The 57,101-nt window shown below is 58.8% G+C and carries 54 protein-coding genes, 1 other RNA gene and 1 pseudogene (2 of these 56 only partly in view); 17 read left to right on the top strand and 39 right to left on the bottom strand.

The window, feature by feature from the left end; genetic code table 11:
* From HQL98_03465 to HQL98_03445, 5 genes and pseudogenes are all read left to right on the top strand, one after another.
* On the top strand, window positions 1-449 hold the 3' portion of the coding sequence (locus HQL98_03465; protein MBF0271124.1) for a glutamate-5-semialdehyde dehydrogenase. 799 nt of this gene lie to the left of the window's left edge; only the last 449 of its 1,248 coding nucleotides appear in the window; the start codon falls outside the window, past its left edge; it ends in the stop codon at window positions 447-449.
* Window positions 446-1,138, top strand: coding sequence for a nicotinate (nicotinamide) nucleotide adenylyltransferase (gene nadD / locus HQL98_03460; protein MBF0271123.1), 693 nt, complete (start codon window positions 446-448; stop codon window positions 1,136-1,138). The genes HQL98_03465 and nadD overlap by 4 nt, the downstream gene beginning before the upstream one ends.
* Window positions 1,139-1,161: 23 nt before the next feature.
* Window positions 1,162-1,464, top strand: a pseudogene (gene rsfS / locus HQL98_03455) (ribosome silencing factor).
* 320 nt (window positions 1,465-1,784) lie between these two features.
* A complete protein-coding gene (rlmH, locus tag HQL98_03450) occupies window positions 1,785-2,255 on the top strand; it encodes a 23S rRNA (pseudouridine(1915)-N(3))-methyltransferase RlmH (GenBank protein MBF0271122.1) in 471 nt (156 codons plus the stop codon).
* A gap of 56 nt (window positions 2,256-2,311) precedes the next feature.
* Complete coding sequence (locus HQL98_03445) at window positions 2,312-3,391, top strand: Rpn family recombination-promoting nuclease/putative transposase (protein MBF0271121.1); 1,080 nt, start codon at window positions 2,312-2,314, stop codon at window positions 3,389-3,391.
* Window positions 3,392-3,502: 111 nt separating this feature from the next.
* On the opposite strand, the gene HQL98_03440 is transcribed toward HQL98_03445, so the two are convergent.
* Window positions 3,503-4,393 carry an adenylate/guanylate cyclase domain-containing protein gene (locus HQL98_03440; protein MBF0271120.1) on the bottom strand — a complete coding sequence of 297 codons (891 nt, stop codon included), beginning with the start codon at window positions 4,391-4,393 and terminating at the stop codon, window positions 3,503-3,505.
* A 43-nt stretch (window positions 4,394-4,436) separates the two neighbouring features.
* The gene (locus HQL98_03435) at window positions 4,437-5,294 is read right to left on the bottom strand and encodes a serine/threonine-protein phosphatase (GenBank protein ID MBF0271119.1); all 858 of its coding nucleotides are present in this window, start codon (window positions 5,292-5,294) and stop codon (window positions 4,437-4,439) included.
* A 159-nt stretch (window positions 5,295-5,453) separates the two neighbouring features.
* Between HQL98_03435 and hemB the strand changes: the two genes are divergently transcribed.
* From hemB to HQL98_03420, 3 genes are read left to right on the top strand one after another with little or no spacing between them, the layout of a single operon-like run.
* Window positions 5,454-6,437, top strand: coding sequence for a porphobilinogen synthase (gene hemB, locus HQL98_03430; GenBank protein ID MBF0271118.1), 984 nt, complete (start codon window positions 5,454-5,456; stop codon window positions 6,435-6,437).
* A 2-nt stretch (window positions 6,438-6,439) separates the two neighbouring features.
* Window positions 6,440-7,504 (top strand): tRNA (5-methylaminomethyl-2-thiouridylate)-methyltransferase, encoded by a 1,065-nt coding sequence (locus tag HQL98_03425; GenBank protein ID MBF0271117.1) that lies wholly within the window; start codon window positions 6,440-6,442, stop codon window positions 7,502-7,504.
* Between the two features lie 29 nt (window positions 7,505-7,533).
* Window positions 7,534-7,764, top strand: a complete 231-nt coding sequence (locus tag HQL98_03420) for a sulfurtransferase TusA family protein (GenBank protein MBF0271116.1) — start codon at window positions 7,534-7,536, stop codon at window positions 7,762-7,764.
* Window positions 7,765-7,804: 40 nt separating this feature from the next.
* On the opposite strand, the gene HQL98_03415 is transcribed toward HQL98_03420, so the two are convergent.
* Window positions 7,805-9,664 carry a diguanylate cyclase gene (locus HQL98_03415; GenBank protein ID MBF0271115.1) on the bottom strand — a complete coding sequence of 620 codons (1,860 nt, stop codon included), beginning with the start codon at window positions 9,662-9,664 and terminating at the stop codon, window positions 7,805-7,807.
* Between the two features lie 80 nt (window positions 9,665-9,744).
* Entirely contained in the window at window positions 9,745-10,629 is an 885-nt protein-coding gene (locus HQL98_03410) for a CoA ester lyase (protein MBF0271114.1), read from the bottom strand.
* Window positions 10,630-10,754: 125 nt separating this feature from the next.
* On the opposite strand from HQL98_03410, the gene rsgA reads away from it, so the two are divergent.
* Window positions 10,755-11,723: a ribosome small subunit-dependent GTPase A gene (gene rsgA / locus HQL98_03405; GenBank protein ID MBF0271113.1), complete on the top strand. Its 969-nt coding sequence runs from the start codon at window positions 10,755-10,757 to the stop codon at window positions 11,721-11,723.
* Between the two features lie 64 nt (window positions 11,724-11,787).
* Here rsgA and HQL98_03400 read toward each other — a convergent pair whose 3' ends face one another.
* Window positions 11,788-13,134, bottom strand: a complete 1,347-nt coding sequence (locus tag HQL98_03400; protein MBF0271112.1) for a hypothetical protein — start codon at window positions 13,132-13,134, stop codon at window positions 11,788-11,790.
* A gap of 171 nt (window positions 13,135-13,305) precedes the next feature.
* On the opposite strand from HQL98_03400, the gene HQL98_03395 reads away from it, so the two are divergent.
* Complete coding sequence (locus tag HQL98_03395) at window positions 13,306-13,977, top strand: hemerythrin domain-containing protein (protein ID MBF0271111.1); 672 nt, start codon at window positions 13,306-13,308, stop codon at window positions 13,975-13,977.
* A gap of 25 nt (window positions 13,978-14,002) precedes the next feature.
* Here the strand turns inward: HQL98_03395 and HQL98_03390 are convergent, their stop codons facing one another.
* The 3 genes from HQL98_03390 to HQL98_03380 all read right to left on the bottom strand — a co-directional run bounded on the left by HQL98_03390 (window position 14,003) and on the right by HQL98_03380 (window position 17,401).
* Complete coding sequence (locus HQL98_03390; protein MBF0271110.1) at window positions 14,003-15,232, bottom strand: response regulator; 1,230 nt, start codon at window positions 15,230-15,232, stop codon at window positions 14,003-14,005.
* A 69-nt stretch (window positions 15,233-15,301) separates the two neighbouring features.
* On the bottom strand, window positions 15,302-15,544 hold the full coding sequence (locus tag HQL98_03385) for a hypothetical protein (protein MBF0271109.1): 243 nt from the start codon (window positions 15,542-15,544) through the stop codon (window positions 15,302-15,304).
* Between the two features lie 102 nt (window positions 15,545-15,646).
* Window positions 15,647-17,401, bottom strand: a complete 1,755-nt coding sequence (locus HQL98_03380; protein ID MBF0271108.1) for a hypothetical protein — start codon at window positions 17,399-17,401, stop codon at window positions 15,647-15,649.
* 176 nt (window positions 17,402-17,577) lie between these two features.
* On the opposite strand from HQL98_03380, the gene HQL98_03375 reads away from it, so the two are divergent.
* Entirely contained in the window at window positions 17,578-17,889 is a 312-nt protein-coding gene (locus HQL98_03375) for a hypothetical protein (protein ID MBF0271107.1), read from the top strand.
* A 71-nt stretch (window positions 17,890-17,960) separates the two neighbouring features.
* On the opposite strand, the gene HQL98_03370 is transcribed toward HQL98_03375, so the two are convergent.
* The 12 genes from HQL98_03370 to HQL98_03315 form a co-directional block, all read right to left on the bottom strand.
* Window positions 17,961-18,596: a 3'-5' exonuclease domain-containing protein 2 gene (locus tag HQL98_03370; protein MBF0271106.1), complete on the bottom strand. Its 636-nt coding sequence runs from the start codon at window positions 18,594-18,596 to the stop codon at window positions 17,961-17,963.
* Window positions 18,593-20,341: an EAL domain-containing protein gene (locus HQL98_03365; protein ID MBF0271105.1), complete on the bottom strand. Its 1,749-nt coding sequence runs from the start codon at window positions 20,339-20,341 to the stop codon at window positions 18,593-18,595. The genes HQL98_03370 and HQL98_03365 overlap by 4 nt, the downstream gene beginning before the upstream one ends.
* Window positions 20,342-20,455: 114 nt before the next feature.
* Window positions 20,456-21,820, bottom strand: coding sequence for a hypothetical protein (locus HQL98_03360; GenBank protein MBF0271104.1), 1,365 nt, complete (start codon window positions 21,818-21,820; stop codon window positions 20,456-20,458).
* A gap of 6 nt (window positions 21,821-21,826) precedes the next feature.
* Entirely contained in the window at window positions 21,827-22,717 is an 891-nt protein-coding gene (locus HQL98_03355; protein MBF0271103.1) for a cyclic nucleotide-binding domain-containing protein, read from the bottom strand.
* 39 nt (window positions 22,718-22,756) lie between these two features.
* Window positions 22,757-23,095 (bottom strand): P-II family nitrogen regulator, encoded by a 339-nt coding sequence (locus HQL98_03350; GenBank protein ID MBF0271102.1) that lies wholly within the window; start codon window positions 23,093-23,095, stop codon window positions 22,757-22,759.
* A gap of 59 nt (window positions 23,096-23,154) precedes the next feature.
* Window positions 23,155-24,750 (bottom strand): citramalate synthase, encoded by a 1,596-nt coding sequence (locus HQL98_03345; GenBank protein ID MBF0271101.1) that lies wholly within the window; start codon window positions 24,748-24,750, stop codon window positions 23,155-23,157.
* Between the two features lie 82 nt (window positions 24,751-24,832).
* Entirely contained in the window at window positions 24,833-26,077 is a 1,245-nt protein-coding gene (locus HQL98_03340; GenBank protein MBF0271100.1) for an aspartate kinase, read from the bottom strand.
* A 28-nt stretch (window positions 26,078-26,105) separates the two neighbouring features.
* Entirely contained in the window at window positions 26,106-26,750 is a 645-nt protein-coding gene (locus tag HQL98_03335) for a protein-L-isoaspartate O-methyltransferase (GenBank protein MBF0271099.1), read from the bottom strand.
* A gap of 36 nt (window positions 26,751-26,786) precedes the next feature.
* The gene (locus tag HQL98_03330; protein MBF0271098.1) at window positions 26,787-27,503 is read right to left on the bottom strand and encodes a nucleotidyltransferase family protein; all 717 of its coding nucleotides are present in this window, start codon (window positions 27,501-27,503) and stop codon (window positions 26,787-26,789) included.
* Window positions 27,504-27,534: 31 nt separating this feature from the next.
* Complete coding sequence (locus tag HQL98_03325; GenBank protein MBF0271097.1) at window positions 27,535-28,551, bottom strand: phosphotransferase; 1,017 nt, start codon at window positions 28,549-28,551, stop codon at window positions 27,535-27,537.
* Complete coding sequence (gene tsaE, locus HQL98_03320; GenBank protein ID MBF0271096.1) at window positions 28,514-28,999, bottom strand: tRNA (adenosine(37)-N6)-threonylcarbamoyltransferase complex ATPase subunit type 1 TsaE; 486 nt, start codon at window positions 28,997-28,999, stop codon at window positions 28,514-28,516. Before tsaE ends, HQL98_03325 begins: the two co-directional genes overlap by 38 nt.
* Window positions 29,000-29,019: 20 nt before the next feature.
* Window positions 29,020-29,457 carry a CBS domain-containing protein gene (locus tag HQL98_03315; protein MBF0271095.1) on the bottom strand — a complete coding sequence of 146 codons (438 nt, stop codon included), beginning with the start codon at window positions 29,455-29,457 and terminating at the stop codon, window positions 29,020-29,022.
* A 142-nt stretch (window positions 29,458-29,599) separates the two neighbouring features.
* Between HQL98_03315 and HQL98_03310 the strand changes: the two genes are divergently transcribed.
* The 3 genes from HQL98_03310 (at window position 29,600) to HQL98_03300 (ending at window position 32,093) form a co-directional block, all read left to right on the top strand.
* Window positions 29,600-29,995, top strand: coding sequence for a hypothetical protein (locus HQL98_03310; GenBank protein ID MBF0271094.1), 396 nt, complete (start codon window positions 29,600-29,602; stop codon window positions 29,993-29,995).
* 630 nt (window positions 29,996-30,625) lie between these two features.
* Window positions 30,626-31,567 (top strand): hypothetical protein, encoded by a 942-nt coding sequence (locus HQL98_03305; GenBank protein ID MBF0271093.1) that lies wholly within the window; start codon window positions 30,626-30,628, stop codon window positions 31,565-31,567.
* A complete protein-coding gene (locus tag HQL98_03300) occupies window positions 31,560-32,093 on the top strand; it encodes a hypothetical protein (protein ID MBF0271092.1) in 534 nt (177 codons plus the stop codon). Before HQL98_03305 ends, HQL98_03300 begins: the two co-directional genes overlap by 8 nt.
* A gap of 182 nt (window positions 32,094-32,275) precedes the next feature.
* Here the strand turns inward: HQL98_03300 and HQL98_03295 are convergent, their stop codons facing one another.
* From HQL98_03295 to gltB, 13 genes are all read right to left on the bottom strand, one after another.
* Window positions 32,276-32,539, bottom strand: a complete 264-nt coding sequence (locus tag HQL98_03295) for a type II toxin-antitoxin system Phd/YefM family antitoxin (GenBank protein MBF0271091.1) — start codon at window positions 32,537-32,539, stop codon at window positions 32,276-32,278.
* A 51-nt stretch (window positions 32,540-32,590) separates the two neighbouring features.
* Window positions 32,591-33,943 carry an MFS transporter gene (locus HQL98_03290; protein ID MBF0271090.1) on the bottom strand — a complete coding sequence of 451 codons (1,353 nt, stop codon included), beginning with the start codon at window positions 33,941-33,943 and terminating at the stop codon, window positions 32,591-32,593.
* Window positions 33,940-35,166 carry an amidohydrolase gene (locus HQL98_03285; protein ID MBF0271089.1) on the bottom strand — a complete coding sequence of 409 codons (1,227 nt, stop codon included), beginning with the start codon at window positions 35,164-35,166 and terminating at the stop codon, window positions 33,940-33,942. The genes HQL98_03290 and HQL98_03285 overlap by 4 nt, the downstream gene beginning before the upstream one ends.
* Window positions 35,163-37,316: a bifunctional acyl-ACP--phospholipid O-acyltransferase/long-chain-fatty-acid--ACP ligase gene (gene aas, locus HQL98_03280; GenBank protein MBF0271088.1), complete on the bottom strand. Its 2,154-nt coding sequence runs from the start codon at window positions 37,314-37,316 to the stop codon at window positions 35,163-35,165. Before aas ends, HQL98_03285 begins: the two co-directional genes overlap by 4 nt.
* Before the next feature lie 85 nt (window positions 37,317-37,401).
* Complete coding sequence (locus HQL98_03275; GenBank protein ID MBF0271087.1) at window positions 37,402-37,713, bottom strand: winged helix-turn-helix transcriptional regulator; 312 nt, start codon at window positions 37,711-37,713, stop codon at window positions 37,402-37,404.
* A gap of 32 nt (window positions 37,714-37,745) precedes the next feature.
* Window positions 37,746-38,915, bottom strand: coding sequence for a glycosyltransferase family 4 protein (locus HQL98_03270; GenBank protein ID MBF0271086.1), 1,170 nt, complete (start codon window positions 38,913-38,915; stop codon window positions 37,746-37,748).
* 220 nt (window positions 38,916-39,135) lie between these two features.
* Window positions 39,136-40,695, bottom strand: coding sequence for a ribonuclease Y (rny, locus tag HQL98_03265; GenBank protein ID MBF0271085.1), 1,560 nt, complete (start codon window positions 40,693-40,695; stop codon window positions 39,136-39,138).
* Between the two features lie 63 nt (window positions 40,696-40,758).
* Entirely contained in the window at window positions 40,759-41,355 is a 597-nt protein-coding gene (locus HQL98_03260) for a 5-formyltetrahydrofolate cyclo-ligase (GenBank protein MBF0271084.1), read from the bottom strand.
* A gap of 32 nt (window positions 41,356-41,387) precedes the next feature.
* Window positions 41,388-41,568: non-coding RNA, 6S RNA (ssrS, locus tag HQL98_03255), on the bottom strand.
* A 14-nt stretch (window positions 41,569-41,582) separates the two neighbouring features.
* Window positions 41,583-41,867 carry a cell division protein ZapA gene (locus HQL98_03250; GenBank protein MBF0271083.1) on the bottom strand — a complete coding sequence of 95 codons (285 nt, stop codon included), beginning with the start codon at window positions 41,865-41,867 and terminating at the stop codon, window positions 41,583-41,585.
* Between the two features lie 36 nt (window positions 41,868-41,903).
* The gene (locus HQL98_03245) at window positions 41,904-42,164 is read right to left on the bottom strand and encodes a hypothetical protein (protein MBF0271082.1); all 261 of its coding nucleotides are present in this window, start codon (window positions 42,162-42,164) and stop codon (window positions 41,904-41,906) included.
* A gap of 119 nt (window positions 42,165-42,283) precedes the next feature.
* A complete protein-coding gene (locus HQL98_03240; protein ID MBF0271081.1) occupies window positions 42,284-43,726 on the bottom strand; it encodes a glutamate synthase subunit beta in 1,443 nt (480 codons plus the stop codon).
* A complete protein-coding gene (gene gltB / locus HQL98_03235; GenBank protein MBF0271080.1) occupies window positions 43,719-48,257 on the bottom strand; it encodes a glutamate synthase large subunit in 4,539 nt (1,512 codons plus the stop codon). The genes HQL98_03240 and gltB overlap by 8 nt, the downstream gene beginning before the upstream one ends.
* Window positions 48,258-48,489: 232 nt before the next feature.
* Here gltB and HQL98_03230 point away from each other — a divergent pair, with 232 nt between their 5' ends.
* Window positions 48,490-48,918, top strand: coding sequence for a DNA-binding protein (locus HQL98_03230; GenBank protein MBF0271079.1), 429 nt, complete (start codon window positions 48,490-48,492; stop codon window positions 48,916-48,918).
* A 158-nt stretch (window positions 48,919-49,076) separates the two neighbouring features.
* On the opposite strand, the gene HQL98_03225 is transcribed toward HQL98_03230, so the two are convergent.
* The 3 genes from HQL98_03225 to amrS all read right to left on the bottom strand — a co-directional run bounded on the left by HQL98_03225 (window position 49,077) and on the right by amrS (window position 51,879).
* The gene (locus HQL98_03225) at window positions 49,077-50,111 is read right to left on the bottom strand and encodes a hypothetical protein (protein ID MBF0271078.1); all 1,035 of its coding nucleotides are present in this window, start codon (window positions 50,109-50,111) and stop codon (window positions 49,077-49,079) included.
* 214 nt (window positions 50,112-50,325) lie between these two features.
* Window positions 50,326-50,745, bottom strand: coding sequence for a YjbQ family protein (locus HQL98_03220; GenBank protein MBF0271077.1), 420 nt, complete (start codon window positions 50,743-50,745; stop codon window positions 50,326-50,328).
* Window positions 50,746-50,811: 66 nt separating this feature from the next.
* Entirely contained in the window at window positions 50,812-51,879 is a 1,068-nt protein-coding gene (amrS, locus tag HQL98_03215; GenBank protein ID MBF0271076.1) for an AmmeMemoRadiSam system radical SAM enzyme, read from the bottom strand.
* Between the two features lie 154 nt (window positions 51,880-52,033).
* Between amrS and HQL98_03210 the strand changes: the two genes are divergently transcribed.
* Window positions 52,034-52,516, top strand: coding sequence for a ferritin family protein (locus HQL98_03210; GenBank protein MBF0271075.1), 483 nt, complete (start codon window positions 52,034-52,036; stop codon window positions 52,514-52,516).
* 84 nt (window positions 52,517-52,600) lie between these two features.
* Here the strand turns inward: HQL98_03210 and HQL98_03205 are convergent, their stop codons facing one another.
* From HQL98_03205 to HQL98_03195, 3 genes are read right to left on the bottom strand one after another with little or no spacing between them, the layout of a single operon-like run.
* Window positions 52,601-54,817, bottom strand: a complete 2,217-nt coding sequence (locus HQL98_03205; protein MBF0271074.1) for a YfhO family protein — start codon at window positions 54,815-54,817, stop codon at window positions 52,601-52,603.
* Window positions 54,817-55,773, bottom strand: coding sequence for a glycosyltransferase family 2 protein (locus HQL98_03200; GenBank protein ID MBF0271073.1), 957 nt, complete (start codon window positions 55,771-55,773; stop codon window positions 54,817-54,819). Before HQL98_03200 ends, HQL98_03205 begins: the two co-directional genes overlap by 1 nt.
* 6 nt (window positions 55,774-55,779) lie before the next feature.
* Window positions 55,780-56,676, bottom strand: coding sequence for a ChbG/HpnK family deacetylase (locus HQL98_03195; GenBank protein ID MBF0271072.1), 897 nt, complete (start codon window positions 56,674-56,676; stop codon window positions 55,780-55,782).
* Between the two features lie 298 nt (window positions 56,677-56,974).
* Between HQL98_03195 and HQL98_03190 the strand changes: the two genes are divergently transcribed.
* Window positions 56,975-57,101, top strand: the start of a protein-coding gene (locus tag HQL98_03190; protein MBF0271071.1) for an HDOD domain-containing protein. It continues 758 nt past the right edge of the window; the window shows 127 of its 885 coding nt (coding positions 1-127); its start codon is at window positions 56,975-56,977; its stop codon lies beyond the right edge, outside the window.

Genomic DNA, 57,101 nt, shown 5'->3' with positions numbered 1-57,101 from the left:
AATTTTTGCCCCGGGTCTGCCGTCTGTTGAGCGAGGCGGGTTGTGAGCTGCGGGGCTGCGATCAGACCCGTGCCCTGGTGGGGACAGCGGCCCCGGTGGTGCCGGTGGGCCCGGAAGATTACGATACCGAATATCTGGACGCGATTTTGTCCATCCGCGTGGTCGCCACCCTGGATGAGGCTCTGACCCACATCGACGCCCACTCTTCCCGCCATACCGAAACCATCGTCACCCGGGATCACCCCCGCGCCATGCGGTTTTTGCGGGAGGTGGACTCCTCGGCGGTCATGGTCAATGCCTCCACCCGTTTCAACGACGGCTTCCAGTTCGGCCTCGGCGCGGAAATGGGCATTTCCACCGACAAGCTGCATGTCCGGGGTCCGGTGGGGCTGGAAGGGTTGACCTGTCTGAAATACATCGTGCTTGGGGACGGTCAATTGCGCCAATGACCCTGAAAACGGGTCTGTTGGGCGGCGCGTTCAATCCGCCCCATTACGGTCATCTGCACCCGGCCCGGGAGGCCATGGAGGCGTTGGGATTGGATCGGGTGGTCCTGATTCCTACCGGGGTTCACCCTTTCAAGGGACCGGAGATCCTGGCCCCGGTGGCTCACCGGTTGGCCATGGTGCGGCTGGCTGTGGCCGATTGGGCGGACTTTGATTTATGGGAGATCGAGGCCGCCTCTCCGCGGGTCTCCTATACGGTGGAAACCCTGGCTGCCTGGCATCGTCATTTCCCGGATGAGGAGCCTGTGTTGTTGATCGGGGCCGATATCTCCCGTGAATTGCATCTGTGGCGGGAGTGGTGGCGTTTGATCGAACTGGCCCATGTCTGTCTCATGACCCGTCCCGGTTTTTCCCTGGTCCCGGATCCGGAGCGTCCGGCTTTGGACTACCTGGAGCGGTTCCGGGTGGCTGCGGCGCCGGATTTGGATCGGCAACGGCTAGGTCGTTATGGATTTTTTTCATTGCCGGTCACCCAGCTCGACATCGCCTCCACGGAGCTGCGGCGGCGACTGCAAACCGGTGAAAACCTGCGTTCCCTGACCCCGGATGCGGTGATCGAACACGCCCGTGCCCATGGTCTTTATGGCTGCGGCGTGGATTCCCCTTCAACCCTTGGAGTGAACCTTAAGTGACGAAAAAACCCGAGATCGCGGCTATGGCTGCCGACCTGGTAAAACGGCTGGATGACAAAAAAGGCCAGGATGTGGTGCTGGTGGACCTGGCGGGACGTTCCGGATTCGCGGATTTTTTCGTGATTGTCACCGGTACCTCCTCCACCCATGTCTCCACTTTGTCCAACGAGGTGCTGCTGTACGCCCATGAGAAAAAAATCCATGTGCGCGGCATCGAGGGATTGACCGAAAGCGCTCCTTGGGTACTGGTGGATCTGGGGGATGTTTTGGTGCATGTCTTCCTTCAGGAGGTGCGGGAATTTTATAACCTGGAGAAACTGTGGAGTCCCCAGGCCCGTCCCGTGCGCGAAGATAAGCCAAAAGAACCGGAAATGGATTCGGATTCGGAAACAGATTGGGAAGCGGATTCGGAAGCGGATTCGGAAACAGATTCGGAAACAGATTGGGAAGCGGATTCGGAAACGGATTCGGAAACAGATTGGGAAGCGGATTCGGAAGCGGATTCGGAAACAGATTGGGAAGAGGATTTGGAAACAGAACCGGAAACGAAACCGGAAAAGCGGAAGGATAAAGGCAAGAACAAAGATAAAATCAAGGACAAAGACAAAGGGAAGGACAGCAAGGATCGTTCCTCTCCGGTCAAGACATGAAAATCACCCTCCTGGCCGTGGGGCGCGTCATGCCGTCCCCGATCCGGGATCTGGTGGAAGAGTATCGGGAGCGGTTGCATCACTTTGTCCCGACGCGGGTCGAATGCGTGGCCGAGGAGAAACGCGACAAGGGGATGACACCCCGTCAGGCCATGGAACGGGAGGGACAACGCCTGTTGGCCCGCATCCCTCCCGGCGCTTTGGTGGTGGCTTTGGACGCTTCGGGTCGGACCCTCTCCTCCCCGGAGTTGTCCCGCCAGATGGATCACTGGTTGCAGGATGCCTGTTCCGAGCTGGTGCTGCTCATCGGCGGGCCGGATGGGCTGGACCCGGCGGTCAAATCCGCCGCCGCGTTCATCCTCTCTTTGGGTCCCATGACCTATCCCCACATGCTGGTCCGGGTGTTGATCCTGGAACAACTGTACCGTGCCATGACCCTTCTGCGGGGGGTGCCGTATCACCGGTAGCCTTTTTTGCCCGGTGCTTGCGGATCATCGATCCGGCAAGGAGATCCGATTGCTTCATGAACGCCCATGATCTGGGTTACACCAAACTGTTTTCCCATCCGCGTATGGTCGAGGATCTCGTCTCCGGCTTTGTCCACGAGGAGTGGGTGACGGGGCTGGATTTTGCCACGCTGGAAAAGGTCAATCCGGTCTATGTAACCGATGACTTCCGCAAGCGGATCGATGATCTGGTCTGGAAAGTTCAATGGCGCGACCACGCCCGTTGGCTTTACCTCTATTTGATCCTGGAGCCCCAATCCACGGTGGATGGCATCATGGCGGTGCGCAATGATTTGTACACCATGCTGTTTTATCAGGACTTGCGTCAGTCTGGCCGGATCGGGGTGGGTCAGAAATTTCCCCCCGTGCTGGTCATTGTGCTGTATAATGGCAAACAACGCTGGACAGCGGCCATGGACGTGGCGGACCTGATCGAAGAGTATCCTCCCGGCATGGAGCGCTATCGTCCCAGCATGCGTTATCTGCTGGTAAACGCGCAGCAGACGCCGGAATCGGCGTTGCAACCTATGGGTAACGTGGTGGCGGCCTTGTTTCGGCTGGAGAAAAGCCGTCATATCGAAGATGTCAAGCAGGTGATTTTGGAACTGGATGCGTGGTTGCGCGCCCCGGAACAAAAGGAGCTGCGCCGCGCCTTCACCTTGTGGTTGAATCGGATCCTGCTGCCGAGAATGGCCAAACAGCATCATGCGGTTGCGGAAGTGATCCCCGAGATGAGCGATTTGATGGAGGTGCATACCATGTTGGCGGAATCCGTGGATGAATGGGTCAGGGAGTGGAAACGGGAAGCGCATCTGGCCGGGTTGATGGAAGGCCGTCAGAAAGGTCTTCAGGAGGGGCTTCAGGAGGGCCGTCAGGAGGGCCGTCAGGAAGGCCGTCAGGAGGGCATTCTGGAAGGATTGCAGGAAGGTCTGCGGGAAGGGGAACGCGCCATTGTGTTGTGCCTGTTGAGCGCCCGTTTTGGTGTGGTGCCGGAGTCGATTCTTTCCCGGGTCAAGGCGGCGGACACGCCCCTGCTGGAACGTTGGACCCCGCGTATCCTGACAGCCCAGTCGATCGAGGAGGTGTTCCTGGACTGAGCCGTCGCAGTCGTCTGGGGTGCGGGGCGGAAGGAAAAGGGGTGGTCAGAGGGGGGGTGCCTGTTTTTGGGGTGATCCCATGACCATCCTGTTTGGCCTTGTGCGGGGTGTCTACTGTTTGTAGTGGACCGCCAAAGGATCGTCCGGGGTGACGATGCGACCCAGGCCGATCACGCCGGAACCTTCGATGGGCAGTTCGTCCCGATGCACGAAGGTCTGTTGACCTTTGGCGTTCATGACATAGGTTCCGTTGGTGCTTTGATCCACGAGGTAGATCTTGCCGCGACGGTATTCGACCCGGGAGTGGACCCGGGAAGACATGTTGTCCGGCACCACGAAGGTGTTGGTGGAGCCGCGACCGAAGCTGACCACGGATTGGGTTTCGCTGAGGATGACTCTTTCGTCGTTGAAGGAGACCACCATGGAAGGGGTGGTTTTGGGAGCGACGATGGCGGGGGAGAGTCCTCCCATGACCGTGAGCTCCTCCTCTTCGCCCCAGGTCAGTTCCACGATCTGGATCGGTTTGGATTTCCCTTTGACCGTGGTGGTGATCAACATTCGGCTGTCCATGCGCAGATGGGGACTCATGACCTCCAGGGTATCGCCGGTGGTGATGATTTGATCCCCTTTGGCCTGGGCGGCCATGCGCGCGGCCAGATTGACCGCGTCGCCGAAGACATCGTTGTTCTCCTTGATGACATCCCCGAAATGGAAGCCAACGCGAATTTTGAGGGCGGTGCCCCAGCGGACCGCCTGAGCGGCCACGTCCTCTTGCATCTGGACCGAGGCTTCGGCGGCGGCGTCGGCGCTGGGGAAGGTACACATGACCTCGTCGCCGATGGTTTTGACCACCCGTCCCCCATGGGATTTCGTGATGCCTCCGAGCAGTTCGATGCAGCGGGAGGTGATTTCGCGGGCTTTGGCGTCGCCGATGGTTTCGTAGAGTTTGGTGCTGCCCGCGATGTCGGCGAACATAATGGCCAACTTGGCGTTTTCTCTCATGAGAGGCCTCTTCGGTTTTTGACGTCTGGTTGTCTGGAATGGATCACGAAAAATAACCCAGAATGACGGTGATGTTATCCTTGCCGCCGGCCCGTTTGGCCAGTTCGATCAGGAGTTGGCACGCGTCATCCAGATTGGTTTCGTTGGTTTCGTTCAAAACGGCGGTGATTTTAGCCGGCGTGATCATGCCGCTCAACCCATCCGAGCACAGCAGGGCGATATCTCCGGGGGCGACATCCTGGAAGGCGACATCCGGGGTCACGAAGTTGGAGGGACCCATGGCCTGAAGCAGGATGTTTTGTGCCGGCGGGTGTCCCCGGGAACCAAAGTTGAGCCACTGCTGATACATGGAGTGGTCCTGGGTCACGAGGTTCAGCGTGCCTTTGCTGAAGAGATAGAGCCGGCTGTCTCCCACATGGAACACCACGGGCCGTTCGCTGTATTCCGGCAACCACAGGCCCACCAGGGTGGATCCCATGCCCATGCCGTCCGGGTAGCCGCGGGAGACGTTGGCCCCGTTGACCGCGGCGTTGGCCCGGTTGATGGCGGATTGCACCACGCTTAGAATCGGGTTGGGGGCGTCATCGACGGTGGGTTCGTCCTGGAACGCGCCAAGTCTGTTGGAGCCCGGAAGGGAAGAGTCCGGGTTGGATGCGCCGGATCTCAGCAGGGGAGCGGTGTGGCCCGGGTCAGAGCGGGGAAAGTGGCTCAAGGTGGTACGAATCGATTCCACCACCAGTTTGCTGGCCACTTCGCCGGCGTCGTGGCCTCCCATGCCATCGGCCACGATGAGCAGACCGATTTGGTCATCGACCAGAAAGGAATCCTCGTTGAGTGTCCGAACGCGCCCGACGTCACTGCGTGCGGCGACCAGCAGTCGATTCCCGATACGTTGCACCATGTCACATTTTTTCCTGTCGCGCGCTGTTTCGGTCCATGCGTCGCGTTTGGTTCTCAAGTGGGCGATTTTTTGGAGACGCCTTGCGGGCGGACGAAAAATCGCTTCATAATTTCGGGATTCTGTTTAATCCATCCTGACCGTTGGAGTGAATCCCCACCCATGCCGACCGCTTCGCTTGTTCATCGTCCCCGGCGACTTCGTCGCACGCCGACCATTCGTCGTCTTGTGCGTGAGACCCGTCTGGCCCCGGAAGATCTGGTATTGCCATTGTTCATCGTTCCCGGCGAGGGGGTACGCAGGCCGGTATCCTCGATGCCCGGAGTGGCGCAACTGTCCATCGACGAGGCTTTGCCCGTGGCACGGGAGGCTTTGGATCTGGGGCTTGGGGGAATTATCCTGTTCGGCATCCCAAAAATCAAGGATTCCATGGGTTCGGATGCCCTGGATTCGCAAGGAATCGTGCAAAGAGCCATTCGCGCCATCAAAGGGGCGCTTCCCGACCTCTGGGTGATCGCCGATACCTGTCTGTGCGAATACACGGATCACGCCCATTGCGGCGTCATGCGCGGCCAGGAAGTGGATAACGACGCCACCCTGGAGCTCCTGGGACGGGCCGCGGTCTCTTATGCCGACGCGGGTGTGGACATGGTGGCCCCTTCCGGCATGATGGACGGCATGGTGGGAGCCATCCGTCACGCGTTGGATGGGGCGGGTCACAGTGGGGTGCCGATTCTCTCCTACGCGGTCAAATACGCCTCGGCTTATTATGGTCCGTTTCGCGACGCCGCCGAAAACACTCCTGCCTTCGGGGACCGGCGCGCCTACCAGATGGATCCGGCCAACCGGCGCGAGGCCCTGCGGGAGGCGACTTACGATGTGGAACAGGGGGCGGACTGGCTCATGGTCAAGCCCGGGTTGGCCTACATGGATATTCTGCGGGAGTTGCGGGATCATTTTCAACTGCCTTTGGCGGTTTACAATGTCAGCGGGGAGTACGCCATGATCAAGGCCGCCGCCGCCAATGGCTGGATCGACGAACCCCGGGTGGTGCTGGAGACCTTGACCGGTTTCAAGCGCGCGGGAGCGGACATGATCCTCACCTACCACGCCCTGGACGCCGCCCGTTGGATGAAACAGCCATGAACATGCCCTCCACAACCGATCGTCCGACTCCGCTACGCGCCCTGGGACTGCTTTCCGGCGGGTTGGACAGCACCCTGGCCGCCCGTCTGCTCATGGATCAGGGGATCGAGGTCGAATGTGTCAATTTTCACACCGGGTTTTGCATCCAGTCCCATACCGGGGCGATGCGCAATCCCAAGCCGGGGGCCCAGCCTCCCAGACATGACGCCCTGCACGCGGCGGGCAATCTGGGCATTCGGCTGCATCTGGTGGACATCGCCGAAGACTATGTGCGCATCGTCACCGATCCCAAGCATGGTTATGGCAAGAATCTCAATCCCTGTCTGGACTGCAAGATCTTCATGGTGCAAAAAGCCTTCGAGATGATGCAGACCATGGGGTTTCATTTTCTGTTCACCGGCGAGGTGTTGGGACAGCGGCCCATGAGCCAGCGCCGGGACACCTTTCCCGTCATCGACCGGGAATCCGGAGCCGGCGGATGGCTGCTCCGACCTCTGACCGCGTTGCGCATGCCTTTGACCGAGCCGGAAAAACGCGGATGGGTGGATCGGGACCGACTGATGGGCTTTTCCGGTCGCAACCGCAAACCGCAAATGGCCCTGGCCGCCCGGATGGGCATTCAGGACTATCCTTCTCCAGCCGGGGGATGTTGTTTTCTCACCGACGAAAATTATGCCCGCAAGTTGCGGGATCTGTGGGAGTACCGGGGCAGCCGCGCCTATGCCATGGAGGATATCCTGCTGCTCAAGGCCGGTCGTCATCTGCGGCCTGCGCCTCATTTCAAGCTGGTGATCGGTCGGGATGAGTCGGAGAACCATTTTCTCTCCGGTTTCGTGGAGGGCAGGGCCTTGGTACGCGCCCGGGATCTGCCGGGTCCGGTCACCTTGGTGGAAGGAACCCCTTCTGCCGATGATCTGGTGATGGCCTGTCGTCTCGCCGCCCGTTTCGGCAAGGGGCGGGAATTGCCCGAGGTGGCCATGGTGGTGGATTCCGGGGGAGGCCGCAAGGAGACCCATCTGGTGGTCCCCATGCCTGCCCATGAGATTCAAGAGGAGTGGTATGTTTGAGCGTCTCTGAGAGCGAATTCGAGCCGCCCATTCCCGCCTGTGTGGTGGATGCCCGTCGTCTGTTGTGTCCCATGCCGATCATCAAGGTGGATGCCGCCATCCGCAACCTGGAACCGGATCAGGTGGTGGAGGTGCGGGCCACGGATCCGGGGCTGGAGCATGACCTGCCCGCATGGTGTCGGGTCAATGGCCACCGGTTTGTGGGGATGCGCCGTGCGGGTCGGGAGGTGGTCGGTTGGGTGGCCAAGGGTGAGGGGTAGGACTCACCCTTGGCTGTTGCAGATTGGGCGGGAGTGGGGATCACTCCTTGTTGGATAGTTTCGGGGTGTAGATCACCACCCGGTTGCGACCGCTGTGTTTGGCGTCGTAGAGGGCCAGATCCGCGAATTTGATCACTTCCCAGATGTCTTCGCCATCCGAGGGGAATCCCGCCACCCCGATGGAGATGGTCTTGCGCATGATGCCGCTGGACACCGGAATCTTCAGGGCCGCCACCGCCAGCCGCAGTTTTTCCGCCATGCGTTCCCCCGAGTACTCTTCCCCTTCCTGAAGGATGACCAGGAACTCCTCGCCGCCGTAGCGGATCACCATGTCCGAGGTGCGCACCTGGGCACCCAGAGCCTTGGCCACCACCCGCAGCACCGTATCCCCCACGTCGTGACCGAACACATCGTTGACTTCCTTGAAGTGGTCGATATCCATGAGCAGTACGGAGAGGCGACTCTTTTTGCGTTTGGTGGTGGCTTCCAGGGTGCCGACGTACTCTTCCAGGAAGCGACGGTTGTGCAGTCCGGTGAGGGCATCCCGCAGGGCCGATTCCCGCAGGGTGTCCAGCAGTCGTTTGGCTTCCACCGTGGGGGCCGATTCCCGCAGATAGGCGGCGATGAAGGGTAACAGGCGTTGGTACATCGGGCCATGGATCCGCTCCACCACGATCTGTACCACATTGCCCACCGTGCCCGAATGGAAGACCGGTATGCAGATGTGACCCAGACCGGGTTGGTCGTGGACATGTCTGAACTGGCTGCAAATCATTTCGGTTTCGATGGAGTCGATCACATGACCGGTGCGGTTGGCGCGGCAGGAGTCGGCCTGGAACAGGATCTCCGCGTTGCACCACTTGCAGGTGGAATCCAGTTCTCCATCCACCACCACCGGTTTCATGTGGTTCATGCCCGGACTGGAGACTTCGTAGAGGGTGCCGGTGCGGATTCCGAACTGTTCCCTCAGCACATGGGCGATGCGGAAGTAGACTTCGGCTTTGGTGCGATCCTCTTCCACGGCCTGTTTGAACTGGGAGATTTCCAGCAGGGTTTCCACCATTTCCGTGGTGGTGGTGATGAGATTGGTATTGCCTTCCGCCTCGTAGCGCAGCAGTTTGGAGACATCGTGGGTGATGGTGCCGAGGCTGTCGTGGAGGTGTTCCATCAATTGGTTCAGATCCCGGGAGATGTCCCCCATTTCGTCATCGCCGGTATACTGGATGCGACCGATGAAGTTGCCATCCTTGGCCTTGGCCACCACGCTTTGCACCTCGATGGCCGTGGCCATCACCGGGGACATCTGGCGGCGGAAGAAGATGGTCAGGAAAATGGCGAACAGCACGATGATCCCGGTCATGATGGCGATGGTGATCAGGGCTTTGGACTGCAACTGGTCCATGGAAATGTGAATGGTGATGGCCCCGAGCACCGCGCCATTGGGGGTGGAGTGGCATTGCAGGCAGTTGGGTTCCCCGGTCTGGTTGGCGATGAAGGGAATGGTGCCGCGGAAGATGGGATTGATTTCATTGGTGACGATGCCGAAGAACGGGACTCCGGTTTCCATGACCCGTTTTTCCACCGCATCCACGGTTTGTTCTCTGTCCAGCCCTTGTCCGAACTGGCGGACCACCTCGGGGGACCGCATGACCCGTGCCACCAGCAATCCTTCCACCTCCGCCAACCGTTTGAGGAAGGTGCCCCGTTTGTCGATCACGCCATTGATCATCGATTCGGTCAGGCTCACCCGCACCACTTCTGCGACGGTTCGTACCTGTTCGCTGGCTGTGGAGAGGGAAAATTGTCGGAACGACACCAGACTGATGGCGATGATCAGAACTGCCAGGGTTCCGAAAAGAAAAATGGCCAAAAGAGAGGTTTTCTGTTGCAGTTTCATCATGCACCCCGATTGTGTGACATGGATCTGTTTTGGCCAAAGATTAAGTCAATTGGAACGTGAACACAAAACATGAATGGTTACTAATGTTTATTTTGTGCCAATTCCCGGAGTGCCAGACATTTGGCCGCCTGATCGGCATGCAGGCGTTCCACCAGACGGCCCTCCACGACACAGATCTCTTCGCCACGGGCGCGGGCTGCGTTCCAGGCGTCGAGGAGCTGTTGGGCCGATTGCGCGGCGGCTTCGGAGGGGAGAAAGATCTGATTGGCCGGTTCGATCTGGCTGGGATGGATCACGGTTTTGCCGTCGAAGCCCAGCATGGTTCCCTCTTGGCATTCGGCGGCAAAACCTTCGGCGTCGCGTATGTTGACGAACACTCCATCCAGGATCGGAACTCCGGCGGCCCGGGCGGCCAGGAGGGTGTGTTGCAGGGCGTGGCGCAGTCCGACGCGTTGGGGGTCGCCGGGAATGCCCAGGGCGCGGGTCAGATCCGAGGTTCCCATCACCAGACAGGTGACCAGGGGATGACGGGCGATGGCCAGGGCGTTGAGCACCCCCAGAGGAGATTCGATCATGGCCCACAGGCCGCAGGGGGATCCATGGGGTGGGGGGTGCTGTTGCAGCAGTCGGGCCGGACCTTCCAGGTCTGCGGGAGATTCGACTTTGGAGAGGGCCACGGCATCGGGACGACCGGGCAGGATGGTGTTCAGGTCGTCGGTCCACAGATCGGTGTGGATGGCGTTGATGCGCACCACCCGCAAGGGGTGGGGATTGGATCCGGTGGCTTGCAGGGTCTCCAGCACGTTGAAACGGGCCTGGATTTTGGCTTCCGGAGCCACGGAGTCTTCCAGGTCGAGGATCAGGCAATCGGCGTTCAGGGTGGGGGCTTTGGCCAGGGTCTTTGTGTTGGAGCCCGGGACATACAGCACGGAGCGCAACAGGACGGATGGAACGCACGGTTTCATTGACGTGGACCAAAGATGGGGGTCATAGTGTTTGAACTCTGTTGAATTGGATATTAACTGAAAATGGTCGGTTCATGCCACGAAAAAGAAGTGATAAACATCTGTCTTTGCGTCAAATGGAACGCATGCGTACCGCCCGTGTCGGTCGCGGGGGTGTGGAGGGGGAGGATCCCCCAGTGGTCGGGGGGGTGGGAGAACCGGGATCCGGGGAGGAGGGGTGGGTGGTGGCCCACTTCGGCTTGAATGTCGAGGTGGAAGACGAGGCGGGAGAACGGTTCCGCTGCGCGGTGCGGGAGGCGTTGCTGGATGAGCCGGTGTGCGGAGACCGGGTTGTCTGGCGACGGGTCGGCGAAAACCAGGGGGTGATCGTGGCGTTGCACGAGCGTCGTTCGGTGTTGCGGCGTCCCGGCCCCTATCAGCGTCTGCTCACTGTGGCGGCCAATGTGGACCGGATCGTGGTGGTGGCGGCGGGTGGCAATCTCAACACCGGTCTGGTGGATCGTTATCTGGCCGCGGCCCGCAAGGCCGAAATCGAGGCCATGCTGGTGATCAACAAGATCGACCGGGTGGAGGATCCGGCTGCCGAGCAGGAGGCCATGGCCCCCTATGGGCGTATGGGATATGCGATTTTTCGGGTTTCGGCGCTGTCGGGTCAGGGGCTTGAACCCCTGGAACAGGCGTTGCGGGGGTTGACTTCGGTCTTCGTGGGAGAGTCCGGGGTGGGCAAGTCCTCCCTGGTCAACTGTTGGATCCAGGATGAGACCATGAGAACCGCCGAGGTCCACGCCATCACCGATCAGGGGCGTCACGCCACCACCACGGCCCGGCTGTATCGTCTGCCCGCCGGGGGATGGCTCATCGACTCTCCGGGGGTGCGGGAGTTCGGTCTGCACGGTGTCACCCGTGAGGAGGTGCCTGGACTCTTCGTGGACATGCTGCCTTATCTGGGGCGCTGTCGTTTCACCGATTGCCGTCATCAACGGGAGCCGGGTTGCGCCCTCCGGGCGGCGGTGGATCGCGGCGCGATCGCGGCGTCCAGACTGGCCAGCATGCTGCGGATCATGGAGTCGGTGGCGCCGAAGAATCCATATTGAAGTTTCTGCCTTGTTTTCCTGATCGGTTTTGTTCTCGGCATTCTTAATGATTTATAGTATTTCATTATTCCTTTTTATTGTTTGGCAACGGGAACGAATCCTTGAAGAAGCTGGCGAAGTCGGGCATCTCCGGGGCCTTTGGGGGGGTGATGCGCAGGGCGAACCACAGGGCGTAGCCCGAGATGGTCCCCACGCCGATCAATCCGACGCCTGCCAGGCGGGCGACGGGCTCCCAGTCGGTGAGCGCGGCCAGGATCAGGCAGACCGCGCTGGCGATCATCAGCCACATCTGCGCCCGGAGCGGTTTTTCCGGGGAGAGGTCATCCATCATCGGGATTTCCACCAGACCGGCCAACGTGCTGAAACGATGGAACCAAACCAGGAAGGGAATGATTTTTTGCAGCATGCCTAAAATCACCGGCCCCACCCAGCCGAACAGATAGAGGATTCCCGCCAGGAAGCGCCACAACTCCGAATCGGTGAAGGGCCACAGGGCCATCAGCAGCAGGGAGGTTGCGCCGCAGGCGAAACCGAACAGCCACAGGCGCAAGGTGGTATCCACCAATTTGCGTTTGCGGTTGTGGAGCATCTGGCGCACCTGATGGCCGTAGAGCATCAAGGCGGCGATGCCGGGGAGGGCGGCGGCCAGAGGCAGCCAGGGATGATCGACCCCTCCGGCCAGCAGGGCCAGGGGTTCCAGCAGCATCGACAGGGCGATTCCGGCCAGGATGCGGTTGGCGGTTTGATTCGGGAAGGCCGGGGTCATATAGAACATGGGGAGCATCTGAAACGACACCCCGACGATCAGCGTGCCCATGGTGCCGATCAGCCCCCAAAACAGATGGATCCCCAGCAGCAGACGGCGTTCCACATCGAGGAATCCATGGGCGTGTTCCCCCAGGAACACAAGGCCCAGCAGCACGGTACCGGTCAGGCAGAGCATGGCCAGTCGCATGCCGTTGACCGTGGGATGTTTGGCCGGAGCCTTGACCAGAGCGATGGCGATGGGTACAAGAAAGCCGCCGATCGCCAAGCCGAGGGCGATTCCGGCCAGGATCAACGGTTCGGGCCGCACCGGATCCGTCGCCAGTCCCGCGAACAGGGAGAGGGTACCCAGGGTCAGCAGGCCATGGACCCAGGGTACCAGTCGGGGCCAGGGGACCGGGATGCCGGCCAGTACCGGAATCATTTGGATCATGGCTCCGCAGATCACCATCAGCAGCCAGCCGAGCACCGTCAGGTGCAAGGTGGCCACCGTGACCGGGAGCAGCGGCGCCAGCAGCAGTTCCTCTCCCCGGAAGAGCAGCATGCCGCCGGTGAGCAGGGTGAACAGGGGCGCGGTTCCAAAAAAACGGAACGGGAGGTGCAAAGGGGGAGCCTGATCGATGCGGAGTCCGGCGGTGGGCAGCATGGCGGGGGGATCTTTCTTCAGGGGTGAACAGGGGATGACACTTTTTTTTTCTCATCCTGAAATCAGGATTGATGGATGTCAAGGCAGCCGGGTGTCAGGAGGATTATCTTTCAAGATGACTCGGGGAGAATGGTCATCGTGACCGTATCGAAAACATCACAAGGACAAGACATGGACAATACAGTTTTGGATCTGTCGGGCTTGAACCCTGAGACGCGATTGGAGCGTTTGACGGCGGCGTTCGAGGGGATGAAGGAGGGAGGCGACCTGGAAGTGGTGTGTGACGCGGAGTTGTCTGCGGCGTTACGCGGGTTGCAGGGGAGTCGTTGGGGGGGCTTCGACTGGCGTCCTGTGGAAAAAGGTCCGGTCCGCTGGCGGGTTCGGTTGCACAGGGGGTACGCCGGGGGGAAGACGCGGGGGATCGGGGCGTTTATGGGGGAGGATCACGAGTGGTGCGATACCCTGTTTGCCGCCATGGAAAATGCCGTCATCGCCGGGGATATGGAAAAGGCCCGTGGGCTTTTCGGGATGTTCGAGGTGGGCATGGCGCACCATTTCGACATGGAGGAGAAGCGTTTCTTTCCCGCTTTCGAGCAGGCCACGGGCATGACCCAGGGACCCACCACGGTGATGCGTATGGAGCATCGTCAGATGCTGGGGGTGATCGCCCAGATGCGTCAGGCGGTGGATCAGGGGGATGCGTCGGGGGTCACCCGGGGGGGCAGCACGTTGATGGTGTTGATGCGTCAGCACAACATCAAGGAAGAGCAGATGCTTTATCCCATGGGAGACATGCATCTGGGTGATGTGCAACCGTTGTTGCAGGCCATGCAGGCGGTTTGAGGCCTGCCTTTCCGGTTGGACCGGATCAGATCCGGAAGATTTGGCCTTCGGAGGGAGCCAGACAGAGAATCTCCGGATTGAGGGCTTGCAGTTGGGCCACTGCCGACCGTTCCTTGGCGGCGATGGCCTCGTCGTTTTGGTCCGGGTCATGGTGAAACAGATGCAGCGCCTTGACCCGGGCCAGATGGGCCAGTTCCACCACCGGAGTGACCGCCGAGTGGCCCCAATGGATGCGACTGGGGTACTCTTTGTCGGTATAGGTGGTGTCGATGATCAGCAGGTCGGTTTTGTGGACGAACTCCGCCAGTTTGCCGATGTAGTGGGCATTGTGGTAGGAGCTTTCTTTGGGATAGATCTCGTTGTCGGTGATGTAGCACACCGAGCGTCCCCGATACTCGACCCGATAACCGAGACAGTTGCCCGGATGATTGAGGAGCATGGTGCGCATGGTGATGCGATTCGAGACCGGGAAACTCTCCTCCCGCAGGTTGTGGAAGTAGACCCTGGCGGCGAATTCATTGATCTTGGTGGGGAAATAAACTCCATCCATCTGGGCGACGATCAGTTCGCGCATGTCGGTGTCGCCGTGGGAGGCGCCACAGATTTCAAATTCGTTGCCCTGCTGGTACAAGGGTCGAAAGAATGGCAAGGCGTTGATGTGGTCCCAGTGGGGGTGGGAGATGTAGATTTTGCCTTCCAGTCGGGACCGTTTCTGGGCCAGCAGGTGATCTGAAAGTCGTTTGATGCCGCTGCCCGCATCGAAGATCAGCAGATCCCCCCGGGCGAACTCCAGGGTGACGCAGGAGGTGTTGCCGCCGTATTGCAACGCCTTGGATCCGCACACCGGCAGGGTGCCCCGCACGCCCCAATAGCGTACCTCGATTTGGTCGGCGATGATGGCCTGAAGGCTGGCAACAAACGTGGCCGGATCCACAGGTTTGACCAAATAACCATCCACGCCGAAGGCGTAGGCCCGTTCCCGGTCGTATTCAAACTGTTTGCCGGAGACGATGACGATTTTCAGATGATGCAGGCTCGGTTCGCTGCGCAGTCTCTGGAGGAGCGCCATGCCGTCGAGGCCGGGCATCATGATGTCTAAAATGGCGCAATCCACCGGTTGCGCCAGGAGTTGCTGTACCGCTTCGTTGCTGGCGGTGGTGGAGAGAACCCGGTGACCGGCCCCTTCCAGCAGACTGGTGTGGAGCCGTATGGAGAACGGGTCGTCGTCAACGATAAAAAAAGTCAAGGGTGACATGTTCTCCACTCCGTGCGGCGGCCCGATGGCGAAAAGGTGGGGTGTACCGTTGCTTCCCGCAGCAGGCCGTCAGGCCATCATGCGATCCAGGGGCAGGGTGCGATCCCGATCCATCCAGGGTACGGTCCTTTTGCGTTGTTGTTCGGCCCGTTTGCTGGCTTTCCAGAGGTGTTCGGGTGTGATGTCCAATACCACGACTCCGAGGGCCGGGTCCAGTTGCTCCAGTGCGGCCAGCAGTTGGGTTTTGTGTTTTTGATCCAGCAGCAGTCCGCGAACTCTGGTGCCGTCGAACAGTTCCACCACGTATTTCATGGCCTGTCTCCGATGCTTTGCTTGAAGGGTGAAGAGGGTTGGTCGTTTGTGTTGCTTTGACCTTCAAGAATGCATGATTCGTGCCACGCGTATCCGTGTTGATTAATGAAACAAATTCATGAAGAATTCCGGTTTCATGAACTGGGGAAACTGGGCCACGGGATGAAATTCGGCCAATTGTTCCTTGCCCCGGTTGAGATGCCAGCCAATCATGGCGTCCGCGCCGGCGGAGACGGCAAAAAATTTCTTCGGGGACCACACCGCCCAGTTTTGCTGATTCTTGTGAACGAACAAGGCCATGTGTTCTTCGCCCCGCATGGTGTCGAACCAGCGGATGGTGCCATCCCCCATGGCCGCGATCACCCATTGGCCATTGCCGGAGACATTGACCGCCCAGACCGATCCGGGGGTGGCGATTTTCCAGCGCAGGGTGTTGTCCCGGGTGTACAAGCGCAGATTGAAAGAGGTGCCTATCACGAAAAAACGGTCTTTCAAGTCCAGGGCCAGGGAGAGGGGGGTCTCTTTTTCCTGCAGGGGAATATCCTGCCCGTTGAGTTGCAAGGGGTCATTGACACTGTTCCACCAACCGGTCACCTGGATCTCCTCGGATTGGAGCCGGGGTTCCCGCAGACCGGTTGCGGGGGTGTTGGTGTTTTTCAACAGCAGTTTGCTGGCCACGAACCGTCCACGGTTCTGACCCGAGGTGTCGTAGTCGAATTCCACCGTTTCGCCTTGTTCCGAGACCATCAGACGACGGGCGCTGCCCTGAAAGGCGGCGATGGTCCGTTCGTGCATGGAGAGGGGAAAACCTTGCCCATCCAGAATGCCCAGGGCCGGATCCGCGGCGGCGAACACCAATCCTCCCTCCTTGAGAGGCAGAATCTGCATCACGTTGCCCCGTGAGGCGGCCACATCCACATAATCCCCCCGGCCACTGGCATCCGGTTCTCCTCCCTGATTCCACCAGCGGATCAGGGAGCGGCCCTTGTCGCTGTGTCCGCCGCCGGCGTAGAGGGTTTTGCCGTCGTGGGACCAGGCCACGGTCCACAGATTGTCCGACACCCCGGAGACATCCGGCAGATGGGTCAAGCGCAGGTCTTCGGCGGAGAGCACCGCCACCGTGGGACGATCCCGGAAACCCACGGCGATCCGTTTGCCATCCGGAGAGAAGGCCACCCCATGGGGTTTGGCCTCCTTGGCCATCTGCATGGCCAGACGTGGGCGGAAATTGGCGTCGTACAGCCGTACCCCTCCGTCGTAGGCGGTGGTGACCAGTCGTCCGTCCGGGGCGAAATCGACCCAGTTGGACGGGGCGTCATAGGGTTCGCTGGCATAGACCTGGGTACCGTTGGGGATGCTGTAGGCCCGCATGCCCGCCTTCTCCCCGAACACCGCGGCCAGAAACGCCCCGTTGGGAGAAAAGGCCATATGGGTCACGGCTTCCGGCAGATTGAGAATCCGGCGTCGCACCTGTCCTCCCCGGATGTCGATCAGATAGATGCAAAACGTGTCCTCCCATTCCGGACAGGTCTGACCGGCAACCGCCACGGTCCGTCCATCCGGGGAGAAGGCCAGGGCGTAAAGCGCCCCTTCGTTGTGGGTCAGGCCGATGGGTACCCGCATGGTCAATTGCAGTTTGCCATCCGCCCGGGACCAGATCCGCAAGGTTTTGTCGTCCGAGACCGACAACAGATACTGTTCGTTGGCGTCCATGGCGATGCGGCGGATCAGACCGGTATGCATGCCGCTTTCCACCCGCAGGATGGGACCGGTGAAGGGAATGCGTTCCACGGCGTGAAGTTCCGGACTGGTCAGCCCGAAGATCAGCAGCGCGACCAGCAGCCATATCCAGGTCACGGGGGTGGGATGCAGTCTTGTCGATGATCGATTCGTCGCTGATCGATCCGGTTGCGAGTGGGTATTTTTCATGGTCTTTAAACGGAAACCAGATTATAGTATCGGGTGGATGGAATACTGAGCTCCATTCGGATCTCCTTCCATGTTGGACCGCTCTTCGAGCCCGGAGATGAATCATGGATCTGAAACTGTTTGAAGCCGATCTGACCCATCTGGATCACCACTCCCTGGAAAAAATCGCCAATATCGCCGCTCAGGCCCGCCGTTCGCTTTTGATCGGGATCGCCTCCATTCGGGGCGGCGAGGAGCCCACGCCACCCGAATCCCTCACGGCGGATACCGATTCGATGGTGGCCCAGTTGGGTCGTCTGACCCTGATGTGGGACGAGATTCACCATCGGGCGAGCCGTCTGTTGTCCGACGAGTTGTTGCAGGTGGAGGAGTGGCCGGCCAACATTCACAAGCCCCCCTCGGTGACTCTGCATTAAAAGAATGGCGTCGCGGATCGTGGCGTGAGTCCAAGATTCCGGTCAGGGCGGACGGCTGGTCTGAAGAGGCGTCAGCCGGCCCAGGATTGGGGCAGAATCCCTTTTTCCTGCATCACCAGATAGATTTCCCGGCTGATCCAGGCATCGGTGGCCGCGTAGACCAGTTGGAATTTCTTCAGTTCCGCATTGTCCCAATTGGAGCATTGGGCCCGTTTGGAGATGCGCAATCCAAACAGATGGGCCGCCAAGCCCCGCAATCCCTGACTGGCGATGGCCGCCCGACGGGCCACATCCCCCACATCGACGAATCCCCTGGGCTCAAACGGAAACAGCGTTTGCAGCGCCCGCACGTCGTAATCCAAACCCACGCCCACCTTGCGGGCTTCCGGATTGCCCAACAGCGCGGCCAGGGAGGAAAATTGCTCCATGGCCCTGAGCTGAAACAAAAATACCGTATCCGCACCCGCCAGTTGCAACAGGGCCGGGAAATAGTTCTCCCCCTTGCGGAAGGAGGGACGGGTTTCGGTGTCGAAGCCCAATACCGACTCGTGGGCCAGCAGTTGCACCGCCTCTTCGGCTTCCGCGTCGGTGCGGATCAGACGGATCGGTCCATTCCACCGTTTGACCGGAAGTTGATTGACCTCTTCCCGCGACAGCTTGCGAGTCCACTCCAGCGGCACCTTGACCAGGGGATGGCAGCTGTTCATGCCTCCTCCTTGGCGGGCAGGGATGTTCCCAGACGCAACATTTCGGTAAACTCCTCGGCGGAAGTGGGCGCGCTGAAGAGATACCCTTGCATCTCGTTGCATTGCAAACGCCGCATGATGTCCAACTGGGCATCGGTTTCCAGTCCCTCGACGATCACGGTTTGATCCAGACTGTGGGCCATGGCGATGATGGCGCTGACAATGGCCGCGTCTCCGGCGTTGTCCTCGATGGAACGGACAAAGGAGCGGTCGATTTTCAGGGTTTTGAAGGGGAAATGACGCAGTTGGCTCAAGGAGGAGTATCCCGTGCCAAAATCGTCGATGGAGAGCTTCACCCCCAGGGCGCTGATCCGGTTGAGTACGGCCACGGTCTTTTGCACATCTTCCATGATGGCGCTTTCGGTGATCTCCAGATCCAGATATTTGGGATCGATGCCGGTTTCTTCCAGACAGGATTCGACGATTTTCACCAGATCCTGTTTTTGGAACTGCAAGGCGGAGAGATTCACCCCCACCCGGATCATGGGCAGTCCCATGTGTTTCCAGGCGGCCAATTGACGGCAGGCGGTACGCAACACCCATTCGCCGATGGGCAGGATCAGGCCGGTCTCTTCCGCCACCGGGATGAACTCCAAAGGCGAGACCAGCCCCCGTTCCGGATGATTCCAACGCACCAGCGCCTCGGCACCCACCACCCGGCCACTGGTGAGATCCACCTGGGGCTGATAAAAGAGTACCAATTGATCCCGTTCCACCGCGTAACGCAGACTGTTTTCCATGGCGAAGCGGCGCCGGGCGGTTTCGGTCATCTCCTGGGAAAAGAATTGATAGTTGTTGCGTCCCTTGCGTTTGGCGTGGGAGAGGGCCGTGGCCGAATTTTTCATGAGTTGCTGGGGATCCTGACCGTCCTGGGGACAGAGGGTGATCCCCATGGCCGCCGAAAGCCGGATCTCCGTGCCGCCCAGATGGATGGGTTCGTCCAGCAGTTCGTAGAGTTTGCGCGCCACCACCCCGACATTGCGTACCGCGGCGGAAACATCGTCGATATCCACCAGCAGCAGGGCGAATTCGTCGGCTCCGATCCGGGCCACGCTGTCGCTGGTGCGCAGACATTTGGCCAGCCGGTGGGCCACCTCCCGCAGGGCTTCGTCCCCCCGTTCCCGACCAACGGAGTCGTTGACCAGGGTGAAATTGTCCAGATCCATGAAGATCAGACCTACCGCGTAATGACGGCGCGTGGCCTGGGAAATGGCTTGGCGCAGACGATCCTGGAAAAGGGCGCGGGTGGGCAATCCGGTCAGGTGGTCCCAGGCCGAGTCATCGGCTTCGACCATGGCGGTTTGCCGGGGGAGCTTGACCTGTTCGGCTTTGGCCATCTGGACCACCAGCAGACGCACCCGGCCATGATCCGGCAACACCGCCAACACCTTGACCGCGAACGCTCCGTCGCCTCCCCGTTTGAGGGGCAAGGTAAGCTGGCCCATCCAGTAGCCGCAATCCCACAGGGCTTCGTTGATCAGGGGCAGTTGTTCCCGGGCCAGGGCATCCGACCAGAAGCGCCGCACATGCCGACCTTTCACCTCCCGGGAGGCGAAACCGGTCAGCAGGGAAAAGGCGTCGTTGGCGCGGGTGATGATGCCCCGGCGATCCAGCAGCAAGACCGCGTCATCACTGTTTTCCAACAGGATTTTGAGCAGTTTGGCATCCTGTCGGGGATCTCTGGTGGTTTTTTTCAGGTTCTTCATGTCAGACGGGTCGATCATTGGGCCTCGATTCCAATCCTTTGTGTCATGAACGGGGTATGATCCGATCCATGAAGCATACACCAAAACCATGCCGAAGTCGAAAATCCTGGCGCGTCACCCCGGTCGGAAGCGTTTGAACGGAGCCAGCAGCGTCGCAAAGGTCAACCGGGTCATGAAACGGGGATGCAAGGCGCGCATCAGAATCTGCCGATAGGTGGCGCTTCCGGTGAACGTATCCCACAACACCCGGCTCATATCCCGTCGTTCTCCGGCCATTTCCGTCTCTTCCCGCACCATGTGGACCATGCCCCGGCGCAAGAACAGAAACTTTTGATACAGAACGGTCAGCCAGAAGATCACCGTGCCGATGCGGTTGTCGCGATCGATGCCGTTGACCACCGGAATATAACGACGCCGGAAGTCGTTGGCTGACACCCCGAAAAAAAGAGCGGTCACCACGCTGGCCTTGGCCGTGATGTAGGCGGCGCCGATGCCGTCTTTGTACAGTCGGGAAACCGCGGCGTCTCCCACCAGCACCACCCGGTCCCCATAGGGATGCACCGCCGGTCCGACGTTCAAACGGGGACCGCACTGGCACGCCTGACCGGTCATGCCGCACTGGGCCTTTTCGCCGATGCGCCAATCCAGATCCGGCGGAAAACAGCTTTTGGTCGCCGGATCGTTCATGAACCGTTCGGCCAACTCCTTGTCGATGTCGTCTCCCAGCAGGCAGACCGTGGCGTACTCCACCTTCGGAATCACGGCCGCGAATTTGAGTCTTGGTATATCCAATAAGAAAATGTGCATGGAGTTGCCCAGATATTTCTGGACGGTCTCCACCCCCAGATGGATCTCGGACACGAATCCCCGGGTCACCGGTGGGGATTGGAAGGCGATTCCCAACCCCTCGAAAAGCTTCAGGGCGCCGGAATTGACCCCGATGGCGCCGATGAGCAGATCATAGCTTTCCGGATTTCCTTTGCCGGTGCCCACCCTGGGGCGTCCATCCGGCCCGAAGGTCAGGGAGGCTACCCGTTGCGGAATGATCCGCACCCCCCGTTCCTGGGCCATCTCCAGCAGATAACCATCGAAGCTGGTCCATTTTTGTTCTCCCTCGGGGGCCCGGGGTCCGCCGCCCCGATAGACCGTGGCGATGCGCAACTCGTCAACCGGGGTGGCGATGGCCACTGGCGGTTGATCGCTGGTATGCAGCACATAAGAGTCGATGCCCCGTTGCACCACCAGTGGAGGCAGATTGATCCCTTCGGCGGCCAGGGTTTGCACCAGGGATTCCGAGACCACACCCGCGCACATGTTGCATCCGGCTGGACCGAACCGGGCGAAATCCCGAGGTTCGTACAGATCAACCCGCAGTTTCAGACCGACGCGGGCGGAGACCTCCATCAGGAAATAGGCCGCCAAAGCCCCTGCCGGTCCTCCCCCGACCACGGCCACCCGGGATTGATCCACCAGTTTCATCGCTGCTCACCGTTCGGTTTGCGTCCGTTTCGCCCCCGGTTCCGCCAGGATCACGCGATTCCCGCCACGGGTCATGCCTTTCATCATCGCCTTGAACGCCGCCTGATTGAGCGAGGAGGAGAGTTGATGCTCGGGGAAGATCGCCACGCCGCAGGTCAGGGTAGCGGAAAAACTTTTTCCCTGGGCCTCGAAGACCAGTTCGGCGAACACGCTGCGGATCTTTTCGCACACATGCACCGCCGACGCGCCATCCGCTTCGTAGAGGAACACCCCGAAACGGTCCGCGCCAAAACGACCGGCCACATCCGTGAGTCGCACATGCTCCCGGGCCACTTCGGCCAGATGTTGCGACACGTTTTCCCCGATCTCTTCGCCCCACTGTTCCACGATGGCGGCATACCCATCGATGACCAGAATGCCAAACGCCATGGTCTGCTTGAGTCGTCTGGCCCGTTTGACTTCGGTTTCCAGGAAGGTTGCCAGATCGATGTAGCTGGTGAATCCGGTGACCGGGCAGCTCTCCACCTCGTTGGCATGATCACGCATCAGTTCGTGATCCTGATCGTGGATGCGTTGGGCCAGTTTGCGAATCAGCCGAAACGCCATCGAGGGATCCTGATGCAATCGGCTCAGGAAGGTTTTTTCGTCGAGTTGCAAGGCCCGCACTTCGGTGACCGCCCGGGCTGTGGCAATGCGGGCCTTTTCGGCGAACAGGGCGACCTCTCCGAAAATATCCCCCTCTTTCAAGGAGTTCAGGTGGCGCGGCCCGAACTCCGACTCCATGACGATCTCCACCCGGCCCTTCTGGATGACGTACATGCAGCGTGCCGGTTCCCCCTGCCTGAAGATCACCTCTCCAGGCTCGAATCGCGTGCCCAGTTCCCGACCGCTTTTCATGCGCGCGGCGGGAACGATTGTCGACTTTCCCGTTCCCGATTACAGGGCATTGGAGTCCCGCTCGCCGGTACGGATGCGCACCACCCGTTCCACCGGGGTGACGAAGATTTTGCCGTCGCCGATCCGGCCGGTGCGAGCCGCCCGTTCGATGGCTTCCAGAGCCTGATCGACCCGATCCTCTTCCAGGACCACTTCGACTTTCAGTTTCGGCAGGAAGTCCACCACATACTCGGCACCCCGGTAGAGTTCGGTATGGCCCTTCTGACGACCGAAGCCCCGCACTTCCGTGACGGTGATCCCCTGGATCCCCACCTCGGAGAGGGCCTCTTTCACGTCGTCGAGCTTGAAGGGTTTGATGATCGCTTCGATTTTTTTCATGATTCGACTTTTCCTTTGTGTTTTTCGATGCGCCAAGAGCAAAACTTGAAAACAACCAATCAAACAGAGGGTGTTGCCCCGTCCTTGAAGAGCTTGAAGGTCAAGGCGTCCATGATGGCGGCGTAAGAGGCCGCGATGATGTGTTCCGACACCCCGACGGTTCCCCAGGTGCGCACCTCGTCCCGCCACTCGATCAAGACCCGTACCATGGAACCGGTTCCGGAGCGGCCCGTGGCCGAATGACCCAGGATCCTGACCTTGTAATCCACCAGGCTCATGGCGTTGATGGCCGGATAGTGCCATTCCAAGGCCCGTTGCAAGACCGTGTACAAGGCATCCACCGGGCCGTTGCCTTCTCCCACGAAATGGACCGGTTGGCCTCCCACCACCAGCTTGACCGTGGCTTCGGCCCCCATGACCCGTTCCCCGTCATCCCGCACCATGTGGTTGTCGATCACCCGGAACCCCTGTTCCCGGAAGAACTCCGGCAACAAACCCAGGGCCTTGCGGATGCGCAACTCGAAGGAGGCCTCGGCGGCGTCGAACTGATAGCCGCGGAACTCCCACTCCTTGAGTTCGTGCAGCAGGTTTTGCAGACGGGGATCTTCGGCGTTCACCCCTTCGATGCCCAGTTCCCGCACCTTGTAGAACAGATTGCTCCGTCCCGACTGCTCCGAAACCAGAATGCGCCGTTCGTTGCCCACCTGTTCCGGATCGATGTGTTCGTAGGTGATGGGATCCTTGAGGATGGCCGACACATGGATCCCCCCCTTGTGGGCAAAGGCGGACGCCCCGACAAAGGGTTGATTTTTTTGGGGTGGACGGTTGCACAATTCGTCTACGAAGCGGCTCACTCCGGTGAGGCGGGGCAAGCCCTCCACGCCCATGCGCACGGAGCGTCCCATTTTGAGCAGCAGGTTGGGCACCACCGAGGTCAAATCCGCGTTGCCGCACCGCTCCCCCAAGCCGTTGATGGTCCCTTGCACCTGCACCGCGCCGCACTCCACCGCCACCAGGGAATTGGCCACTGCCACCCCCCCGTCGTTGTGGCAATGGATCCCCAGACGGGTATCCGGCAGGGCGATCTGACGCATGATGGCCGCCACCTCGCCGGGCAGGGTGCCGCCGTTGGTGTCGCACAGGATCAAGGCATCCGCCCCTCCGTCCCGGGCCGCGGTCAGCACCTGGAGGGCGTAGTCCGGATCGGCCTTGAAACCGTCGAAGAAATGCTCCGCGTCGAAAAAGACCGTATCGGTCCGGGCTTTCAGATACCGGATCGAATCGTAGACCAGTTCGAGATTCTCCTGGGTGCTGATGCCCAAGGCGCGGGTGACGTGCAGGGGCCAGGATTTGCCGAAAATGGTGATCACCGGGGTTTCGGCGGCCAGCAGGCCGTTGAGTACCGTGTCTTGTTCCGCCGCCACATGGGCGCGGCGGGTGGAACCGAAGGCCACCAGACGGCTGTTTTCCAGTTTCAGATCTTTGGCTTTGGCGAAGAACGCCTGATCCTTGGGATTGGCCCCCGGCCATCCCCCCTCGATGAAATCGACCCCCAGCAGATCCAGACGCCGCGCGATGCGCAGTTTGTCCTCCACGGAAAACTGCACCGCTTCGCTCTGGGAGCCGTCCCGCAGGGTGGTGTCGTACACGGCCACGAAAGGATGTTCGGGTCGGGAGACACCCCCCTTGGAGGATTTGGCACGTCCGGTCGTCGATCCCTTGCCGGATTTGTGGGAATCAGCCTCTGACACGATCTCCAGCGTCCTTGTCCAATTCAAAAGCCTGGTGCAGGGAGCGCACCGCCAGTTCCATGTATTTTTCGTCGATGATCACGGAGATTTTGATCTCCGAGGTGGAAATCATGCGTATGTTGATGCCATCCGCGCTCAACGCCTTGAACATGCGCTGGGCCACACCCGAATGGGAACGCATGCCCACACCCACCACCGATACCTTGGCGATATCCGGATCTCCCAACAGATCCTGGGCGCCCAGGGCGGCCACGGGTTCTTTCAGGACCGCCATGGCCTGTTTGTAATCCCCTTTGGCCACGGTGAAGGTGACATCCGTGCCGCCGCTGCTGGCGGAGATGTTTTGCACGATCATGTCCACGTTGACATTGGCGTCGGCCAGGGTGCCGAAGATCGACGCGGCAATGCCGGGCTTGTCGGGTACGCCCAAGATGGTGATCTTGGCTTCATCCCGGTTGAACGCAATGGCGGAAACCACGACTTGTTCCATGACATCATCCTCTTCGGTCAACAGAGTTCCGGTCCCTTCCTCCAGGGAAGAGAGTACCCGCACGGGAACCTTGTATTTCTTGGCCAGTTCCACCGAACGGGTTTGCAATACCTTGGCCCCCAGGGAGGCCATTTCCAGCATCTCTTCGTAGCAGATGCGATCCAGTTTGCGCGCCTTGGGCACCACCCGGGGATCGGTGGTGTAAACCCCGTCCACGTCGGTGTAGATGTCGCAAAAATCGGCTTTGAGGGCCGCGGCCAAAGCCACCGCCGAGGTATCCGAGCCGCCCCGACCCAGGGTGGTCACGGCGTTCTGGTCGTCCACCCCCTGGAATCCCGCCACCACCACGATGCGGCCCGCGTCCAGATCCCGCAGGATCGCGTCGGCTTCCACATCCAGGATGCGGGCCTTGGCGTGGACACCATCGGTCACGAAGCGCACCTGCCACCCCTGATAGGAGCGGGCGGGCACGCCCAGGGATTCGATGGCGATGGCCAGCAGTCCGGTGGAGACCTGTTCCCCGGTGGCCACCACCACGTCGTATTCCCGCTGGCTGAAGGTGCCACCGGAGAGTTCTTCCACCAAGGCCACCAGACGGTTGGTCTCGCCGGACATGGCCGACACCGTGACCACCACCCGGTTCCCGGCCCGCTGGGCCGCGACCGCCCGGGCCGCCACGTTGCGGATTCGTTGGATGGAGCCAACGGAAGTTCCGCCATATTTTTGAACAATCAAACTCACGGTCGTCTCATCCCGATAAACGTTGTGACTACAACCGGAAACTCCCGTCATCGCCCAAGCCCGGCAATGAGGGGGCCACGGTCTCGAACAGGGTCTCCTGACGCACCGGAATCCCCGATACGCGCACCGCGCGCATGGTGACCTCTCCGATTCGTCCGACGATCCCCACCAGCACCCCATCCTCTTGCAACTGTCCCACGATCCGGTTGGGAATGGAGGCCACCGCACCGCAAATCAGGATGCCGTCAAAGCGTCCCGCCTCGCTCCATCCTTCCGCCAGGGGGGCTGTGCGCCACTGCACCTGGGAGGGGTCGGTCAGTTGTTGGCCCCGGGTGGCCAGTTCGGCATCGGATTCCAACGCGAACACCGTCATGCCCATGCCCGCCAGCAAGGCGCATTCGTAACCGCTGCCCGCTCCGATCACCAGCACCCTGTCCCCACGGGAAAGCTGCAATTCCTGGATCATCCACCCGATCTGCACAGGGGTCAGGGCGCGCCGTCCGCCGTCGTTCAAGGGAATGGGCATATCCGAATAGGCGAATTCCCGGAATGCGGAGGTGGCGAAATCCTCCCTGGGAACCTGAAGAAGTCCCTGCAGCAATGCCGGATCACGTACCATGTTCGGCACTGCCTGGGATTTGACCATATTGACCCGCGCCTGGGTGAAGTCCATCGCATCGTTCCTCTTGGTTAGTCGGTCCATAAACCCTCAATCTTTATATGCCAACCCCGCGCCGATTGCAAACCGGTTTTTCCATTCCAGGCGCGTGATGTCCAATCGTTCCGGGGTGCCGATATCTGCCCAGAAACCTTCCAGGGGCAGGCCATACAGCCGTTCCCGGCCCATGGCGTCGTCATAGAAGCGGTTCAGGGAGAAGGGTTCCGCCGGATAATCCCGCAAGGCTGAAGGCCGCAGCATCTGCAATCCGGAATAGATCCACCCCCCATTCCCGGATCCGGCGCGCCGCAGGCGGCCACGGTCATCCACGACAAAATCCCCGCCTCCTGCTTCTTCTCCGCGTACCGGCACCAGTCCCAGCAGACCATCCATGCGTATTGGATCAAAGGCGGTGATCAAAGGTTCCAGGTCCATGTCCCAGACCACATCCCCGTTGATGGCCAGAAAAGGCGCCTCCCCCAGCAATCCCAACGCCTGACAGACCCCGCCACCGGTTTCCATCAGCACCGTTTCTTGGGACCAGATCACGTCCAGTCCATACGCCGAACCATCCCCCACATGGGCGATGATTTGTTCCGCCAGATGGTGGACGTTGATCACCACCCGCCGGATCCCCAGGGCCGCCACCCGCAACAGGGTGTGATCCAACAAGGGGCGTCCACCCATGTCCACCAGGGGCTTGGGCACCGTATCGGTCAAGGGGCGCAGCCGCTTGCCGTAGCCTGCGGCCAGGATCATGGCGTGCATGATGGTGGTTTATGGTGTCTTGGTTTGTGGTTCAACCCGGCGCGTAGCGGTCGATCAGACCCGCCAGTGCCGCCAGTTCCGGACGCCCCGGCAACGTCTCCCGCACATAACCCAACGTGCGGGGGATGTCGTTCAGATAGCCGTGTTTGCCATCCCGCAGGGAGAGGCGTCCGAAGATGCCGATGGCCTTGAGATTGCGCTGAATACCCATGCGTTCCAGATCGGCCCGGAAGGTGGCCCCGTCCACCGGATAGCGGGCCTGGATGCGGGGATCGGCAAACCACCATTCCATCACCTTTTCCCGGAATGGGGCATCCCAGGCCACATAACAGTCCCGCAGCAGACTGGCCAGATCGTAGGTAATGGGTCCCATGACCGCGTCCTGGAAATCCAGCACTCCCACACCTGCGGCGCGCCACATCAGATTGCGGCTGTGATAGTCCCGATGCACCAGGGTCCAGGGTTGTTCCAGGATGGCGTCGATCAGGCGGTGAAAGACCACGTCGAAGGCCTGACGATCCTCCGGGGTGATGGGGGTCCGGAGAATGCCTTCCACATACCAGTCGGTGAACAACGCCAGTTCCCGCCGCAGCATCTCCCGGTCGTAGGGGCGCCGGTGGGCGATGCAGCGGTCATCTTTCGGGGTGGCTTGCAGGGTGAGCAGGGTTTCGACGGCGGCCCGGTAGAGGATATCCGGATTTTCCCCCTGTTCCAAAGCCTTCAGATAGGTCAGGTCGCCGAAATCCTCCAGCAATACATAGCCCAGATCGAGTCGTTGCGCCACCACCTCGGGGGTCGGAACCCCGTGGCTGCGCAGGAATTGGGCAATATCCAAAAAAGGTGCCGAGTCTTCCTTGTCCGGAGGGGCGTCCATGAGAATGAACCGTCCGCGGGGGGATTCGACCCGGAAATAACGGCGGAAAGAGGCATCCCCCGCCACCTGGGTCAGGGTGATCCCGCTGCCTAAAACCGGCTCGATGAAGCGCAAAGCCGAGGGGGCGACCAGGATTTCAGGACCCGCTGGGGGCGCGTTGTCGCTTGAAGACATGCAAACATTCCCGACTCAAAGGTTCCAGGGGGGTCAGGGTGATGCGGCGTTCCTCCGGTTTTTCCGGCGCGTCCGTCAGCCGGATGTCGAGGGCGGCCCCGAAATGGTGTCCAACTCCCAGTTCCGGCCACTCCACGATCACCACACCCTTGCCATCCACATACTCTTCGATGCCGACCAGTTCCAGTTCTTCCGGATCGGTCACCCGATACAAATCGAAATGGGCCACCGGCAGGCGTCCTTCGTCATACACATTCACCAAGGTGAAGGTGGGACTGGTGATGTACGCCTCTTCCACCCCCAGTCCCCTCAAGACGCCACGGGCGAACACGCTTTTGCCGCTGCCCAGATCTCCGGTCAGCAGCAGGGCCATGCCCGGCATCAGACAACGGGCCAGCTCTGAGGCCAAGGCTTCGGTTTCGGCCTCGGAACCGGTGACATAAATCAATGTCGGGGCCGTCTCCAGACTCACGCCACGCCGTCCGCCAGCATGCCCCGGATCACGTCCCGCTTGCCGATGATCCCCACCAGTTCCTCTCCCCGCAGCACCGGCAGCAGACAGACATGCCGATCGCTGATCAGGGTGGCCACTTCCGCCAGATCCGTCTCCTCGTCTACCGCTTCCAACTCGGTGGTCATGATCTCTTCGGCTGTGGAGGCGGCCATGCGGCGCAAATCCTCCTCGAAGCGGTGTTCCCCGGCGATGGGAATCACCGCGTCCAAAAAGGTGAACAGGGTCGGGGGATGAATCGTCTTGACCCGGGCCAGCAGATCCTCTTCCGTCACCATGCCCAGCAGTCGCCCCTGCTCCACAATGGGGACGCCGCCAATCCGTTTTTCGGTGAGCAGACGCGCCAGATCGCGAATCGGGGTCTCCGGGGGAGCCGTGATCACTGTCGTTACCATGATATCCTTGGCCTTCACCGCTATCTCTCCTGTTTGGTGTCGAGCGTGGTCGAATTCCAGAATGATCCATGTTACTCTGGATTGCGGGAATCGGGCAATGGGTTCCTTGGGGGACTATCGCGAAAGGGGAGATGCAAAAACCATGTTCTGGAAATTCTGGCTTCCTGCGTTGATGATGTTCGGGGTCTATTTTCTGGGTAGACGGCAGGCCCGGAGGACGATGGAGATGGATCCCCTCTCCCCATCCCCCGAGCGCAGCGCCGTGTTGCGTTTCCGGGAGGTGCATCAACGCTCCTTCCGCACCACCGCGTTGACTCTGGTCACCATCGTCCTCATCTGGATGGCCTGGTACATCTATCAGGACTGGAACACGGCCCATCAGGTGGTGGAGGTGCGGGTGATCCATGTCCAGACCATGCAGACCACGGTCTATCAGGCCCAACGCAACAAGATCCAGGGCCGCACCTTCCACACACTCGATGGCCGCCGCATCACGCTGGCGGATGTGGAGCGGATGGAGATTACCGATCCTCCGTGAACGTGATGTGTGAAAGGTGTTTGAGGGGGTGTTTGTCATGAAAAGCAAAGATGATTGAAAATTATTTTTTGGAAACGATGGGCGTGTGTTTTTATTAAGTATTTGGATAGGCTTGATTTTGATTGGTTCTTTTTTATTGATTTATAATTGAAATATAATTGTTGTAATAATTTTATAGATAATAGCGATTTTTGCATTGATTAATCCTTTTTTATATTATATAAGGATCTGTGTTTAAATTGAACAGGAATGATCCTTCTTGATAATTCTAATGATTTGCCATATTTAGATATTAGTGTTTATCTAAGGGTAAAAATTATTCTTTTAGTTTGAGTTATACCGATCTTCGTGCAGATTCGAAACTTCAGATTTTTTTGTCATAAAACTGCGTTTGGAAGCGTGTTAATCATGCATTATCGGGAGATGCTGTCTCAGCCAATTGGAATCGAGAAGGAAAATTTATTTAACAGCTTTGGATATCAATTGTGCGTGATATTTTTATGACTATCTGGGATGTTGATTTGGTGCATTGGTGGTGATGCAGGCAGGGACCGCACAGATACCACGATTACCTTGGCTGCCTTGCACCGCAAATTTTGTCAACACGTTCGTAAACAATAAGGAATCTTCATGGCTTATTCCCATTCGTTGTCTGCACATTTGATTGTAATTCAAGAAAGAAGACATAACGTCCGGTTAAGATTTGGCAGGTTTGATGATATTAACAATCTTATAGATGTGGTGTGTGGTTATTTCAATGAAATCGAACAAGAGAAATATAAAAAATTTGTTGTGTTGATGAAGACTGTCTCGGTTGGCAATATTATAAATAATGGTTCCAGCTTGAGCGGAATCCTTCGATCTGGACAGTATGGATATCAAAGTAATATAGTAGATGCGGAATCTGGAGATTTATCATATGTAAAGAAAAAAACTGACGCGGACATGATTCCGTTTTATTGGAGGTTCTTTGTTCCTAATCATTCTTATAAAGGTATATTGTTAACACAATCTGTTGGCCCTTCAGGCATTCTTGAATTGATCAGGAAAATTGTTGTCGAGAGGTTTAGTAGTGATTATCCTGATTACAAAATTGTGATCAATCCTCTGGCACCGGAAGATGCGGTTAAGAAGCTTCTTAAATCTGGCGATGTGGCAAGGCTTGCGTTTATTAAGCACACCATCCCATCAGATCATGCTGACAGATTGCAACTTGGATCTGGTGAACGCGATGGAGTAATGGAAGTGAGCTTTAAACCAAAAGACAAGACAATTTTTCACAAATTTGCCAGATTAACAGAGTATTTGAATGGCGATCGCTCAATCGGGTCTGTTTTTGAATTTGAAGGGTTTGAGTATGATGATATTAAGGCAGAAATTCAAATAAACGGAAGAAAAAGAGTGGTCAGTCTTTCTGAACCAAGAAAATTTAAAGTCCGTATCGATGTGGATGAAGAGGAAGAATTAACAAAAGGGCAAGATGGGTTTCCAACGTTTAATAGTCTTAACAATATCAGTGAGAGAATTATCAATGATCTCTCCGTAGAAATGGGGATATCGATAAATGAGTAGCAAGATAGATGTTCGACAAATTTTCTCAGATCACATTTTTACGCTCAGGCATGCATCTGGTCATAAATTAAATTTATTGGATTTGTTTGTATTTTTTATTGTCCCGTTTATCCTTGGTTGTTTTTCTTTTTATTTTGAATTTTCTTTTTCTGACTCAGCTTACACTATCCTGATCACAGCGTTTTCTGTTTTTGTCGGTCTGTTGATTAATGTGTTGGTTCTGATCTACAGTATATTTCAAAATTTTTCTCCCGTAAGCCAATCAGACGACGAAGCAGTTAGAGAAAAAAAGAAATGGGAAAGAATTCTTCTGAAAGAAATTTTCTCCAATGTTTCATATGCAAATTTAATTGCCATTCTTGCGATTCTCATTATCTCAACCACTCAGTTTGTTAGTCTTTCATTCCCAGTTGTGTTCTCAAGCGTAATAGTTTTTATTTCTGCTAATTTTATTCTGACACTTCTTATGATTATTAAAAGAATCCATAATCTTATACGTAATAAGCTTGATCAACATCAAGAGTAGGCATCAAATTCCATACAGTGAATTCTTCTTCAGAATCGAATGATTAACATAACTCTCTATAAATCATCCCACTTTAGGAGGAAGCCTTTCGTTTGCTCTCCGTTACTCTCTGACCCCGTAGTCAGTCGTATGTTCTGTGATGGTATCCGTTCCTGGTCATCAAGACTTCAAAGCGCATGGGATCATGCCTTGCGTAGATGTTGGATCACTTCCATGGCCGGCATCATCTCTTTGTTTTCGATTTCCCGATTGCTCATGGCCAGGAGCTTGAGCAGCGCCAGGGTCTCTTGGGTTTGATTGTAGGCCTCGATCTCTTGCAATACCGCTTTGGCTTCGCCGTGGTGGGTGATGATGAGCGGAGCGTTGCCTTCGGCCAAGCCACGCATGATCTCGGGAGCGTGATTTTTCAGATAACGGACAGGTTTGATCTTCTCGGACATTCTCATGGCTTGACCTCCTTTGATTTTCGTTCAATCATAACATTTTTTTTGTTTTTCTCAAGCCTTTTCACCCGTCTCCTCCGTCGCCTTGCGCAACCCCACCCAGATCAGAAACCGGGTCACGAATTCCGGCAGCAAGCCGTAGATGTAGACCGCCACGGCCGCGTTGCACAGGGCGGCGGTGGCGAACAGGGCCGGGATGGTCAAGCCTTTGCCCAGCATGGTGGCGGCGGCCAGGGCGCCGGAGACCATGAACAAGGCGTTGTAGATGTTGTTGGCCGCGATGATGCGCGCCCGGTGGCTGGCTTCGGAGCGTTGTTGCACCAGGGCGTAGAGGGGCACGATGAACAGTCCGCCGAAGGTGCCGAGCAGCACCAGATCCGCCAGAATGCGCCAGGTGCCGGGTTGGGCCAGCAGCGCGACCGCTCCCAGAGGGGTGGCGACCACTGCGTTGCTGGCCGGAGAGGCCAGGGCCAGATCCAGTCCGAACACCGTCAGTCCGATGGATCCCAGGGGCACCAGTGCCAGTTCCACCCGTCCGGCGGAGAGCCGTTCGCACAGCAGCGAGCCGATGCTGATGCCCACCGTGAAGATGGCCAGCAGCAAGGTGATGGCGGATTCTCCGCCTCCGAGCAGATTGCGGGTATAGGCGGGAAACTGGGCCAGGAACAAGGCGCCATACAGCCAGAACCAGGAGATACCCAGAATCGAGAGAAACACCGCCCGGTTGGACCGGGGCAGTTGGAGGGTTTTCCAGGTTTCGGCCAGGAATTGGGGATTGATGCGCAAGGTGGGTTCCGGGGCCGGAGCCGTGGGAATGGCGCGGCTGGCCAGATAACCCGTTACGGCGATGATCAGGCCGGTGAGGGTGATGACCCCACTGGCTCCGGCGCTGCCGGCCAGCAGACCCCCCAGCAGCGTGCCGAGCAGAATGGCGACAAAGGTGCCGGCTTCGATCAGGGCGTTGCCCCCCACCAGTTCGTCGGGTTGCAGATGCTGGGGGAGAATGGCGTATTTGATCGGTCCGAACAGGGTCGAATGGACCCCGAGCATGAACAGGGCGCCAAATAGGATTTCGATGCTGTGCCAGACAAACCCCAGTCCGATCACCAGTACGATGAGGATTTCCAGCAGTTTGACCCAGCGGGCCAGTTTGGCCTTGTCGAACTTGTCGGCCAGTTGTCCCGCCGTGGCCGAGAAGAGAAAAAACGGCAGCATGAAAATTCCCGCCGCCAGATTGGCCAGCACCTCGGGCATGAGGGATGTCCACTCCGTGGCGTGAAAGGTGAGCAGCACCACCAGGGCGTTTTTGGCCACGTTGTCGTTGAGGGCGCCCAAGAACTGGGTGACGAACAGGGGCAGAAAACGACGGGTGCGCAGCAGGTCGGATGGACTGGAATGGGCGTTCATGACTGTTTCCTTGTGAAAAAGCGGCGGGTTTCAAACACGCGGGTCGCAAAAGGCGTTCCGTGGGCGGAAAGGTGGCGTTTGAGGACCAAATCGAACAGCAGGGCGTTGTAGGTTTGCAGTTCTTTCAGCACCGGCACCGCCGCTTCGTTGAGCAATCCGGCCCGGGCCAAGGCGGCGGGGGAGATCAGGGGCAGAATGCCCGGCAGTGGATAATCCGTGCCGTTGAGCAGCCGTCCATGCCACTCCTGGCGTTTCAGCAGGGTGCGGATCACCTCCGGATCCCGGTTGCGCAGGGTGATGGCGGACAGGTCTCCGAACAGCAGTTCCCGATGATCCGGATGTTCCATCATGCGGGTGAACAAGGCGAAGCTGGATATCGGTTGGTCCCCATGGTCCGTGTCGTGGTCCGTGCCGATGGAGGCGCAGTGGGCCACGATGGTGCGCACGCCGCTGTCGAGGGCACGCCGCAGACGCAAAGGATTGCCGAACTCCGGTTTTCCGACGCCATGGACCGCTTTTTCCTCGCCCCCGTGGGTGATCAGGGGCAGATCCAGCCGTGCCAGAGCCTGATAGAACGGTTGGCACACCGGATCCGCCGGATCGATGCCCATGGCCGGCGGCAGCCATTTCACGGCTTGCGCCCCGTGTTCCTTGGCCTGTTCCAAAGCGGCCAGCGCGTCCCGACGGGCCGGATGGATGGAGGCTACCCATTCAAAATGGCGCGGATAGGCGCTGGCCAGGGAGCGGGCGTAGTCGTTGGGCACATAGAAGGCGCTTTGCTCCGGCAGGGGGCGGCCCGAGGCGTCATGGGCCCGGTCGAAGGCGAACAGCATCATCTTGGCACCGGGGCGCAGGTCGTCGATCAGGGTGCGCAGCCGTTCCACGTAGCTTTGGTCCACCCGGCCCGGGGTCTCCTGGATACAACCGGCGTTGAGATAGAAGCGCCGTTGCATGAACTGGATCGGATGAAACAGGCTGGACATCTCCGGCGACAAGACGATGCCGCTGCCGGAATCCCCAATGCCGGCGATATGGGCATGACAGTCCCACACCTGGGCCGGGTCCAGCCCCTCCCAGGCGGCGCTGACCAATGGATGGTGGGCCAGGGAGTCGGGCAGACGGGGATGACAGGGATTCCACAGTCGCGGCAGGGCGCATCCGGCGCTGAGGGAGCCGAACAGGGTGGCCATGCCGGTCAGCAGGGTGCGACGGGCGGGATTCATGGGGTATCCAGGGCCAGACGCTGGAGGGTCACGTAGTCGATCTTGCCCGTACCCAGCAGGGGCAGGGCGGCCAGCGATACGATTTTGCGGGGTACGGCCAGTTCCGTATATCCCATGGTTCGGGCCTGGGCGAGCAGGGTTTCCCGGTTGAGTCCGGGGTCGGTAGTGAACAATACCAACGCCTCCCCCTTGGCGGCGTCCGGCTGGCTGGAGGCGGCATGGCTTGCGGCGGGGGAGGAAGCAGCCGCCAGACGTTCCACCGACTCCAGGCTGATCATCTCTCCGGCCACCTTGGCGAAACGCTTCACCCGACCCACGATGCGCAGAAAACCGTCATCGTCCACCTCGACGATATCCCCGGTTTCGTACCAGCCGGCGCCTCTGCTGGAAGCCGGAGGTTGCAACAGGCCGGGTTGTTCGACTTTGAAATATCCCGCCATCACATTGGGTCCGCGCACATGCAACACGCCTCCCCGTTCGATGCCTGGCACCGGTTCCAGATGATATTCGATGCCGGGCAGGAGTTGTCCCACGGTTCCGGAGCGACAGGCCATGGGGGTGTTGACCGACAACACCGGGGCGGTTTCCGTGGCGCCGTAGCCTTCAAAGATGCGCAGGCCGAATTTTTCCGCCCACAGGGTCCGGACCGGTTCGGAGAGTTTTTCCGCTCCGGCGATCACATGGCGCAGGCGAAAGAAATCATAGGGATGGGCAAATTTTCCGTAGTTGGCCAAAAAGGTGTTGGTGCCGAATAAAATGGTGCAGGCCCGGTCATAGGCCAACTCCGGAATGATCCGGTAGTGCAGCGGCGACGGGTAGAGAAACAGACTGGTGCCGCTGAGAATCGGCAGCAGGGATCCCGCCGTCAACCCGAACGAATGAAAGATCGGCAAGGCGTTGAGAATTTTGTCGTCGGGAGAGAAGTCGATCACCGCCCGGATCTGGGCGATGTTGGCCAGCAGGGCACGATGGGGCAGAACCACCCCTTTGGGTTTGCCCTCCGAGCCGGAAGTGAACAGAACCACCGCCGCTTCTTCCGGGGAGACGGGGATTTCAAAGCGACGGGGAAACCACAGGGCGTAACCCATGAGCCACAATTTGTCCGTCAAGGTGGCGGTTTGGCGCAGATCCTCCAGATACAGGATGCGTATATTCCGCAGGGCCGCCAGTTTTTCGCCCAGATTGGCCTGTTCCACGAAAGCGTGGGCGGTGATCACCGTGGTGATCGTGGCGGCGGTGCAGGCGGCTTGCAGACCGTCGCTGCCGGCGGTGTAGTTGAGCATGGCCGGAATCCGCTGCCGGGCGGAAAGTCCGAAGATCAGCGCCAGGGTGGGGGCGAGATTGGGCAGCAACAATCCGATGCGACCACCGGGAGCCACTTCCGGGGTGGCCCGTTCCACCAGTCGGGCCAGCATCAGGGACATCTTGAGCAAATCCTGATAACGGTATTCGATCTGTTTGATGTCTTCCAGCAGGCGATGGCCACGGCCATGGATTTCGGTGGCGTCGCACAGGGCGGAAAACAGGGTTTGGGGCGGACGGGCGGCGAACAGCATCTCCTGCATCAGTCGTCGCAACGCTTCTCCGGCCTTGTGACGGCGCTGTTTGGCCAAGGGAGCCTCGGGCATGGGAATGCGGGTGGGGGGCAGGATGGTGATGGTGATTTTGGGCAGCAGGCGGCGCGGCGCCTTGCCGGATACCCGGGCGAAGTAGCTGCGGGCCGTGCCGTCGAGGCGCACCGGCAATACCGTGGCTCCGGTTTTGGCTGCCACGAAGGCGGGTCCGTCGTAGACTTTCATGAGACTGCCGGTAATGGTGATGCGTCCTTCCGGGAAGATCATCACCGGTCGTCCCGACTCCAGCAGGCGGATGATCTGTTTCATGGCAATGGGACGGGTGGTATCTACGGCCAGATAATCCACCTGGGAGAGAATCATCCGGAAATACCAGGAGCGCACCACACTGGTATGGACGATGAAAACCGGATCCACCGGCAGAAACAGTCCCAGCAGCAGTCCATCGAGAAAGGATTCGTGGTTGGCCACGATCAGCAACCGGTTGGTGTCGAAAGAGCGGGTGTGGCCCTCCACCCGCACGCGAAACAGCAATCGGGCCAGGAAACGCAAGACAAATCGGATCAGTGGACGCATCGAGGAGACTCCCGGTGGTGAGAGGCGATTGAATTGGACATGATCATATATCGAAGAAGATCGATATGTAAAGCCAAAAAAAAGGTCAGGTGGATTCCCGGATGTAATCCGCCACGTTGCCCATGACGGACAGTAGCCAGTTGCGGTCGATCCAGAACCACACCTCCTTGCCGATTTTTTCGGAACGCAGTACCCCGGCATCCCGCAACAGCTTGAGATGATGGGAAACCGTCGAGCGCGCCAGGGTCGAGACCGCGGCGATTTGGCCCACATTGAGCCGCTCTCCGGGTTCAAAAAGCAGCAGGATGCGTTGACGATGTTCATCCCCAAGGGCGATGAACACCTTGGACGTGGCGTGCCAATGTTCGGGAATGGAGGAGCGGTAATTGTTTCTCATATCGAAAATCTTAGACGGGTTTTGTCGGCCTGTCAACCCGGTTTTCCGGCAGGCGACGGCCTGCGGGGTTCGGCCAGCAGTTCGGTCAGCAACTCCCGTTCCCGTTCCACAGTACGCGCCAGGGAGAGATGGTTTACCGCGTGGGCGCGGGCGTTGCGACCCAGACGGGCCTTGAGTGGCGGATCCGACAGAATCCGCGCCATGGCTGTCCGCATCCCCTCGGGGGTGGCATCGCACAACAGACCGGTTGAATCGTGGTCGATCGCCTCCCGCACGCCGGGGGCGTCGGCACGACCGATTACCGCCATGCCGCAGGCCATGGCTTCCAGCAGGGCCTTGGGATGTCCTTCGTAATCCGAGGGCAGCACGAACAGATCCGCGCCGCGCATCAGGTCTGGCAGGGCGGCATGGGGTTGAACCCCCATCAACGTCACCCGTACTCCCAGTTCCTGGGCCAATGTTTCCACCTGAAGGCGCATGGGTCCATCCCCTACCATCACCAGCTCCGCCGATAGGCCCGCCAGGGCGCGCAGCAGCAACAGGGGAGCCTTCTGGGCATCCAGACGACCGATGAACAGCACCCGGTTGCCAGGGGTGTGGACGGTGCCGGGTTGGGCCGGGGCAAAGCGATCCACATCCACATAGTTGGGAATTACCCGTATCCGGTCGATGGCCACCCCATGGATGCCGTTGACCACCTGGGCCATGAGGGGAGTGGTCACCACCACTTGGTCGGCGGCCCGGAACAGGTTGCCTTCTTGTTGCAAGGATCGTTTGGCTTGCGGGGAGTCGGGACCAAAGCGGCGAATGGTGAAATCCGAATGCAGATAGCCGCACCGGGCGATGAAGGGTTTGTGAAAGCGTCGTGCCAGGGCCAACGCCGTATCCCCGCCGGAGACCTGATTGCTTTTGAAGATCACCGCACCGGTTTTCCAGCGGGCCGGAACCGCCGCCAGCCAGCGCCAATACCAGAGATCCGGCAGTCTCCAGCGGTTGCAGGCCACGTCGATACCCTCCAGGCGGGAGCGATACTCCAGATCCCGTCGGTCCCCATAGGTCACGAACGAAATCCCCCCCAGATGGGGCCGCAGGGTGCGATACAGGGCGGTTTCTCGTTCCAGCATGCCCAGACGGTCCCACTCCGTGAGGGAAAGACCGGCTGTGAAAAAAAGCGTCAGGCGCAGATCTTCCAGGGTGGTCATTGCGCACGCACAGATTTTGGAGGATTGAAGAAGGATGTCAACTTTTGAAAAAAAAGCGGGGGTCTGGGGGATTCTTCCTCCAGGGTTTTGGCTTTAAAAACATAAAATTATTTATAAATTTCTAATTTTGATGTGAAATTTTATGTTTTCAAAGTCCCAAGGGCTTCGCCTTTGGATCCCACCAGGGGCCATTGGCCCCTGGACCCCATTGGTGAAAATCTTATTGGGCTACTGCCGTGGCGCGCATCTCGCGGATCACCGTGACCCGGATTTGACCCGGATAGGTCATTTCGTTTTCCAGTCGGGTGGCGATTTCGCTGGCCAGGGTCATGGCCCCTTCGTCCTTGATCCGGTCATAAGCGACCATCACCCGCAGTTCGCGTCCGGCCTGGATGGCGAAGGCCTTCTCCACCCCCGGAAACTCCATGGCCACCGCTTCCAGTTGTTCCAGCCGTTTGATGTAGGTTTCGACATTTTCCCGACGTGCGCCGGGGCGGGCGGCGGAAAGGGCGTCGGCGGCGTTGATCAGGGGCCCGTAGACCGAAATCGGCTCGATGTCGAAATGGTGGGACCAGATGGCGTTGACCACCAGGGGATGCTCTTTGCACTTTTTGGCGAATTGACCGCCGATCACCGCGTGGGATCCCTGGATTTCGTGATCCATCGCCTTGCCGATGTCGTGGAGCAATCCGCAACGCCGCGCCATGTTGAAATCCAATCCCATCTCATCCGCCATCATGCCGGCGAACCGGGCCACCTCCACCGAGTGGGACAGCACATTCTGGGTATAGGAGGTGCGGAATTTCAAGGTGCCGATCAGCTTGACGATATCCGGATGGATGCCGGACAGACCCAGTTCAAAGACCGCCCGTTCTCCGGCATCCCGGATTTCGTTGTTGACGTTCTTTTCGGCCTTGCGCACCACGCTTTCGATCCGGGCCGGATGGATGCGGCCATCGGTGATCAGTTCTTCCAAGGCCTGACGGGCCACCTGACGCCGCACCGGATTGAACCCGGAAATCACCACCGCCTCGGGGGTGTCGTCGATGATCAGGTCGCAGCCGGTGGCCGCTTCCAGGGCGCGGATGTTGCGTCCCTCCCGACCGATGATCCGTCCCTTCATCTCTTCGGAGGTGATCGCCACCACGGTCACGGTGCGATCTACCACGAATTCGCCGGCCAGACGCTGGATCGAACTGCCCATGATCTCCTGGGCTTTGCGGTCAGCGTTTTCCCGGGCCTCTTCTTCGGCCCGCTTCATGAAGTTGCCCGCCTCCCGGCGCACCTCCTCCTGCAGTCCCTCCACCAACTGGTTTTTGGCCTGCTCGGTGGAAAGCCCCGCCACCTCTTCAAGCCGCCGTATGATGGTCTCTTCCTGTTTCTGGCAGGCCTCTTTGCGGGTTTCCAGGGTACGGGCATCCTGCTCCACCTGATTGCGGCGCCGGTCCACCTCCCGTTCCCGTTGATCCAGTTGATCGAATTTTCGATCCAACTGCTCTTCCCGCTTGTCGAAGCGTTGTTTCAGCCGGTCCAGCTCTTCCTGACGCTCGCGAAATTGTTCCTTGAGTTGTTCCTCGATGCGCACCCGTTCGGTTTTGGCCAGCAGCTGGGCTTCCCGGGCGGCGGCTTCGGTTTTTTCCTCGGCGCTGCGCAGCATCAGTTGGACCCGCTCTTCCCGTTCCTGGAAGGAGCGCGTTTGCTGACGGCGCCATTGATGCAGAAAAATCAGGGGAATGGCGGCACCCAGTGCCACACCCAGCAGAAACATCAGGATATCCATATCAAAAACCTTTATAAGGTTTCTCGTCGGCCCACGGCCATGACAAAAAACCCACTGGAGTCGTCAAAAAGCCTCGTTGCAACAGAGCATGCCCTGTTCGGTCGCCACCCATCCCATCAGGATGTCATGGGGTTCCCGGGGCAGGGAGGGGGTCTCCTGAAACGCATAGGCCAAACCCATCCGTATCGGGGCAGGGGCGGAGCCTCGCGCTGCCAAGGCACGATCATGGTACCCGCCGCCGAATCCCAGACGGCATCCGGTGCGGTCAAAGCCGATCAAGGGCTGGACAACCAGATCCAGCTCGTTGATATCCAAACTTCCGGCTCCATCCGGAGCCGTTACGGGTTCTGGAATGCCAAAGGCTCCTGGCCGCAAGGGATCTCCCGGACGGTAGGGGACAAAGCCCATGGACCGGGTGCTGGTATCCACGACCGGCAGAAAACAGGTCTGACCGATCGGAGCGGCGGTGTGGAAAAGAGAGGTGGGATCGACTTCGTTGTCAACAGGGAGGTACAACCCGATCCGACGCGCCCGTTGATAAAAGGGGGCGTTTGCGACATGACGTACAATGACGGCTGACAGTTCGGCCACCCGTTCCGCGGACAACGCTCTGCGTTCGGCTCTCAGGCGCTGGCGCAACGTGGCCTTTGTATGGTCCATGCCCAAGCCATTTCGTATCCGCCATGCATACCAGTGCCCCCGCCTGTGCCGTGGGATCTCACTCTCTGAACCCTTTTGTCAAGGTGGATCCGTGAATAATTGCTTCTGGTAATCCCGCAGATGGGGGTCACACTCCACAATCAGGGCACGGTTCCCAGGTTCATAAGTTATCGGCTCAGGAGATTGGTCTCCTCACGAACACCGCAGGGGTGGCTGGCATGAATCGTTTATCCCTTGAGCAGTTGATCGCTGTGGGCGATCAGACTGCTGATCTTCTCTTTCGCGACTTCCGTTTGTCTGGACACCAATCTCTGGTGTTGCAGGAAATCATCCGCAATCTTGAGCGCGGCCATGATGGCCGTTCGTTCGCTGGATGCGATATAGGACTCCTGCGCCACCTGTCCCATGACATCGTTCACATATTGGGCAAGCTCGCGGACGTATTCGCTGCTTACCTGGGATTTCAGTTTGAAAACCTGACCACGAATGCGAACTTCAAAGGTTTCAGTCATGGCTCCCAAGTCCGGAAGGGGCGCGAACGCCTCTCTTTATGAATCCGATTCCTCGTACCGGACCAACAATCCCTCGATTCTGGCGATGACGCCCGCCTTTTCCTGTTCGAGGGACTCATGGCGATCCTGAAGTTGCAGCACTTGGGTTTCAAGATCCGAAATCAGGCCGTTCTGCTCGGAGACCTTGCCGTTCAGACTGGCGATCTGTTCACGTTGTTCGCGAATGGTTCGGGCCATTTCTTTCCAACGATGCTCCAGATCCGACAGGGAGGCCGCCAGCTTGTCATCGCGATCCATCGTCGATCCATTCATAGTTACGTCCCGAGTCCCTTCTTGAGTAAGTTACCGACACGATTTCACTCTTATCTTGGATAGTAAAGAACCGCCCTGTTTCTGTCAAGGCTGACCAAGTAGGTTCAGATCAAAACCGACTCTCCGCCACGCAGCCAGCCATCCACGGCCACGGCGGCTTTGCGTCCTCCGTCGATGGCCTTGAGCACCAGGGATTGACCGGTGGCCATGTCTCCGGCGGCGAACACGCCGGGTTGACTGGTCATGAAGTGGTCATTGACCTGAACATTGCCCCGGGAATCGAGGGCAACCCCCAGATTTTCCAGCAATCCACTTTTGACCGGATGGACAAAGCCCATGGCCAGCAACACCAGATCCGCTTCCAGGAAGAATTCCGAACCGGGAATTTCCTTCATGCGGGGACGTCCGCCGTCTTCTTGTTCGGCCCAGTGCAGTTTGATGCCGTGGACCCCCTTGACCCGCCGTCCATCTCCCTCGAACGACCGGGTCAACACGCTCCAGCGACGTTCGCACCCCTCCAGATGGGAGGTGGAGGTGCGCAGCACGTTGGGCCACAGGGGCCATGGGGTTTCCGGCGCCCGTTCCTTGGGGGGTCTGGGGAGCAGTTCGATCTGGGTGACGCTGGCCGCGCATTGACGAATGGCGGTGCCCACGCAGTCGGCCCCGGTATCGCCACCTCCGATCACCACCACACGCTTGCCCACGGCGAAGATCGCCTCGGTGGTGGGAATGGCGGTGCCAAAGGTGCGGCGGTTTTGTTGGGCCAGATAGTCCATGGCGAAATGGACCCCGATCAGATCCCGGCCCGGCACCGGCAGATCCCGGGGATGCTCGGCGCCACCGGTGAGCACAATGGCGTCGAAGTCGGCGCGCAACTGCGCCACCGGCAGATCCACCCCCACATTCACCCCGGTGCGGATGGTCAGGCCTTCGGCGATCATCTGCTGCAAGCGTCGATCGATCACCGTTTTTTCCAGCTTGAAATCGGGAATGCCGAAACGCAGCAAACCACCGGCCCGTTCGTTTTTCTCGAACAGGGTCACCGCGTGTCCGGCCCGGGTCAGTTGTTGGGCCGCCGCCATGCCCGCGGGTCCGGAGCCGATCACCGCCACCCGTTTGCCGGTCTGTTCCCGGGGGGGCAGGGGTTTGATCAGACCACGGGCAAAGCCCTCCTCGGCCACGGTGCGTTCGATCTCCCGGATGGTCACCGGATCCCGGTTGATCCCCACCACACAGGCCGCTTCGCACAAAGCCGGACAGACCCGACCGGTGAACTCGGGAAAGTTGTTGGTGCGATGCAGGGTGTTGACCGCCTCTTCCCAGCGTCCCCGATAGGCCCAATCGTTCCAGGCCGGGATCAGGTTGTGCAGCGTGCAGCCGTTGTGACAGAACGGAATGCCGCAATCCATGCAGCGCGAGGCTTGATCCTGCAACTTTTCCACCGGGAACTTTTGATACAATTCGTTCCAGTCCCGGATTCGATCCTCCACCGACCGGGGCCGAGGCGTCTCCCGTTCCACTTCCATGAACCCTTTGGTCTTACCCATTGGTCGCTTGCTCCCGCTTTTTTTGTTCCTCCAGCACGCGCCGATATTCATGGGGCATCACCTTGACGAACGAACGCAAGGCTTTTTCCCAATCTTTCAGCAACCGCGCGGCCACCTGACTGTCGGTATACCGCGCATGCTCTTCCACCATGGACTTCAGACGCTCCTGATCCTCTTCGGACTCCACCGCCTCCAAAGCCACCATGGCGGGATTGCACAACGAGGGAAAAGCTCCCAGTTCATCCAGGACATAAGCGATACCGCCGCTCATGCCCGCCGCGAAGTTGCGTCCGGTTGGCCCCAGCACCGCCACCAGACCACCGGTCATGTATTCGCAGCCATGATCCCCGACTCCTTCCACCACGGCCTTGGCGCCGGAGTTGCGCACCGCGAACCGTTCACCCACCACCCCGCGCATGAAGGCCTCGCCTCCCGTGGCCCCGTACAACAGGGTATTACCCGCGATGATGTTCTCTTCGGCCACCAGGGGGGAACGGGGATGGGGCCGGATGACGATCCGTCCACCGGACATGCCCTTGCCCACATAATCGTTGCCCGCCCCCTCCAGGTACAACGAAACCCCCTGCACGTTGAAGGCGCCGAAGCTTTGTCCCGCCACACCCTCGAAGTGACACTTGATGGTGCCCTTGGGCAATCCCCCCTCGCCGAAGAGCCGGGAAATCTCGCCACCCAGCATCGCCCCCACCGCCCGGTCCGTGTTCTGGATCGGCAGGCGGATCTCGATGGGACGCAGATTCTCGAACACCCGTTCCGCCAGATCCAGCAATTGGTGATCCAGCACCTTGTCGATGCCGTGATCCTGGGGCTGGACGCAGCGGGTGGCCACGTTCGCCGGGGCGTCGGGTTTTTCCAGCAGCGCCGAAAAATCCAGACCTTTGGCTTTCCAGTGGGTCACGGCCTCGTTGACCAACAGATGATCCGATTGGCCGATCATCTCGTCGATGGTGCGGAAGCCCATGCGGGCCATGATTTCCCGGGCCTCGTTAGCCACGAAGTAAAAATAATTCACCAGATGCTGAGGCCGTCCGGAGAACTTCTTGCGCAGCTCCAACTCTTGGGTGGCCACACCCACCGGGCAGGAGTCCAGATGGCATTTGCGCATCATCACGCAACCCGACACCACCAGCGGCGCGGTGGCGAAACCGAACTCCTCGGCGCCCAACAGCGCCGCCACCACCACATCCCGACCGGTGCGGAACTGTCCATCGGTTTGCAGGCGGACCCGACCCCGCAGGTCGTTCAATACCAGGGTCTGCTGGGTTTCCGCCAGACCCAATTCCCACGGTGCCCCGGCATGCTTGATGGAACTCATGGGACTGGCCCCGGTGCCGCCGTCGCCGCCGGAGACGAGAATCATGTCCGCGTGTCCCTTGGCCACACCGGCGGCCACGGTACCGACCCCCACTTCGGAAACCAGCTTCACCGATACCCGTGCCCGGGGATTGACGTTCTTCAAGTCGAAGATCAATTGGGCCAGATCCTCGATGGAGTAGATGTCGTGATGGGGCGGGGGACTGATGAGGGTCACTCCCGGTGTGGTGTTGCGGATGCGGGCAATGGTTTCGGTCACCTTGGGGCCCGGCAGTTGTCCGCCCTCGCCGGGCTTGGCCCCCTGGGCGATCTTGATCTGCATTTCATCGGCGTTGGCCAGATAGTGGCTCGACACCCCGAAGCGTCCCGCCGCCACCTGTTTGATGGAACTGCGGGCCAGATCTCCGTTGGGACGGGGCTTGTAACGTTCCGGATCCTCTCCCCCCTCGCCGGTGTTGGAGCGTCCCCCCAGACGGTTCATGGCAATGGCCAGAGTCTCGTGGGCCTCCTTGGAAATCGAACCGAACGACATGGCCCCGGTCACGAACCGTTTGACGATCTCCGAGGCGGGCTCGACTTCGTTCAAGGCCAAAGGCTCTTCCGCCTCCTTGAGCAGGAACAAACCCCGCAGGGTGCAATGGGTCTTATCCTGCTGGTTGATGAGCTTGGCGAACTCTTTGTACAGGGCGTAATCGTCGTTGCGGGTGGCCTGTTGCAGCTTGGAGATGGTCTCCGGGGTCCACATGTGGCGTTCGCCGTCGTGGCGGAATTTGTACTCTCCACCCACATCCAGGCTGTCCATCAGCACCGCGTTGCCGGTATAGGCCCGTTTGTGGCGTTCCAGGGTTTCTCTGGCGATGTCCGTCAGCCCCACCCCGTCGAGGCGGGAGAAGGTGCCGGTGAAATACCGTTCCAGGAAACGCCGGTTGAGTCCGATGGCCTCGAAAATTTGCGCCCCGCAGTAACTGCGTAGGGTGGAAATACCCATCTTGGAGAAAATCTTGAGCATGCCTTTGCCCAGGGCCTTGATATAATTGGCATGCAGTCCCGCCACTCCCTTCGGAGATTCGATCAGACCCCGGTTGGCCAGCTCTTCCAGGGATTCAAAGGCCAGATAGGGATTGATGGCGCCGGCCCCGTATCCCACCAGCAGGGCGAAATGGGTCACCTCCCGGGCCTCGCCAGTTTCGATGATGATGCTGGCGGCACCACGGGTTCCGGAGCGGATCAGATGGTGATGCACACTGGCGACCGCCAGCAGCGCCGGGATCGGAGCCAGATTGGGCCCCACCCCCCGATCGCTCAGGATGATCAATCCCGCGCCATCGTCCACGGCGGTGGAGACCGCCTCAAAGAGCCGCGTCAAGGCGCTCTTCATGCCGTCGGTCCCCTCGCTGGCCGGAAACAGGGTGGAAAGGGTGCGGGCCTTGAGGCCTTCGCGATCCACGGCCCGGATTTTTTCCAGTTCCCCGTTGGTCAGAATCGGCTGATTGAGCCAGATACGCGCCATGTGTTGCGGGGTTTCTTCCAGCAGATTGCCCACCGGACCCAGTTGGGTGAACAGGCTCATGACCAGTTCCTCGCGGATCGGGTCGATGGCCGGATTGGTCACCTGGGCGAAAAGCTGCTTGAAATAGTTGAACAACAAGACCGGTCGATCCGACAGCACCGCCAGGGCGGCGTCGTTGCCCATGGATCCGGTCGGCTCCTGGCCTTCGACCCCCATGGGGCCGAGAATGGCCGCGAGATCCTCTTCGGTATAGCCGAAGACCCGTTGACGCACCCGCAAGGATTCGGCCTCCACCGCTTCGCTGCCGCCTGGGGGGAGGTTGTCCAGCAAGGTGAGATGGTCGTTGATCCACTGGCGATAGGGCTGGCGGGAGACCATGCTTTCCTTGATTTCGGCATCGTCGATGATCCGGCCTTCCTGGAGGTCGATGACGAACATCCGTCCCGGTTGCAAGCGGCCCAGTTTGACCTCTTCTTCCGGGGGAAAGGTGATGGTGCCGGCCTCGGAGGCCATGACGCACAATCCACCCTTGGTGATCTGATAGCGGGCCGGACGCAACCCGTTGCGGTCCAGGGTGGCACCGATGTAGCGGCCATCGGTGAAGGTGACGGCGGCAGGACCATCCCAGGGCTCCATCAAGGCGCCGTGGTATTGATAAAAGGCCTTGCGGGCATCATCCATGTGGCGATGGTTTTCCCAGGCTTCCGGGATCATCATCATCATGGCGTGGGGCAGGGAACGACCGCTGATCACTAAAAATTCCAGGGCGCGGTCGAAGCTGGCGGAGTCGGACAGTCCTTCCGGCACCAGGGGGAAGAGCTTTTTGATGTCCTCGCCGAACAAGTCCGAGGCCAACGCCGCCTCCCGGGCGCGCATCCAGTTGATGTTGCCCCGCAGGGTATTGATTTCGCCGTTGTGGCTGATCATGCGGAACGGATGGGCCAGACCCCAGGTGGGGAAGGTGTTGGTGGAATAGCGTTGATGCACCATGGCAAAGGCCGACACCAAGGTGCCATCCGACAGATCCGGATAGTAGGCCCGTACCTGATCCGCCAGGAACATGCCTTTGTAAACCAGGGTGCGGGAGGAAAAGCTGCTGATGTAGAAGGATTTTACCTCTTCCTGACCATAGCCCATGACCGCGTTTTCCACCCGGCGCCGGATGATGTAGAGCTTGCGCTCGAACCACATGGGATCGGCGTTTTCGGGGCGGTTGCGCACGCCGATGAAGGCTTGACGGATGACCGGTTCGGCCCCTTTGGCGGTGTAGCCGATGCGGGCCTGACGGCTGATGGGCACATTGCGCCAACCCAGGAAGAGTTGTCCCTCCTCGGTGGTCATCTGTTCCACGAGCCGTTGGCACGAGGCCATGAGATCCTTGTCCTTGGGCATGAAGATCATGCCGACCCCGTAGTCTCCTTCCGGGGGAAGCTCGATGGAAAGCCGGGTCGCGTGGTTGCGCAGAAAAGCGTCCGGAATCTGGATCATGATGCCCGCGCCATCACCGGTGAGGGGATCGGCACCCGCGGCTCCCCGGTGGGTCAGGTTGACCAGGACATTGAGTCCCATGCGCACCACGTCGTGCGTCTTTTTGCCATTGATCCGGGCGACGAAGCCGACGCCACAGGCGTCGTGTTCCAGCGCGGGATCATAAAGCCCCTGTTTGGCGGGCAGACCGTGATTGGCCATGCATGTATCCTTACGAGTGTCGAGACCGTGGTTTTTCAACCCAACGCCATCCTTTGTTTGGGATTCACAAGAATCCGTCTGTCAGGGTAGCAAATGGATCCGGCATCCGTCAACCGCGCGTTCATGCCAAAAACCAGATCCTGATGCGGCTGGGTATGTTCCTCATCACGCAAAGATGATAGGCTGGTTCGTGATTGATGGAAAATCACTGGTCCAGATGAAGGAAAAAAACATGAAAACCGTTATGCCGGGTGAAGTCTGGATGGGACGCCTTCCCCACGGGTGCGACCTTTTGGAGGCACTGAACCGGATCTGTCGCGAACAGGGCATCCGATTGGGACGCATCGAGGGGTTGGGCGCGGTGAAAAAAGCCCGGCTCGGGTTTTACGATCAGACCCGCCGGGAGTACGATTTTATCGACTTCGCGCAGCCTTTGGAGATTGTGCAACTGGTGGGCAATGTCTCCATGAAGGAGGGAGAGCCGTTTGTCCATGTCCACATCACCTTGGCCGATCACGAGGGCCGCGCCTTCGGCGGACACCTGGCCCCCGGCACCGAGGTGTTCGCCGCCGAGGTGGTGATTCAGGGGTTTACCGGTACACAGTTGCACCGGGGATGGGATGAGGAGACCGGGTTGCCGTTGTGGGGGGAGGAGGGGTGAGGGGAAAATTAGGCTGTTTTAACCATGTCTTAAGTTTTGACAGGCAGGTTGACGGCTGTCGTCGGCAACCTGCCTATTTTATCTTGTTTTTGTTGGTGTGATGCATTCTGTTATGTTGATTGTTTGTGTTCGTTTTCAGTTTTACGAAATTATCTTTGTTATTGTGAACTGTTTGTTTGTGGAGGGGGTGTTTGCGTGTTGCTTGATTGAGAAGACGTTTTTGAATTGGTTGCTTGATTTTTTAATTGAATCCCCGTCTTTATCAATTCAGCAAAAGCTTTCGGATATTCTTTGAGTAATGAACCCCACGGAGCGGATTCATCTGTAGGTATGTTGCTGAATGCATTTGATCCGGAAACGTTCCAATTGAAGGCTTTTTCAAGATGTTCAATTGAGATTTCTTGATGGTTTAAATGGATAAACAGTCTTCCTTGCCGTAGAGCATGTCGTCTCTCAAAGAGCCTTTCTGCTTGGTCAAGCATGGCTCTTCCATATCTTCTGTTGAGTACTGCGAGCAAAACAATCATTCCATATAAAGTGAATGATCTTGAGAATCCTGAAAGTAATAATAATACATCTTTTGGTTCTGTATATTTGATGTCGAAGAGGCAGCTATTTGTAGGGGAGCAATATGGAATGTATGATTGGAAAAGTGATAGAAGTACCCCGAAAAATACAATTATCACTGAGATTCTGAATGATCCTCTTCCTTCTTTTTCATACTTTGTTGCGTGTTCTTCTAGATAGGCTAAAGCTTTCTCAACAAATAGGTCTGTTACCGCGAGTCTATAAGCCAATGAGTTCTCGTATTGTTTGTTGTAATTAATATTTCCTTGTGTTGGTGCTGTTGGTGCTGTTGGTGCTGTTGGTGCTGTTGGTGCTGTTGGTGCTGTTGGTGCTGTTGGTGTCGTTGGTGCTGTTGGTGTCGTTGGTGCTGTTGGTGTCGTTGGTGCTGTTTGTGCTGTTTGTATCTCAGCTGAATCAGCAAGAATCTTCTGCTCCAAACAAACTGAAGATCGAAGTATGGCGTATCTGTACATCAATCTTTTATAAACATCTCTTGACAGTTTTTCATGATCGGATCTAGGTGATAAAATTTTATTGACAAATCCTAGATTAATTGATTTGTTTAGAGAAAGAGCAATCCCGTTAATCTTTTCTTCAGCTTCGCAATGGTTTGTATTGTTGCTCATGATGATTTGACCTTATGTTTGCATTAGGGTTTGGTTTGATCATTATTATGATGATTGATAAGATGCTAGCTGAATTGAAATCTGAAGTCAATTATGAAAGTCTAACAAAAATAACTTAAATTTTAAAAATAACAATAAAATACTTTTGAATTGGATTAATTTGTTGTTAATCTTGATAATAATTATTCGATTGGATTGATGTTGTAGCTTTGATTTATTCCCCCACAAAACACCCCGCCACCTGCCTGTGATGGGGCATCTGCCGATGCTCGAACAAAAAAATCCCCTGCCAGGTGCCCAGCACCAGCCGTCCCTGCTGGACCGGGATGGAGAGGGAGACGCCGGAGAGGGTGGCGCGGATGTGGGCGGGCATGTCGTCGGGGCCTTCGTCGGTGTGGCGGAACCAGGAGGCGCCTTCCGGAACCAAGCGGTTGAAAAAGGCGGTCAGGTCGTGGAGCACGTCCGGGTCGGCGTTTTCCTGGATGGTGAGACCCGCGGAGGTATGACGACAAAAAAGGGTCAGCACTCCCGCGTTGGCCCGTTCGGCCTGCAACCAGCGGGTGACTTCCGAGGTAAATTCGTACAGCCCCTGACCCCGGGTGCGCAGGGTGAAGGTGGTGTGTGTTTGGCGCATGGTGTTTGTAGATCCGGTATCGATGGCAATTAACGGTGAGGTGTGGAGGGGAGCCGGAATGCCGGTTTACGGATTGCCGATCCGGATCGGCTCCCGGCGGGCGCCCCATTGACCGGGGCCCCCCGACAGCCGACCGGGAATCCGCATGCCGCACTGGCGACAGTGGCCATCATCGGTCAATCCCCAATTCCCCAGGGTATATCCGAGGCGTTCGATCAGCAGTTGGCCGCATCCGGGACACCAGGTGCTGCCCCCGCGTCGGTCCTGCACATTGCCCAGGTAGACATAACGCAGTCCGTTGGCCATGGCGATGTGGCGCGCCCGCACCAGGGTCGTCAGCGGCGTGCGGGGCAGTTCCCGCATCTGCCAGTCCGGATGAAAGGCGCTGAAATGGATGGGTACATCGGATCCCATTTCTTTGGCCACCCAGCGGGTCAGGGCGTCCAGTTCGGGGTCGGAATCGTTGCAGCCGGGAATCAACAACGTGGTCAACTCCACCCAGACTTCGGTTTCGCAGGCCAGATATTTCAACAGGTCCAGCACGGGTTGCAGATGGCCTCCGGTCAGCTTGTGATAAAAATCTTCGGAAAAGGCTTTCAGATCCACATTGGCCGCGTCCATGTGGGAAAAAAACCAAGCGGCGGGTTCCGGTTCCATGTATCCGGCGGTCACCGCCACCGAGGCCACCCCCTGTTCCCGACAGGCGATGGCCGTGTCCACCGCGTATTCGGCGAAAATCACCGGATCGTTGTAGGTGTAGGCCACACTGCGGCAGCCGGTGCGGACAGCGGCACGGGCAATGGCTTCGGGAGAGGCGAACTCCGCGAGGCGCTCCATCTGGCGGGATTTGCTGATGTCCCAGTTCTGACAAAATTTGCAAGCCAGATTGCATCCCGCCGTGCCGAAGGACAGCACCGGTGAACCGGGATGAAAATGGTAGAGCGGTTTTTTTTCGATGGGATCCACGCAAAAGCCGCTGGAGCGGCCATAGGTGGTCAACACCAGTCGATCCTGCTCCCGGGCGCGCACGAAACAAAATCCCCGTTGTCCCTCGCTCAACGCGCAGTGACGGGGACAAAGTTCACAAACGATCTTGCTGTTGTCGAGGGTACGCCAGAATCGGGTTTCGGGCATCGGTTTTTTCCTTGGGGATTCGGGGTGGATTCAAAACCATCATACCGAACCAAACATTGAATTCATATCGGATCTGTGCCTTAATAGCGATCAATCTTGTCGGGCGTTTGCCCGCTGGAGCCCTCAGCGGATCCCTTTGGTCAAGGAGTGAAGTATGGAAACAGTTACCGATCTTATCAAGCAGGCTTTACGGAACGAAATCCACGCCTCTGCCTTTTTCGCCAAGGCGGCGGAAATGACGAAGGACGATGAATCCAGAATGCTGTTTTTGGAACTGGGTGGCATGGAAGACAATCATGCCGACACGTTCGTCGCGAAATTGAAAGATTCCACCTGTGGTCAGGATATGGATCTGCCGGCCTATCTCAAGGAGCTGGAACGTTCCTCCGGACCGGTCATGACCGCCGAGGAGTTGGCGATCATCGAGAACGGCGATGCCCGGACCGTGTTGCGTTTGGCCATCGATCTGGAAACCAAGGCTGGTCAGACCTATGCCAAACTGGCGGATGAGATCGTGGATATGGACGTGAAGGCCTATTGTCTGGATCTGGTCCGGCAGGAAAACATTCACGCCTCGGCGTTGACCAAACATCTGCGCTCTTTGGATATGGAGGAAGAGGATCGTCCGGGTTTGTGATCCGTAAACCGGTTCCACCCGGATTCGGGTTGGGGGGGCCGAATGATCGTGTGGGGCCGGGGAGGTTGATTCCCCGGCCTTTTTTTATCGTGTGAGCCGATAGGGGGGGTAATAATCCAAGACCAGACGATTCTCCCCGGCTGGCAGCACGATTCCTTGAAAAGCGTGATCCACCGGCAGGATGGTGCCGGGCGTGCCATTGACCGTGACCCGCCAATACGGATCGAAGGCGTTGGTCAAAACCAGCATCGATGAACCGGTGCTGCGGGTGGTCACTTCCAGGTGATCCGGGGTGTAGCGGGTGAAAGTGGCTTCCCCTGGGGTCAGCCGTGGCGGGGTTTGGGTCCATTGGGGAAAGTCGTTGGCTTCCAGAAAGGCGGTCTGGGCCAGATCCTTGGCGCCGGTTTGCGCCATGGCGTCCAGAAGCGCCTCTTGACCATCGAAAATCCTGATGGACGCAGGCAGGAACAGCCGCGGCACCACGGATTGATTTTCATAGACATACAAGGCGTTGTCGGGCATATCGCCTTTCATGGCGCGCCAGATTTTTTCTCTCAGGCGTAGGGCTTCCCAAGCTCTGCCGGCGGCCAGTTCCGCTTTGGGTTCGTGCCACAGGGTCAGGGCCGGATGGCGCAGGGGCCATTGGGAGATCAGAAAACGGGCATTGGCCAAAGAGAGCAACTCCGGATTGAACCAATCTTCCAGCACCAGCGGCGCCCGGGAGGCGAACCGCTCTTCCGGTTGTTTGAACAGATAATACCATTTGATGGTGCGGTCTTGCAGGGTCGGATAGACGGCGAGACTCTTGGCGACGATACGCCTCCAGAAACGGTGATAACGGGCGGAGTGCAGGCGGAAATAACCATCCACGCTTTCCAGGCCATAGGCGTTGGCCACCGCGGGATAGATTCGTCCCCCGGAGGCGGATGCCACGGTGGGAGCCCAGGTGCCGACGCTCGCCACCCGGAACGGGGTGGTTTCCTGGCGGCTGAGGGCTCCCAGGCGCTGCATCACCGGGTTTTCAAAGTGGACGGCGTAATTGTCCGTGGAGAGGCGGTGCAGCAGTTTGCGGGTAATTTCCTTCCAGCCGACAAGGGGCATTAGCAGGGCGATTCCCGTGGCCAGGATGATCAGGGTTCGGACCGGTTTGGCGCAGGCATGAGCCTGACGGCGGGCCAGATGCAGCCCGGCTCCCCCCAGCAGCGGTCCCAGAAAGATGAAAAATTGATTGAAGTCCAATAAATTGCCCCGTGACGGGGGAATGAAGCGCGGCAGACTGGACTGGATCCAGTGTCCGATCTCCGAGCCGATGCCGCACAGCAAGGAGATGGCCAGCAGACGCCAGGCCCATTTTTTTTCTCCCCGGGCCACCACCATCCCCAGGATGAACAGTCCCCAATACAGGCCGTTTTGCGGCAGGGTCGCCCAACCCAGAATGGTCCAGACGTGGTGGGTCATGTCGGCGAGGCTGGGTATGGGGATTTCAAACAGCGTCGTCTGGCCACGGGTGGTGGAGGGGCTGTAGGTCATCAAGGCCAGCAGTTGCGGGGCTTCGGCGAGGGTGATGCCCAGTCCGAAGGAGACGAATCGGCTCCAGCCCTGGGAGAGCCGGGTCTCCCGCACGATCAGGAACCAAAACGGCAGTCCCATCATGACGAAAAAGGTATAGATGACCGATTGGGCCACCAGTCCGGTGAGCAGTCCCAGCAGCAGGGCCAGCAACATTCCCCGTTTGGCGGGCAGGGCCAGGATGCCCTCGAACCACAAAAAGGTCAGGGCCACGGCGGGCAGACCCAACGCTTCCACCAGTTTCGCGTCCTGGACGTTCCAGAAATAAAGCGAAAAGGCCATTCCGGAGAAGAGCGCGGCGGTGGTGTCGAACTTGAGGATCTCCCGGCACAGCCGGAAGGTGAAATAGCCCGCCAGAAACCGTTGCAGCCACATGACGAATCCGTAGACCGCCCAGGCCGGGAACATCAGATAAGGCAGCCCATCGATCAAAAAGCTGTCCACCTGGGGGTGGAGCAGGGCGGGCATGCCGCTGCTGAATTTGGGTTGCCAGAAGGTCAGACCGTAATCCAGGATGTCCCGGGCTGCGGTGATGCGCAACGGTATGTTGAAATCCGCGTTGTCTTGGATGCGCAAATAGGAGTGGGGACCGAGTATCCAGTAGATGGCCGAGGTCAGCAGTGACCAGCCGAGCCAGAAGAGCAGCCAGGGGAGTTTTGGGTCTCCGGTGGCTGGAGGGGGATCGGTTTGGGTGGGGGGAAGGAGCAGAGTCCGGAGCAGTTGAACGCGCATCAGGTGGGCTCGGAGCGGGTGATGTGGCGGATGGTATAGATTTTTTTGCCCGTGGCCTCGTGTCCCACCCGCACCAGCAGCTCCAGCACCAGTCCGGTGGCCAGCAACTGGCTGCCGAAGAGGAAGACCATGATGGCGATTTGCAGCGTACCCCGCATGTCGGAGGTATTGATCAGATAATCGAATACGATATAAAGAATCAATGTAAAGCTTGAGATCATAAAGGTGGCGCCGGCCAAGCCCATCACATGCATGGGCCGGGTGCCGAAGCGGCTGAGAAAGGCCAGGGTCAGCACGTCGAAGAACACCCGGAAGGTACGGGTGATGCCGTATTTGGACTGGCCGGTGACCCGGACCACATTGGTGATGGGGATTTCACAGATGGATGCTCCCCGTTCGGCGGCCAGCACCGGGATGAAGCGGTGCAACTCTCCGTAGAGATTGATCTCCTGGACCAGTTCCCGCCGATAGGCTTTGAAGGTGGTGCCGAAATCGTGCAGCTTGACGCCGGAGAGTTTGGCCATCATGCGGTTGGCGATCAGGGAGGGGAGGCGACGCAGCCAGAAATTGTCGATGCGGTTGGCGCGCCAGCCGCTGACCAGATCGTAGCCTTCCTCGATTTTTTTCAGGAACAGGGGGATTTCGGAGGGGAGATGCTGCATGTCCCCGTCCATGGCGATGATGATTTCCCCGGTGGCCAAGTCGAAACCGGCCTGCAATGCGGCGGTTTGGCCATAATTTTTGCGGAAGTCCGCGATCACGACCGCAACCCCGGTGTGGGGTTGCTGGGCCAGTTCGTGGAGAATGCGGCTGGTCTGATCCCGGCTGCCGTCGTTGACGTAGATCACCTCGAATTGGTATTCGGGATCGGTGAGCGCCTGGAGCAGTTCCTGGTGAAAACGGTGCAGGATCTCCTCTTCATTGAAAAGGGGCACGACGATGCTGACCTTGGACATGGCGTGTCACTCCTTGGGGGGCAAATCCGCATAGGTGATCAATCGGGTTTCCGTGACGTGCAACAGTTGCCGGAGGTTGGGAGCGGTCAACGCCTTGCATTCGGACTCCCGAGTGGAATCGATGTAGAAGGGGCCGAAATCGGCGGTCTGGCGCCGATGGGCGGCGTCCACCCATCCTGGATGGCAGCACAGTTCGTTGACCCCGAAGGGCAGGGCACGCAGGGTGTTTGCCAGGCTGATCGGGGTCATGTGGCCGGTCATGGCGATGCCGGTCTGGTGATCGGCGCGCCCCACGGTCCGGTCTTGCAACTGACGAAGATTGTTCCAAATCATCAGATTGAGCATAGAGACTTTGAGTGTTTTCGTCAAGCCGTATTGGAGGGTGAGGGGTTCCGGGGCGCAGCGTACCGCCGGAATCCGGTAGCGTTCCAAAAGCCGGATCACCAGCCGGAACACAGGCGGGAACTGGTGATGATGTTTTTCCCCGTCCAGATGGGTGATCGGGATGCCCTGGGACAAGACCCGTTCGATCTGGGCCCGGTATTCCCGTTCGATTTCGTCCAGCACCCGGGGATGAAAGGTGGAAGACAGGTTTTTCCAGGAGAGGTGGAAGCGTCCGTGACGGGTGATGTGGGGCAGGGTGGCCGGATCCAGCAGCGGCGCACCCCGCAGCACATTGAGATGCACGCCGATCCCCAGAGCGGGACACTCACGGCTGGCTTCCATGGCGTGGTCGAAGGCCGGACCGTTGGCCAGCACGGTGGCGCTGGTGACGATGCCATTGCGGTGGCTTTCCAGGATGCCCCGATTGATTCCGTCGCTGAGTCCGAAGTCATCGGCGTTGACGATCAGCGCCTTGACCCGGCGGCGCGGGTCCGGGGGATGGAATGGGGTGGTCTCCATGGCGGGTGTGGCCTCCTTTTCCACACGGATTGCGGCAACGGCATGGGCGAGGGCGTCGAGGGGATCATGGACCCTTCGGTCGGTGAGGGGGAACATGACCTCGGACAACTCAAATGTCAAAGGCGGATGAAGGGGGACAACCCTTTTGCCCGCGGGTAGTTGGAGGATTCCGGTTCTGGTTGTGGCGAGAGGCCATGACCTGTGATGGGGCATGGTCTTTTGGTGGAATTGCGTCTATTCTCAATGATGAAAGAACCAACGGTGAACGCTTGGCGCAGGAGTGGGTGAGAGGAGCTATATGGAGGTCAGGGAGAGCAAAACGGAAAAAAAACAGCTCCGGCGGGCCGAAAGTCTGCTGACGGATTTGACCATGCCATCCCGGCCCGATGTGTTACTGGAAGTGATGCGGGCCCAATCCGGATTCG

The organism is Magnetococcales bacterium, from assembly GCA_015231755.1.
Taxonomy (GTDB): Bacteria; Pseudomonadota; Magnetococcia; order Magnetococcales; family Magnetaquicoccaceae; genus Magnetaquiglobus.
This window is presented reverse-complemented; position numbering and strand designations above follow the sequence as displayed.

Excerpts from the sequence above, each read along its gene's own strand:
- nadD (MBF0271123.1), top strand. The coding sequence starts at position 446 with ATGACCCTGAAAACGGGTCTGTTGGGCGGCGCGTTCAATCCGCCCCAT.
- rlmH (MBF0271122.1), top strand. The coding sequence starts at position 1,785 with ATGAAAATCACCCTCCTGGCCGTGGGGCGCGTCATGCCGTCCCCGATC.
- HQL98_03445 (MBF0271121.1), top strand. The coding sequence starts at position 2,312 with ATGAACGCCCATGATCTGGGTTACACCAAACTGTTTTCCCATCCGCGT.
- HQL98_03440 (MBF0271120.1), bottom strand. The coding sequence starts at position 4,393 with ATGAGAGAAAACGCCAAGTTGGCCATTATGTTCGCCGACATCGCGGGC.
- HQL98_03435 (MBF0271119.1), bottom strand. The coding sequence starts at position 5,294 with ATGGTGCAACGTATCGGGAATCGACTGCTGGTCGCCGCACGCAGTGAC.
- hemB (MBF0271118.1), top strand. The coding sequence starts at position 5,454 with ATGCCGACCGCTTCGCTTGTTCATCGTCCCCGGCGACTTCGTCGCACG.
- HQL98_03425 (MBF0271117.1), top strand. The coding sequence starts at position 6,440 with ATGCCCTCCACAACCGATCGTCCGACTCCGCTACGCGCCCTGGGACTG.
- HQL98_03415 (MBF0271115.1), bottom strand. The coding sequence starts at position 9,664 with ATGATGAAACTGCAACAGAAAACCTCTCTTTTGGCCATTTTTCTTTTC.
- HQL98_03410 (MBF0271114.1), bottom strand. The coding sequence starts at position 10,629 with ATGAAACCGTGCGTTCCATCCGTCCTGTTGCGCTCCGTGCTGTATGTC.
- rsgA (MBF0271113.1), top strand. The coding sequence starts at position 10,755 with ATGCGTACCGCCCGTGTCGGTCGCGGGGGTGTGGAGGGGGAGGATCCC.
- HQL98_03400 (MBF0271112.1), bottom strand. The coding sequence starts at position 13,134 with ATGCTGCCCACCGCCGGACTCCGCATCGATCAGGCTCCCCCTTTGCAC.
- HQL98_03395 (MBF0271111.1), top strand. The coding sequence starts at position 13,306 with ATGGACAATACAGTTTTGGATCTGTCGGGCTTGAACCCTGAGACGCGA.
- HQL98_03390 (MBF0271110.1), bottom strand. The coding sequence starts at position 15,232 with ATGTCACCCTTGACTTTTTTTATCGTTGACGACGACCCGTTCTCCATA.
- HQL98_03385 (MBF0271109.1), bottom strand. The coding sequence starts at position 15,544 with ATGAAATACGTGGTGGAACTGTTCGACGGCACCAGAGTTCGCGGACTG.
- HQL98_03375 (MBF0271107.1), top strand. The coding sequence starts at position 17,578 with ATGGATCTGAAACTGTTTGAAGCCGATCTGACCCATCTGGATCACCAC.
- HQL98_03370 (MBF0271106.1), bottom strand. The coding sequence starts at position 18,596 with ATGAACAGCTGCCATCCCCTGGTCAAGGTGCCGCTGGAGTGGACTCGC.
- HQL98_03365 (MBF0271105.1), bottom strand. The coding sequence starts at position 20,341 with ATGAAGAACCTGAAAAAAACCACCAGAGATCCCCGACAGGATGCCAAA.
- HQL98_03360 (MBF0271104.1), bottom strand. The coding sequence starts at position 21,820 with ATGAAACTGGTGGATCAATCCCGGGTGGCCGTGGTCGGGGGAGGACCG.
- HQL98_03355 (MBF0271103.1), bottom strand. The coding sequence starts at position 22,717 with ATGAAAAGCGGTCGGGAACTGGGCACGCGATTCGAGCCTGGAGAGGTG.
- HQL98_03350 (MBF0271102.1), bottom strand. The coding sequence starts at position 23,095 with ATGAAAAAAATCGAAGCGATCATCAAACCCTTCAAGCTCGACGACGTG.
- HQL98_03335 (MBF0271099.1), bottom strand. The coding sequence starts at position 26,750 with ATGGACTTCACCCAGGCGCGGGTCAATATGGTCAAATCCCAGGCAGTG.
- HQL98_03330 (MBF0271098.1), bottom strand. The coding sequence starts at position 27,503 with ATGCACGCCATGATCCTGGCCGCAGGCTACGGCAAGCGGCTGCGCCCC.
- HQL98_03325 (MBF0271097.1), bottom strand. The coding sequence starts at position 28,551 with ATGTCTTCAAGCGACAACGCGCCCCCAGCGGGTCCTGAAATCCTGGTC.
- HQL98_03315 (MBF0271095.1), bottom strand. The coding sequence starts at position 29,457 with ATGGTAACGACAGTGATCACGGCTCCCCCGGAGACCCCGATTCGCGAT.
- HQL98_03310 (MBF0271094.1), top strand. The coding sequence starts at position 29,600 with ATGTTCTGGAAATTCTGGCTTCCTGCGTTGATGATGTTCGGGGTCTAT.
- HQL98_03305 (MBF0271093.1), top strand. The coding sequence starts at position 30,626 with ATGGCTTATTCCCATTCGTTGTCTGCACATTTGATTGTAATTCAAGAA.
- HQL98_03300 (MBF0271092.1), top strand. The coding sequence starts at position 31,560 with ATGAGTAGCAAGATAGATGTTCGACAAATTTTCTCAGATCACATTTTT.
- HQL98_03295 (MBF0271091.1), bottom strand. The coding sequence starts at position 32,539 with ATGAGAATGTCCGAGAAGATCAAACCTGTCCGTTATCTGAAAAATCAC.
- HQL98_03290 (MBF0271090.1), bottom strand. The coding sequence starts at position 33,943 with ATGAACGCCCATTCCAGTCCATCCGACCTGCTGCGCACCCGTCGTTTT.
- HQL98_03285 (MBF0271089.1), bottom strand. The coding sequence starts at position 35,166 with ATGAATCCCGCCCGTCGCACCCTGCTGACCGGCATGGCCACCCTGTTC.
- aas (MBF0271088.1), bottom strand. The coding sequence starts at position 37,316 with ATGCGTCCACTGATCCGATTTGTCTTGCGTTTCCTGGCCCGATTGCTG.
- HQL98_03275 (MBF0271087.1), bottom strand. The coding sequence starts at position 37,713 with ATGAGAAACAATTACCGCTCCTCCATTCCCGAACATTGGCACGCCACG.
- HQL98_03270 (MBF0271086.1), bottom strand. The coding sequence starts at position 38,915 with ATGACCACCCTGGAAGATCTGCGCCTGACGCTTTTTTTCACAGCCGGT.
- rny (MBF0271085.1), bottom strand. The coding sequence starts at position 40,695 with ATGGATATCCTGATGTTTCTGCTGGGTGTGGCACTGGGTGCCGCCATT.
- HQL98_03260 (MBF0271084.1), bottom strand. The coding sequence starts at position 41,355 with ATGGACCATACAAAGGCCACGTTGCGCCAGCGCCTGAGAGCCGAACGC.
- HQL98_03250 (MBF0271083.1), bottom strand. The coding sequence starts at position 41,867 with ATGACTGAAACCTTTGAAGTTCGCATTCGTGGTCAGGTTTTCAAACTG.
- HQL98_03245 (MBF0271082.1), bottom strand. The coding sequence starts at position 42,164 with ATGGATCGCGATGACAAGCTGGCGGCCTCCCTGTCGGATCTGGAGCAT.
- HQL98_03240 (MBF0271081.1), bottom strand. The coding sequence starts at position 43,726 with ATGGGTAAGACCAAAGGGTTCATGGAAGTGGAACGGGAGACGCCTCGG.
- gltB (MBF0271080.1), bottom strand. The coding sequence starts at position 48,257 with ATGGCCAATCACGGTCTGCCCGCCAAACAGGGGCTTTATGATCCCGCG.
- HQL98_03230 (MBF0271079.1), top strand. The coding sequence starts at position 48,490 with ATGAAAACCGTTATGCCGGGTGAAGTCTGGATGGGACGCCTTCCCCAC.
- HQL98_03225 (MBF0271078.1), bottom strand. The coding sequence starts at position 50,111 with ATGAGCAACAATACAAACCATTGCGAAGCTGAAGAAAAGATTAACGGG.
- HQL98_03220 (MBF0271077.1), bottom strand. The coding sequence starts at position 50,745 with ATGCGCCAAACACACACCACCTTCACCCTGCGCACCCGGGGTCAGGGG.
- amrS (MBF0271076.1), bottom strand. The coding sequence starts at position 51,879 with ATGCCCGAAACCCGATTCTGGCGTACCCTCGACAACAGCAAGATCGTT.
- HQL98_03210 (MBF0271075.1), top strand. The coding sequence starts at position 52,034 with ATGGAAACAGTTACCGATCTTATCAAGCAGGCTTTACGGAACGAAATC.
- HQL98_03205 (MBF0271074.1), bottom strand. The coding sequence starts at position 54,817 with ATGCGCGTTCAACTGCTCCGGACTCTGCTCCTTCCCCCCACCCAAACC.
- HQL98_03200 (MBF0271073.1), bottom strand. The coding sequence starts at position 55,773 with ATGTCCAAGGTCAGCATCGTCGTGCCCCTTTTCAATGAAGAGGAGATC.
- HQL98_03195 (MBF0271072.1), bottom strand. The coding sequence starts at position 56,676 with ATGGAGACCACCCCATTCCATCCCCCGGACCCGCGCCGCCGGGTCAAG.